The organism is Methyloceanibacter sp. wino2 (assembly GCF_003071365.1).
Lineage (GTDB): Bacteria > Pseudomonadota > Alphaproteobacteria > Rhizobiales > Methyloligellaceae > Methyloceanibacter.
This window is the reverse complement of record NZ_CP028960.1, coordinates 2152501-2207032: the sequence shown is the minus strand read 5'-3', so window position 1 is coordinate 2207032 and position 54532 is coordinate 2152501. Positions and strand designations below refer to the sequence as shown.

The window sequence follows — 54532 nt, the reverse complement described above, 5'->3', positions numbered from 1 at the left end:
GTCGTCCCGTTATGCAGCGTCGCAGCCGCGACCGGACCGAGCCAGCCAATCGAGGCCACCACGTAGAGCCCCGTATTGACGCCGATCGCCGCGCGGAAATTGCTGCGGATGATGTCCATGGCAGTCTGCGAGGCTTCCCGCGCATCCGCCACCCCGCCAAGGCAGTCTTGAAGCAGCACGATGTCGGCGGTCGCCCGCGCGATATCGGCGCCGCGCGGCATGGCGATGCCGACATCGGCCGTGGCCAAGGCAGGCGCGTCGTTGATGCCGTCTCCCACGAAGGCCGTGTGATGTCCGTCGTCGCGGAGCTTCTGCACGATCTCCGCCTTGTCTTCGGGCTGGAGCTCGGCAAAGACACCGTCAAGGCCGAGCGAAGCAGCAAGCGCCTCGGCACGCTCCTTGCGGTCGCCGGTCAGCATGATCAGCCGCTCGACGCCGGCCGCGCGCAAGCGCTTCACCGTGTCGGCAGACTCGGCTCTCAATTCGTCACGGAGCGCGATGAGCCCGACAGCCTGGCCGCCGAAGGCGACGTAGAGCAGCATCTTGCCCTCGGCGGAGAGCGCCCGCGCGGCATCCTCATGCGCGTGCAGATCGATGTTCTCGTGATCCTGCAGAAAATGCCGGCTGCCGATCAGCACTTCCTGGCCGTCCACGCGCGTCCTCAGCCCATGGGCGATCTCGACGTCGATATCCTCATGGGCGACATGATCGGTGCCGCGCTCGCGCGCCGCCTGCACGATGGCTGCCGCCACCGGATGGCGCGAATGTTCTTCGATGGATGCGGCCATGGCCAGCAGCCGCTCCTCGGACAGAAGCTCCGGCATCAGCGGGACGATGTCGGTAATGGCGAGATCGCCGCGCGTCAGCGTCCCCGTCTTGTCGAACACCACCGTATCCACCTTCGACAGCGCTTCGATGCTCGGGCCGCCCTTGATCAGCACGCCCCGGTTTGCGGCCTCCGACATCATCGATCGGATCGCCACGGGCGCGCTCAGCTTGACCGCGCAGGAATAGTCGATCAGCAAGACGGACATCACGCGCGTGATGTCCCCTGTCAGCAGGAACGTCGCCAGGCCAAGTCCGAGTGTCGTCAGGACACGCTGGTTAGCGAAGTCCTCCGCGACCCGCTCGGTATCGGATTTCGCGGTCAGGGACTCATGAATGAAGGCGGCGATGCGCGCCGTGGTCGTTTCGTCGCCCACATGGTGCGCCTCGATCCTGATGTGTCCGCTCTCGACGACGCTGCCGGCGATGACCTGATCGCCGGTCTCCTTGCCGACGGGGACGCTTTCGCCCGTCACGGAGGCCTGGTTGACCTGCGCCACGCCGTCGTGAACCACACCGTCGACCGGGATCAGCTCCCCTGCCCCAACCACGACGATGTCGCCCGTGTGCACGTCGGAGAATGGAACCTTCACCACCTCTTCGTCCCGTACAATCCAAGCAGACGCCGGATGCGGGTAGAGCAGATGTGACAGCAGATCCTCGGAATGGCGCTCGGTGGTCTCCTCGAGATAGTCACCGGTCGCCATGAGTTCGTCGGTGAGAAGGGCCGTGCCAGTTCGGCCCTGCGCGGCGCCGAGCGAGATGGCCGTGGCGTCGAGCACCTCGACCGACACACCCTTCGCGAACAACGACCAGACGCCCCGCAAGACACGCGGCGCGATTGCACCCCAGACAAGGGCCTTGCCGAGCGTGGCCGGCAGTACGGGAAGAGCCAGAAGCAGCGCGGCGCGCAACGCAAGCGGGGTAATACTCGGTTCGCTGTCACCGTTGAGGAATCGAAGCGTGTCATGCGAGAGCGTCTCGAGCCGGTGGACGATGGCCGACCGGGTTGCTGCCTCTCCGTCGTGACCGATGACGACGGAGGAGGCGGCCGCATTGATGCGGACCGACTCGACGCCGTCGAACTCGGAGATGTGGCTCGTCAGATGGCCCACATCCAGCCGCGGCTGCCGCAGCAACGGCAGCTTGAGACGCAGTCTCTTGGGCGACGCGTGCGCAACCACGACCGTGTTTCGCCGCTGGTGAAGCGGCTGTACGTTGTCGCCGCTGGACAATGCGGAAGCTTCAAGAGGCATCAGACGACCGCGCTATTCCCCGTGATGGGTCTTGATCTCGGACTCCGCGTCGCGGAAGCGCTCTTTCGTCTCCTCGAGGCCGCCCTGGATGCCGAGCCAAACCTGCGTGATGCCGCGAATGGCCGCGCGTTGAATGTGCTCGTTGGTCAGAACATAGGTCAGCGCGCTGCCTACGAGCATGCCGGTGACGAACCGGTTGTTGAGCAGGCCGAGCGCCCCCGGAGTCGGGAACTGGGACGGGGCTTGGCCGGGCGCCGCCGGGCCGTAACCTGCCGCGTGGCCCGGACCGTAGGGGTGCGCGTGCTGATGCCAATGCGGACCATTGCCATAGCCTTGAGCATAACCCTGGGCTTCGCCTTGCGGCCCGCCGTTCGGGTTACCGGGATACATCTGATACATGTGGGGGTGAGGACTCATCGAGACTTCCTTGTGATTACGTCTTTATTGACTGCGTCCTGGCCCGAGTCCGTCTCGGGCCGAAGGGCATTTGGTGCTGGGGCGACGGTGCTAGTTGCCCGTCTCGCCCGTGGGTTCTTCGGACTTCTCCTGGCCAGCCAGGTAGAGCGCTCCGGCGCCGGCAGCCAACACCACGGCGACACCTGCCAGCGGATGGTTCCGCGCAAGATGCGCCGCCGTGCCGGCAAGCACGCCCGCACCGGCACCGATTGCTGCGTTGGTGACCGTGTGCTTGATGGCGTCGTCGCGGGAAATCTCACCCTCGCGCATGCGGCGAAGATCCGTCACCGCGGCCCAACCGCCTGCGATCATGGCACCGGCAGCACCCGTGCGCAGCAAATAGGGACCGGCCGGCAGCATTGGTACAGCGTAGCCGTAGCTTTGAATATTGTTGGAATAGGTCACTCTTTCGTCTCCTTGTCGTCGGCATGTGATCCGCCGCGGGCGTCCGCTTCGGACGCATGCTTCTTAGCATCTGTGTCGCCACCCTTGGTCTCGCCACCATTGGCCGCACCGCCGCCTGCAAAGGCTCCGGCGAGCATGGTCTTGAGAGCGGGCAAGTTCGTCGCAAGAAGCGCTGCGCCTGCACCAATCAGCGCGCCCTTCCAGAACTCTTGGTCATCGAGCGAGAGAAGCTTGCGGATCGTCTGCGCGTCGACCTGTCCGCGCGACAACCGGTCGAACGCATCCATGTACGCGGCAGTCTTGTCGTGCGTCTCGTATCCCTGGCCACCGTGCGCGCCAGGTGCGGCACCGTAAGGATCGCCTGCGGGACCAAACGCCGCACCATGCATCGCTCCCGGCGCGCTGCCAGGTCCATAACCGGGATTACCGGGAGCCTGAAAGGTTGGGGGCTCGGGTCCGAAATAGTACCAACCGAACGGAAGCGCGCCTTCCGCATGCATCCCATTTTCATCGGATTCGCCGCCATCGCCTCCGAATTGACCGCTTGGTTGCCCGCCCATTCGGTTCTCTGCGCCGGGACCGGTCTCGTTACTCATGCGTCGATCACTCACTCGCTGTTGTTACCGTGCAACGGCACGCCTCTTTGGCAGGATATTGTCCCCTTGAACATCCGAGCCTTGACCGGGATCAGTTTATAGGGACAAAAAATATGACTTATTTTGTCGACAATCTGGCGTGCGGGGCGGTTGCGTGTCAATGCTTGGGACGATGATGGATCGCTTGGTGCCGAGACTATGAGTGCAGGGGGACTACCGCTGGCAATGGCCGCCACTGATGAGCGGGTCAAAGTCGTCGCCGTGTCGGGCGATCAGAATGATCAACGTCGATTGTTCGATCTCGGAATTGTGGTCGGCAAGGAACTGACCGTTACCCAGCGCCAGACTGACGGGCGCATGGTGGTCGGCCTCGGAGACCTTCGGTTAGCTCTCGGAGTCGACGTGACGAGAAAAATCCTGGTCGTGCCTGTCAGCGATGTCGAAACGAGGTGAAGGAATGGATGAAGGGCTTCGCGGCCTGTCGGTCGGAGACCGGGCTTCGGTGATCGGTTTCAACGAGGGCGCACAACATTACCGGCAGAAGCTACTCGCCATGGGACTCACGCCCGGCACCGAGATCAACGTTGTCCGCGTGGCCCCGCTCGGCGATCCCGTCGAGATCAAGGTGCGCGGTTTCTCGCTCAGCCTGCGCAAGCACGAAGCGGACGCATTGAAGATCGAGAGGATCGTTTAATGGATGAGGTGAGCATTGCCATCGTTGGCAATCCGAACTGCGGCAAGACCACGCTCTTCAATGCGATGACCGGCACGCAACAGCGCGTCGGAAACTGGCCGGGCGTGACCGTCGAGAAGAAGGTCGGGGGCTTTGCCTATCGCGGACAGCGAATCGAGGTCGTCGACTTGCCCGGCGTCTACTCGCTCGACGGCGCAGGCGGATCCGTCTCTCTCGACGAACGCGTTGCGCGCGACTACGTCGTCGAGGGCGGCGCGAACTTGATCGTCAACATCATCGACGCCTCGAACATCGAGCGGAATCTCTATCTCACCACCCAGTTGCTGGAGATGGGCGCCCCAATCGTGGTGGCGCTCAACATGGTCGACATCGCCAAGTCGCGGCACTTGGAGATCGATATCGATGAATTGTCCAAGCGGCTAGGCTGTCCGGTCATCCCGATTGTCGCTTCGGCCGAAAAGGGGGTCGATGACCTCAAGGCCGAGATCGTCCGTGCCGCGAGCGAGGCGCAACCGGTTCGGGAAACGCCCACCTACGGGCCGGAGGTCGAGGCGGCGCTCGCCGAACTGCTCCCGCACATCACCGAGACAGCAACGAGCGGATCGTCCCGCTGGCTCGCCGTCAAGCTTCTGGAGGGCGACGAAAGCGCGTCGGGCACCCTCGATTCGGAAGCGGAGAAGATCGCTGCGCGCCAAAGGGACAAGATCGAGGCGGACCTCGGGGTCGATGCCGACACGCTCATCGCCAGCGGACGCTACGACTTCGTCAACGGCCTGACACAGAAATCCGTCCGCCGGACCACGCAATTGAACAAAACCGTGTCCGACAGCATCGACCGCGTCATCCTCAACCGGACGCTGGGCATCCCGATCTTTCTCATCATCATGTACGCGATGTTCATGTTCACCATCAACATCGGCGGCGCGTTCATCGACTTCTTCGACATTGCCGCAGGCACCATCTTCGTCGACGGGTTCGGCCATCTCCTTGAGAGCATCGGCAGCCCCGACTGGGTCGTCACCCTGCTCGCGACGGGCGTCGGCGGCGGCATTCAGACCGTCGCGACTTTCATCCCGATCATCGCATGCCTATTCCTCTTCCTTTCGCTCTTAGAGGACTCCGGTTACATGGCGCGCGCCGCGTTCGTCATGGACCGGCTCATGCGCATGATCGGCCTGCCCGGCAAATCCTTCGTTCCGCTGATTGTCGGATTCGGCTGCAACGTGCCGGCGATCATGGCCGCCCGGACGCTGGAAAATCAGCGCGACCGCACCATGACCATCATGATGGCGCCCTTCATGTCGTGCGGCGCCAAGCTTCCGGTCTATGCCCTCTTTGCGGCGGCGTTCTTTCCGGTCGGCGGGCAGAACCTCGTCTTCGCGCTGTATCTGATCGGCATTCTCGCCGCGGTGTTCACCGGGCTGATGCTCAAGCACACGCTGCTGCGCGGTGAGACCTCTCCCTTCGTGATGGAGCTGCCGCCCTATCACATGCCGACCTTCAAAGGCATCATGCTGCGCACCTGGGACCGGTTGCAGAGTTTCATTCTGCGCGCGGGCAAGGTGATCGTCGCCATGGTCGTCGTAATCGCCTTCCTCAACTCATGGGGAACCGACGGAAGTTTCGGCCACGAGGATTCGGAGGATTCGGTACTGTCCGAGATCGGCCGCGGACTCGTCCCCATCTTCGAACCAATGGGCATCCAGGAGGAAAATTGGCCGGCGACAGTCGGTATCTTCACCGGCCTGCTCGCCAAGGAAGTCGTGGTCGGCACGCTCAACACGCTTTACTCCAGCATGGCCGCGAACGACGCCGAGCCCGGCTCCGAGGAGGGCGAAGACGCGTTCAACTTCTGGGGCGGCCTTCAGGCGGCATTCGAGAGCATCGGACCGAACCTTCGGGATGCCTTCGGTACGGCACAGGATCCGCTTGGCATGGACATCGGCGATGTCAGCTCACCGGCTAGCGCGGCGGAGGAGCAAGGAGTAAGCGCCGGTATCTTTGGATCGATGGCGAACCTCTTCAATGGCCAGGTTGGCGCCTTCGCCTATCTGCTCTTCATCTTGCTCTATATGCCCTGCGTCGCGGCCACCGCCGCCGTCTATCGTGAAATCGGCGCGGCCTGGGCCATATTCGTCAGCGTGTGGACGACCGCGCTCGCATACGGTGTCGCTGTGCTTTTCTATCAGGCCGCGACGTTCTCGCAGGATCCAGTGTCTTCTGCTTGGTGGATCGGCGGGATACTCGCGCTCTTTGTCGCGGCGTTTCTTGGCATGCGTTATTACGGCACCCACGAAAATCACCGGCTCCCCGCACTCCGGGGCGCGTGATGCCCAACCCGCGTGCCGAAACCCAACCGCACGGAAGATAACGAACGCCGATGCTGCTTCTTGATCTGAAGAACTACCTCGAGACCCATAGCCCCGCCAGCATCGGAGACCTCTCGACACATTACGATGTAGAGCCGGACGCTTTGCGGGGCATGCTCGATCATTGGATCCGCAAGGGCAAGGTAAAGCGTCTCGAGTTCGGATGCAGCTGCAACAAATGCTCGACGGGTGGCACCTGCGGCAGTTGTTGCGCTACGTCTTTCGAGATCTACGAGTGGCTGGGCGATGGAGACGATGGAAAAGCCGCTTCTCCTGATCGGCGTTCATAGGGACGAACTCGCCTTCGGGGACCGCCTGACCGGGCTTCTCGGGGACCGCTGTGACGTGCTCCGCGTGGACAAGGGTCTGGAGAACGCCAATCCCACGCCGGACGATGAGTTCCAATATCGCATTCGCCATGCCGAGATGTACCAGCAGGTTCTCCAGCAACTGCACCGGCGAACCGGGCCCGTGATCGATATCCATACGGGTCTCAACGAGAGCGGCCGGTGTGCCGATATCTATTGCCACAGCGAAGACTTCCTGAGTTGCCTCGACCACGCGCTGGCAGACCGTGCGCATGGTTCAGCGGCACAGGATGCGGATATACGGCGGCTCAAGATCGTGTCGCACGAAACAAACGGGTCTCGTGCACCGGCGGACCAGGAATTACGTCCTGTCGTGTGGACCTACATTCCCGAAATCGTCTGGCGCAATCCGCGTTTTCTCTATGTCGGCATCGAGGTGTTTCTGACCGCGCCAGGTGCCGGCCGGCAAGAGGACCATGCCTATGCGCGCGATCTCGTCCTTCTGTGTGCCGGTTGTGCCGTGCAGCGGGAAGATCGCGCCCAGTTTCACGACGCCCGCTCCTGACGGCTTCTCAAATTGCCCGAGCGATTGTTGGACTTTCCGACGGGCCTTGGAGAGGGAACATCGTCGGGCTGCCCGACTCGTGGTAGAGTAGAAATCTACTTCTAAAGAGTTTTCCGATCCGATCCGGCCCTGCCTGGGCGAATCGCCGCCTTGCCGGGCCATTGCCAAATTATCCCACTCGGCCAGGATGATTTGGTATGTATGGTGCCGAGACGCCTATGCAACTGAGCAAACAAACCCATCACGCCATACGCATTCTCGTGCGTTGCGCCCGCGCCGGTACGAAGCGGCTTCGGGCAGCCGATATCGCGCGCGCGGAGCGGATTACCGAGTACAACGTCGCCAAGATCGTACCGGGCTTGGTGCGCGCGGGATTCGTCGAGACGGTCCGTGGGCGCTCCGGCGGCTTGGGTCTCGCAAGGCCCGCCGATGAGATCAGTATCGGCGAGGTGGTCCGGGTTACGGAAGCCGCCAGGATCAGGTCGGCCCGCAAAGGGGGCACCGCCCGCTCCGCGCCCAAGAGAGCCGGAACGCCGATCAATCAAGTCGTGGGCGATGCGCTGGAAGCCTTCATCAGCGTTCTGGATCTCCACACGATCGCCGACCTTGCGGGTTCGAAAGGTGGACAGGCGAATGTCCTCGGCACGGTCGCCGAGGAGCCCCGCTCACGGAAACGCAAAGTCGTCGCCTGATGAGCCGTCCGATCGCCGACTGAGCAGTCGAACTGGCCTACGGCTCTCGCAACGGAGGTTCGGTCAAGAGACCTGCACAGGACAGCACAGCCCACGCCTCTTCGGCGCTGTCGACCATTTCGAACGAGCCCGCATCGTCTTCCCGGATCGTGCCCCGCTCCACCAATGCGCCGAAATCGATCAGGTTTGTCCAATAGGCGCGCGAAAACAGGATCACCGGAATCGGCGCCATCTTCTGAGTCTGTTTCAGCGTGAGTATTTCGAACAGCTCATCCAAGGTCCCGAAGCCTCCCGGGAAGATCGCAAGCGCGCGGGCCCTCATCGCAAAGTGCATCTTGCGGATGGCGAAGTACCGGAAAGAGAGGCTGAGCTCCGGCGTGATGTAGGGATTGGGGTGCTGTTCCTCCGGCAGGACAATGTTGAAGCCGATGCTCGGGGCACCGGCGTCCATGGCCCCCGGTTGGCCGCCTCCATGATTCCAGGCCCGCCGCCGGTCGCCAGGACATTGTGACGTGGACCGCTCGACGCGAGCGCACCGCCGCGTTCCGAGACAATCCGCGCAAAATGACGCGCCTCGTCATACCAAGTCGACATGGTGCGCAGCTGCTCGGCACGGGCCTGGCTGACGGGGTCCGTGGCTCGGCTCAAGGCGGCATCGGCCGTCTCGGGGGAAACGATCAGGTGACTGCCGAAGACGACGACCGTCGAGGCAATCGCCTCGTCGATCAGCGCACGGTCCGCCTTCATGAACTCCAGCGCGAGACGCAAAGGGCGCATCTCATCGCCTTCGAGACAGTTGTGTACGTCCAGCGCGACGAGCTGATCGAGCGCCAGTCTTTTTTGGCTCTCGGGGTCGAAAGCGTCGTTTTCCATGGGAGACGTCCAGGCGATATCGGCTAGGTATCATCCTATGCCAGCAGGCGCCCTTGACGCCAATCAAGGCGCCAAGACGGGATCGGCTCCACATAGAAGCTGCCCGGCCGGCGCGCGTGCGTTGGCGGCAAACCGCTCCCTGACGAGGTTGTGCGATGCAGGGGCTCAAAGATACCGACTACGTCGTGGACAAGCTCGCATGGATGCGGGCTGAGCGCATCTGGCCGAACGGCCTGCGTTATCTTTGGACGGACGCCTTCGGCGTCGTCCTTCTCGCGTCGCTGTACGAGGCGCTGCAGCAGCAGAAATATCTCGACGAAGCCGCTCAGGTCATTGGCGACGTCCGGCGCGTTCTCGGACGCGACCGCGGCATTCGCATCGGCGAAGCGCCGGACCGCCACGGCCAGTATTTCCACTACCTCGCCATGTGGCTCTATGCGCTCCACGTGATGGGCCGTTTCGATCCCGCCTACCGGGCGGAGGGGATCAAGCTGGCGCGCGAAATCCACGGGCCATTCGTGGTGCCGAAGCGCGGTGTCTTCTGGAAGATGAAAGAGGACCTCAGCGGCCCCGAACCGGGCTTCGGCTTTGGCGCACTCGATGCCTTCGACGGCTATGTGGCCTACCGGCTTCTCGACGACGTGGAATTGGCGCCGGAAATCGCCGAGATGAAGGAACTCATCGACGCGGTGGCCGGCGACCTCGTCATCAGCCAAGACCTAGGGCTTGGGATGATGCTGTGGATGACCCAGTTCTTTCCGGAGGAGCCATGGGCGCAGATCCAGCGCAGCCGGTCGCGGGCGATGTTGGATCGGATGTGGATCGAGGACGGCTATTTCTGCCGCGAACCCTATGCGCCGCATGTACGCATCGCCTTTGCGAATTATGGCGTCTCGGTCGGCTTGCAGGCGGTGGGGGCCATGCCCGAACGCGTGAGGCGGCTGAACGATTACTTCGACACATACCGCTCGGGCGACGAGTACGACCGGGAGGCGATCACCCACGTCATGTCCTGCAGCTCCCATTTTCCGGGGCTGCTATTGCGGGACTAGAACGTTGTTGGATTGGTTGCGGGGGCTCGAAGCCACCTTTACCGAACGCGGCTTCATTACTCGCGACGGGAACAGTATAGGGCCGAATAGGCCAGCTTTTCAGCTGTCCTATTCCTTTTCCGGGACTTCGCGTTCGTGAACGTCGCGGTTGAGGTCCGCTTCAGCGAGCGAAGCGGGCATAAGTAACTTTGCAACTCCGAGTCCGCTTCTGACCCACAGCGGACAGGCCTAGCTTGCGGGGCAGAAAAAGAATGCATTGGACACGGCTCAAGCGGCTGGCGCGGCATGACGTGCTACAATGACGATGGGTCATATTGGGGAGGTGTCTCCATGAATATGAACGAAATCCACGACTATGCGCGGCGCTTCTTGGGCACGCATGGCGAAATGGCCGAGGCTGAAGCAGCGCGAAAGGCAACCGAGTTCGAGAAGCAGGGCGACCAGAAGCAAGCCGAGGATTGGCGGCGCATCCAGGCCGCAATCAGCTCGATGCGTGGTCCACATACTAGTTAGGCCGCAACGAACGGGCCCAAGATTACGTGCCCCTAGACGAGCTGGGTGCTACGAGCGGGCAACGCCGCTGACCGATTTCTTGTGGCGTTGCGCTGATCCGCCAATGACCCAAAACGGACGCCAAGCGTCAAAGCTCAAAACGCAGCATCCTGAGATTCCGATCAACTCGCTGGACGGGTCTCTGCCCAGGTTAGCAACGCATCGAGCGCTGGGCAGAGAGCCTGCCCCCATTCTGTCAGACCGTATTCGACCTTCGGCGGTACTTCCGGATAAACGGTTCGGTAGACGATGCCATCGGCTTCCATCTGGCGCAGCTGCTGAATCAGCATTTTCTGCGAGACTTCCGGGATCGCACGCTCAAGCTCGGAAAAGCGCATGACGCGTCCGCCAAACAGGTGGAACAGGATGACCAGCTTCCAGCGCCCTTCCAGCATCTTCAAGGCATTCTCGACCCCCTCGGCTGCCGAGAAGCGCGTGTAGTTACGAGCGCTCATCATCGACCTTACCGAGCGGTAAGTACCCAACTTTCTCGTGCGTACTTGTCATATGGTTAGATTACCCACAGATAGTCGCCATCGCAAATGACATGGACCCACGCGATGACAAATGCACTCCCCACACCGATCGCTCATTATTTCGCTGCCCTCACACCTTTCCAGATCGCCGACTGCTTTACCGAGGACGGAGTCGTCACCGACGAGCGACGAACCTATCGCGGTCGGGACGAAATCCTGCTTTGGCGCGAAAACGTCGGTGCAATCAACTTCCAGCAGGACGTTATCTCGTTGAGCCAAAGTGAGGACACCGCAGTGGTGACTTGCCGCGTTTGGGGCGATTTCCCAGGAAGCCCTGTTGAGCTCGAGCATGCCTTCCGAGTAGAGGGCGAGAAAATTGCCGCATTGGTGATTGCATAAAGGTCCATCTAGCCAACATCACAAAAGGAGGATCTCGATGAGGCTTCTAGTCGTAGCCGCAACTCTATGGGCATTGGCTAGCCCGGCCTTTGCGCAGGACGATCAGAAGATCGACCGCATGGTAGCCGATGCGCATCAGGTATTCGAGGAAGGCGCGATTGACTGGAAGGATGAGCCGATCCTCCCGAAGGGCGCCAAGAGTGCGCTTGTCGTGGGCGACCCGAGCAAGGCTGGGGTGTTCATCGCCTATCTTAAGTTTCCCGCGGAGTACGTCATCCCTGCCCAAACACACCCGTTCACCGAGGTCGTGACAGTGCTCAAGGGAAAGGTCGCGAATGGATTCGGCGAAAAGCTCGATCGCGAGAACGGCCAGATGCTCGACGTCGGATCGAGCTTCATGCTGCCGGCCGATCATCCGCATTACCTCTGGAATGAGGAGGAGTCGGTGGCCCTGCTTATTGCGACTGGCCCATGGGACATATCGTATATCGACCCCAAGGACGATCCACGTCGGGAACCCAGGTAGAGCGACACAGACTCGCAAAGCGACTTCAGCTTCTTTCACGGAGCAGCCCTAGGAATAGGGCAGAGCAGCGCCTACTCTACCCCCATACTCAGACGTCCACACCCTCGGAAATGAGGAAGACGTCGTCTGGTTAGATTCCCCGACGTTTGACCACCACTGAGGCTTCGAAAGAGTCGCGGAACATCGACCGTTTCTGAGTGTTTTCGTTCGATTGGTAGGAATTCACCATCGAAACAGGGAGTACTCGCCGATGAAAGGTCCAGACGTTTCGCTAGAACATCTTCAGCGCGCACTGACGATGGAACTCACAACGATCAATACGTACCTGTATCAGGAGCGAAGGCTCGATGATTGGGGGATAGACCGCCTCGCCGCGAGAATGCGCGAGGAAACCAATGAGGAGCGGGAGCACGCCAGCTTGTTCCTCACTCGAATGCTGTTTCTCGAGGGCGAGCCTGACATGCAGACAATCGACCCAGTGGATCGGCCGGAAAGTGTTCGCTCGATATTCGAAACCCAGCACCGGATGGAATGCGAGGCGCGCGAGTACTACGATAAGGCGGCGAACGAGTGCCAGAAAGCTGGAGATCTCGGCTCTTTCGATCTCTTCATGCGGATACTTCGGCAGGAAGAAGAGCACATTGATTTCGTAGAAGAGCAGTTTGATCTCATGAACCTGATGGGCGATCAGCTCTACGTAGCCCGGCAAGTCTCGTCGGTGGGTGAGGATGGCGCGCCCTAGCTGAGAGGCGCAGCTGGAATGAACTCTTGGCAGCCGTGAAAGCTCGTAGAATCGATACGCTCTCGGACAATCGGATTCTGCGCCCACGTGAGAATGTCTGGCGCATCGAGCATTTCTCGCGGGCTGCCGTCCTGATCGACCCCGCACACTATTTCGGCGCCATGCGTGCGGCCCTACTGAAGGCCGAACGCAGGGTCTTCATCATCGGATGGGACATCCATAGCCGCACCCGTCTCGTAGGTCCGGCTGGCCGCGCCGATGACGGCTACCCCGAGGACTTAGGCGGCTTTCTGTCAGCGCTCGTCGAAAACAAGCCAGAGCTCGAGATCAACTTACTCCTATGGGACTTCGCCTTACTCTATGCCGCAGAGAGGGAGCCGTTTCCCGTCTACTCGCTGCGCTGGAATACACCCCGGCGGGTTACACTTTGCCTCGACGACGCAGTGCCGATCGGCTCTTCGCACCACCAAAAGCTGGTCGTGGTTGACGATGCAGTCGCATTCTCCGGCGGCATCGACATTACCGTGCGGCGCTGGGACACATCCGAACATCGCATTGATCAGCCGTTGCGACGCGACCCAGCCGGTGAATCCTACGGTCCCTTCCACGACATACAGATGCTCGTCGATGGTGACGCGGCGGGCGCTCTTGCTGGTCTCGCGCGAGCACGCTGGGAGTCCGCTGCGCGCGAAATAATTCCTCCGGTCGAAGCCTCTGGTGATCCCTGGCCCGAACATGTCGAACCCGACTTCTTCGACGCCGAAGCCGGCATCGCACGCACACAGCCACCGTTCGAAAAGCTGGAGGCAGTGCACGAAGTGCAGCAGCTATTTTATGACTCGATTGGCGCCGCGGAGAACACGATCTACATCGAGAACCAATTTCTCAGTTCGATTCCGCTCGCCGCTGCGCTGGCCAAAAGGCTACGCAAACGGCCGCGGCTGGAGGTGGTCATTGTCACGCCGGCAAGCCACACCTCCTGGCTCGAGGCAAGCAGCATGCGTAACGGCCGCATCCGCTTCATGCGGGAACTGATGCAGCATGACATTGCGGAACGCGTACGGGTCGTCGCCCCGGAGGTGCGCGACGGCAATCGCGCCATGCGCATCATGGTCCATTCCAAAGTAATGGTAGTCGATGATCGCCTGCTCCGCGTTGGCTCTGCCAATCTCAACAACCGCTCGATGGGCACGGATACGGAATGCGACATAGTATTCGAGGCGCGGCACGCCGATGAGCGCGAGGCGATCTCCGCGATCCGCAACCAGTTGATCGGCCACCACTGCGGCACTCGAGCCAAGGCCGTGGCGGCGGCGCTGGCCGAGAACCCCTCACTTGTCGCCCTCACCGACCAACTGGCCGCGAACGGACACCGACTTCGGCCGATCGATGATGGACGAGCAGACGGCAACGAATGGGCCGTCTATGTGGAACGCATCGCCGATCCCGAGCGTCCGATTGGGGCCGAAGAATTCACCGGCAGCGCTATAGACACAGGCGTCCAGCAGCGCGGGCTGTCGAGCACTGTCAAGGTTTGCCTCGCTGGCCTCGTAGTGCTCGCCCTGGTGATGGCCTGGCATCTCACTCCGCTATCCGATCTTGCCCAGCCCGAGACGGTGCGCAATGCGCTGGAGTGGATTGCCACAACGCCCTGGGGCCCGCTGGTGGTGCTCGCCGTATTCGTTGTGGCCAGCGTGCTGCTTTTTCCAGTCACTGTGCTGATCGCAGCTACAGCCGCTGCCGTCGGCCCCTGGCTCGGCTTCGCCTATGCGGCGGCCGGATCGCTACTCAGCGCACTCATCTCGTTCGGCATCGGTGCCCTGATAGGTAGTCGGACACTGACGGACGTGCTTGGTCCGCGGCTCAACCGCATTCGCCGCGGTGTGCGTAAGAGAGGGGTGCTAGCCGTAGCGGTGATCCGCCTAGTACCCATCGCCCCGTTCGGCGTCGTAAACCTGGTCGCCGGCGCCAGCCAGATTCGTGCTCTGGACTTTGTGCTTGGCACAGCGGTCGGCATGCTGCCCGGCATCGCCGTACTGGCTGCGGTCGGCCACCAGATTTTTGAGGTTCTGATGGAGCCCAGCCTGAAATCGCTTTTGTGGCTGACACTGGCATTGGCGGCGTGGATAGCACTGCCCTTTGGTCTGCAGGCTCTTGTCTCCAAATATTCAAGTGAATCTTCGTGAGCAGGAAGTCGCAGACCATCCGGTTCATGACCTGGAATATCAACGGCACACTCGGGTTCAATCCCGGCTTCGACCTGGCCGGCGTGATTGCCCTGATCGGCCGCTGGAAGCCAGATATTGTCGCACTGCAGGAAGTCGATTCACGCCGTCCGCCAAAGGGCGAAGACGCTTTTGCACTCCTTCAGAGTGCGCTGGGCCAACATGGTATTCCCGCGCATTCGATTGTCACTGCCGATGGTCATTACGGGCAGATTCTGATCAGCTCCTACCCGGTCATAAGGAGCGAGATTCACGATATCTCCGCGCCTGAGCACGAACCCCGCCGCGCTATCCAAGCCGAGTTGGAGACTGCTGCCGGCCCAGTGCGCGTGGTCGCCACTCATCTTGGACTCAGCATCGGCGAACGTCGCCAGCAGGCGCAGTTGTTGCTGACGCTAATCGGTGCGGCCGACATGACCACGGTAATACTCGGCGACTTTAATGACTGGCTTTTTGTCGGTTCTGTGCGGTCGGCGCTCGCGAGAGTCTTGCCAGGACGCAGCCGGTTTCGCACTTTTCCCAGCTTCCTTCCGTTGCTGCGCCTTGACCGCATTTACTGCCGGCCCCGCGAGGCCGTCCACGGCATGTACACGGACAGGAACGCCCGCCGTCTCTCCGATCACCTGCCGGTAATCGCCGACCTAGCGGTGACGCAACTCTAGTGCAAAGCGCGTAGACCCTCGCCGCATATTCAGGTGCCTAGTCAATGGGGGCATGGAATCGCGACGTCCACCCAGACCTTGCAGCACTTGGTCAATTCGATTGGTCGAGATAGTCGGGGTCGAACGCTGCAAGTTCTGAAAGCTTCGATAGATCCTTGATATGAAGCGTGCCCTTTTCTAGCGACACCAAGTTCCTTTCACGCAGTTGCCGGAGAACCCGGTTCACATGGATGCTCGTGAGACCAAGCGCGTCGGCAAGATGCTCCTGCGTGAGAGGGCACCTATAGTCCCCACCCGCACCCAGCCCCGCGAAGTCCATTCTTTTGCATATCTCGAGCAGAAAATGCGACAAGCGCTGGATTGCATTGCGCCGCCCCACGTTGACCAAGTGCTCGACCATGATTGCCTCGTCGCGTGCGGCACTCCACAAAATTGCCTGACCGAGCCGGGGGTGGCTCTGAATCACTTCTTGCAGCCGCTCCGCCGAAAAGACGCCGAGCTTGCTGGGCGTAATGGTCGCAAATGAATGATCTGCGGCTTTGAAAAGCCGCGCATGCACGCCGACAAAATCGCCGAGAATGGGAAAGTGGATAATCTGCCGTGTGCCGTCCTCCAGGGTTTTGTACTTGCATCCCCATCCGTCAAGCACGATCAGACAGTCGTCTTGCGAATCGCCTTCCCTGACAAACTCCGTATCTGCATCAAAATCACGGGTCTCCCGGATCATCCCGCTCAACACGGGGATCTCATCGGCTCGCAGCTGACAGAACTGAGCGACCTTACGAAAGAACGGCGCATACTCTCCGTCGTAGGAATGGTGGTGCTCGTCGGCTCCGTCCCGTCGTCCCGGCACGCGTGCTGCTCCGGATCCCCCACGATGTGGCGGCTCATTGGCCAGACGGTTGGCGCCTTGCTGCGCGAACAGGGCCGTGACCTGCATCGTGCCAACCGGAAGCCGATGGGGCTTTCGAAAGTACGTCGATATGACGCCAATGACGTGCCCGTCGGACTTGAGCAGTGGCGTGGACTGCAAAGCGCGAACGCCGGCCTTGGCTAGCGAATTCGCATTTTGCGCAAGATCGGTATCGCTCTGTATGTCCTCGCTGACGACCGGACACTTGTTCTTCAAGGCCTGACTATGGGACCTCCCCGCGCTGTTCTGCATTTTCGATAAGGCGGCACGCTCAAAACCGCGCTGCGCGACGATTTCGAGACCACTTCCATCTGGCGCCAGGAACTGAACGTCGCCGAAGTCGGCATCGTGATACTCCATGAGGGCATCGAGCATTCTTTCGGCAAGGGCTTCGGTTCCCTCACCTCGCAGCAAGCGGTCCGAGAGTTCATGCAGATCGACTGATAGTTCCAACTTGTTTGAGGGCCGCTGGATAATTTTTGCCAGCGGCGGCAATTTTCGCAATGCGATCCCTCCCGTGAATACCCAACGGTACGGCGCTGATCCTGCGCAATAATTCGCCAGGTCCGACACTACTCGGTGAAGAATAACAACGGCAATCCTAACCTCGATCAGGGCGATCTGCGGCTGTGGCCGCTACGACTCATGCGCAGATCAGACTGATCGGAAGCAGTGAAACAAGTTTCTTCCGGGAATGTTCCGGCTTCTAGCGTGGAGCGCATGAGAGCCAAGAACGAGCGTTACCGAGCATTTGCAACGGAGGTCAAACATGAAGACGCCCAACAAGGATGGCCTTGGCCACAATGATCACTTGGTGACGCTGGATCGTGACGTCGCACTCGCAGGGTTCGCCATCCTGGAATCGCTGCTCATCTCCCTCGAAGAGCGGCGCGTTCTAGGGAGGGAAGAGATCCACGGTCTCCTAAGCGATGCTGCGGAAACGCATAGGGAGCAGGCCAAGGAATCGGACGATGGCCCACGCCATTTGCGTGTCGCAAGACTGATCGAGCGAATCCGCCACGCGGGAAACGGCACAAAGCCATACAGGTTTCTGCGCTGAGTAGCGCGCGGCCCTGCAATGCTACGAGACACGGAACTTGCTCATGTATGTCACCGATCATCGCGACGACTTGTTAGACGCGGTCCCGAATCTTAGGCGCTACGCGTTTTGCATCGTGGGCCGACAAGACGAGGGCGACGCACTTGTCGAACGGGTATTGCACAACATTATGTCTGACGGCGTCCAGCTGACCGGCAGCTCATGCTCGATCTGTCTGTTCAAGGCGTTCAACGCTGATCGAAGTGTAAACACCGCCTGCCGGAACGCCGCCAAACGAAATTCGTGGACCGTCGAAGACGGGCTTCACGGCGAAATACTGTCCCTGCCAGTCAGGCTCCGGCAGATTCTTATTCTCGTGAGAACGATCGGGTTTTCCCACGAGGCTACCGCAGAGATTGTAGCTTGCCCGACTGCGGAGATCGCTGTCTGCCTCAATGGAGCTGTCGACAGAATGCTCCAGAATGCGCGCCCGCACCAAGCTCGCCGCCGGCAACGTCAAGAAGCCGTCACGCGAGAGCCACCACAGAACTGGCCCAAGGGGCGCGTGCCAAGATACGGAACGTAATCATGTCGAGCACGCGTACCGGACTAGGCGAGCTGCTCTGGCAGTTCTTAGGTGCCGGCTCTATCAAGCATTGCTTGGAAACAGACGCGACCTAGCACAGACCGCGATCGCCGTCTCGCAATGCATCAACCAGACAACGAAGAGGTTCAATGTTAGATCCTTCACAACAAAAGATCGTAGCCGGCCTGGAGTCGGAAATCCCTATGCTGAAACGATATGCACATTCGCTATCGCATAACATCACCGAAGCTGAGGATCTCGTTCAGGAGTGCCTGACGCGCGCAATAGCAAAGATCGATTCCTGGCAACCGGGTACAAATCTTCAAGCTTGGCTGATCGTCATTCTACGGAATGTTTTCTACAATGATCGTCGTCGCGAAAAGCGCGAACGCTTGTCGTTCAGCGCTCTTAAGCTGCAAACTTCGCAGCAGGTAGATGCTCCACAAGAGTCGCGCATGATTCTTAAGACTGTTGAAGCTGCCTATATGTCCCTATCGACCGAACAACGAGAGGTCCTGACTCTGATTACTATTCAAGGCATGACATATGAGCAGACGGCTGAGCGGCTGGGCGTCAACGTCGGCACGGTAAAATCCCGGTTGTCTCGCGCCCGAACGCGGTTGCACCAGATCATGGACGGCTGCGATACTCAGTTTCGAAGTGACAAAGGTACCCGACGTGAGTCTGACGGACGCACAGATCAACGCCTACATTGACGGGAGGCTCTCACAGAAGGACCGTGCCGCTGTTGCAGCGATCCTGCTAGCTGATCCGGACCTCATGCACAAAGTCATGAGGATGGTCCTCATCAACGACGTCGTGCGCGGTCTGGGCCAACACGTCCTACAAGAGCCGCTTCCCGATACGATTCAGCAGGTGCTGGATACGAAGAAGCCGCGCGAGCCGTAAGAACTTGGCGCGCAGTTCTCTCTTGGAATGTCTTTGGCCTCGTTAACGGCTCCCCGGATAGGGACTGAGACCATGCTCAAGGGTCCAGCGGAAAATACGCCACGCGAGCCGAACAGAGTGTCGTTGCGGCACTAAGTCCCATAGCGCGCCATGATGAACGCCAAAGCCCGTCGCTTGTCGTAATGCCGGTTTGCAGGGTTTGTGAAGTCGCCAAACCACTCTCGCAAGCTCTTCGCATCGCCGTATCCTAGATCCGGCCGTGCCTGTACTACGGCAGTTGCCGCCTCCTGGACCGAGCCGTATTCTCTGATCCGCGAGAGCATCTCCCTCAAAACTTCAGCATCGCGGTCGTCGGTACCTTCTCTCGGCAGGTCTGCTTCCTTCATCTTGAAGCCAGGCACGTGCGCGGCACAAAGTTCAAACATCAGCCGCAGCCATGCGGCATCGTCGTCCAAGTCGATCTCATAGTGTCGGGCAAGCGCCTCGATTCGCTCCCAGTATGCCTCCGGACCATCATCCGGTTTCAAAGGCTCAGAAAGAATGCCGCTATATTTCTTCATAGCAGCGCCTCGGCTCCGACGACTCTCGGCCGCTCCACGGCTCAGCCACGGTCGACAAGACCGTGAACGCCTTCTCGTTCTGCGCAATGAGCGCAGCAGAAGATCGTACCCTCTTGCTCCACGCCATGACCGACCACACGCACGCCGCACTGAGCGCAAACGGGCGCCAATGCCGCGATGGCACATTCGAAACTGTCAAAGAGATGCGTCTTGCCGCCCATAATGACCGCAAACGCCTTGTCGTAATCGTTGCCGCATTGTTCACAAATGCCCATTGTCGATTTCCTTTCAGTTGTTCGCGCGCGCAGTATCCACGCGAGCGTTTCTCACCGAATCTTCTCTACAATCGCCTCGAGCCAAGCCACGACGACGAGCAGAAGCAGGGCGAGCACGACGGAGACAACGACGATCTGCCAGGAGGCAAGCCCGCAGGCGATACCGAGCGCGGCCGTAACCCAGACGGTCGCCGCCGTCGTGAGTCCCTCGACCGTGCGCGAGCTCGGATCCCTCATGATCACACCCGCGCCGATGAAGCCGATTCCGGTCATGACACCCTGAATTACGCCCTGAACAACACGGCTCAACGCATCAGGATGGTCGACCAAGTTGTTGAAGTGAACGGTCGTGATGGCTACAAGCGCGGCGCCGAGCGAAACGAGGCCAAGCGTGCGCATGCCAATCGGTTTGTTGGCATAATCACGGTTGAGTCCGACCGCCATCCCGACGCCGACCGCCGCGAGGAGCCGTGCCACAACGTCGATGAGATCGAATCCTGGCTGGTCTATACCAGCAATTGCTTCGCTAACTGACTCCATATAGCCCTGCTCCATTCGTTGGCGCCAGGCGACCGCTTGCTCTGAATGCACCCACTCCTAGGGAAGACCTCGCGTCACATGTTCTTGAGCTTCTTGTCGCTCCTCTTCTCGCGCTCGGCTTTGTCGTCACCGAGCTTTGGCGGCTCGTCTCTCCCAGTCTTCTTGGTCTCGGCGCCTCCCAGCTCCTTAAGCATTTCCTCGCTTTGTTTTTCTTCGCGCGCCCTCACCTGTCCAAGATGACCCTCCGTGCCTTCGGACTTCTCGTCAGTTTCCTTTGGGTAGGTCTTGTCGGTCATAACTCCTCCTGACTGGCGTTCTGGCTCTTAGAAGTAATTGCCGAGCACGACGGCTGCGATGACCGCCAAGGTCAGTGAGCCCACCAATACCCAGATGACTCCTGTGCTCAGCCCTTGGCGTGCTTCGGTCTTGCTCCGAACAATATGTTCATCGTCCTTGTCCACGATTGCTCTCCCTTGGTGTTCTGGTTGACCGGCTCTGCTGCGGGCCGAGCGCCGCAGTCGAGATGCTCCGGGCTTAGAGCCAGTCCGGCTAGGATACTCAGGCGCGTCGCAATGCAGCCCGGCGACGCTTAGCGCCAATTGGCGCCAGCCCAATTTACTGCGTCGGATGAAAACCCTGGATCGACGTGATTGTTCCCGGTCCACGAGCTCGGACACTTGCTGAATGATGGTGGATCGGGTGTCTAGTTCGCGTCGCCGAAACGCGCCACGTCATACTCATCGAGTATTTCAGGTATTTGCGCCCGCAGATATACGAGCGCGTATCAGCGGAAATACTTCGACAGGACAGCGAGCCCAACGAACCCCGTGGCAAAGGCTGCCGTTGAAACCCAGCGCGGCAGCCTTGGCGATGCGTCTCCTTCCGGCACAACGTCTTCAATTGTTGCCACCAGAAGGAGCCCGGCAACGACCATGAGCGCTGCGTTCTGCACCGCGGGGCTTGCATCTCTGAGCAACCAAAAACCAAGGCCACAGCTGATGACCGCGGGAGTAGCGAGCAGCACCGCCACCCAGAGACGCGCGCGTCTGGAGACGCCATCATGCTCGAGGCTTGCCGTTGCTGCGAACCCACCGGGAATATTCGCTACCGACTGACTGATGGCGATCAGAAGACCGAGCCCGCTCGACACCGCCGCGCCGACCCCGGCCATAAGTCCGTCACTCGTAAGGTCTGCGGCAACGGCGACGCAAACCATCCAGGCGCGCCCGCCGCCAATCCTTCGTGCCAGAAGCGCCATGCCCAACGCGGCCGCCGCGCCGAGTACGAACGTACCGGCCAAAACCCATGTCGGCGTGGTGGGCAGGATCCGCGGCATCAGATCGATACTGACAACGGCGATGGCAACCCCTGCGGCGCCGTGGAGTGCAGCGCCTACGATCCATTTCGGCGTTTGAACGTTGTCAGCCAAAACGCTGCCGATGAAGTTCCCGCCGGCCGGGAGAAGCGCGCAGAGCAACAGGATTCCGAAGGTTTCCATTTGGAACGACAACACCCACCGCTCCAAAAGGTTCTGAACATTCCAGCATCGCGGGGGTTAGTATCGTAAGGAAGACCGAGCAATATTGAAGAATCCAGTGACCTATCGCTACGAGCACACGACAAAGACCGTCGAGGAGAACCTGCGCGCCGTCGCGTACGGTCAGATCGACATGGCTCTGGCGGAACTCGACGACGCCGAGATGAGCGTGCAGGACAAGGTTCACCAGGTACGGAAGCGCTGTAAGAAGCTTCGCGGCCTTGTTCGCCTCGTTCGCGGTACCTTCTCGGACTACAAATCGGAGAACAGGCGGTTCCGCGATGCCGCGGCACAGCTGTCGCAGATCCGCGACGCGGAGGCCGTCATTGAGACCCATGATGATTTGATCGAACTCTTTGACGACCAAATAGACAAAATGGCTTTCTCGTCCGTTGGCGACCGACTGGAGGCTCGGCAAGAGGATATCCTTGCCGAAAAAGATATCGATCAGAAGATGGCCCAGCTCCGTGCCGACATGGTCGAGGCCCGCGACAGGGTCCAGAAGTGGCGTCTGAGTGAAAAGAGCTTCGCAGCCATCGAGGGCGGCTTGGCCAAGACATATCGGCGCGCCCGCAACGCAATGGCGGAAGCACGCGAAGAGCCGACGACGGAGAAGCTTCACGAATGGCGCAAGCGCGTGAAGTACCACTGGTACCATGCACGCCTGCTGCGAGAGATCTGGCCTCGCATGATGCGTGCCCATATCAACGCCGCAGATGAACTCGCGGACCTGCTCGGCGACCACCACGACCTTGCGGTTTATCGAGAGATCGTGCTTTCCGATCCAGCCGCGTATGGCGATGCGGACGAGATTGAAGCTCTTATCGGGCTTATCGTCGCCCACCAGTCCGTCCTGGTAGAGGATGCGTTTCTCTTGGGCGCTCGACTGTTGGCGGAGAAACCCTCCGCCCTCGTCAAGCGCTGGCGTGCATTTTGGCGCACGGCCATGCGCCAAGTGGCTGCGCAACAGCACGCGTTGGCCGCTTGATGCCCAGTTCGACCCGCTTCGAGTTCCGTGCGTGGGCCCGCAATTTCGCTACTGTCGAGGATCGCATCCGGCGTTTGGCATCCTGCGAGGATATCCGCGAGAGCATGGAGACATATGTCGTCGCACCCAAAGTGTCAGACTGCAATGTCAAGATCCGAGACAGCGCCTTGGATACCAAAACGTTGATTCACAGACGGGACGGCCTCGAACAGTGGCAGCCTGAATGGAATAGCCCATTTCCGCTTTCCGCTCGTGAGCTGGCACAGCATGTGTTCGCGCCGTTCTGCGCGGAGGCGCCGGACTTCGAGCGAGCTACGTATACTGAGGAGCAGACCATGCACGACGTATTGCGCCCGCACCCGAGTATTGCGACGGCGCTACTCTTCAAGCGACGCTTCTCATTCTCAATACACGGCTGCATGGTCGAGCGGGTCCAAGCCACGATCAACGGCGCGAGTCTGGAAAGTATCGCGATCGAGTCGCTGGATCCGGAGACTGTCACCGAACTCCGCCGCAGGCTTGGTCTCGCTGGCTTCCACAATGTCAGCTACCCTCGCCTCGTTCAGCATGTCATCGGGATGAACCCGCTGCAAGACGGCTTTGAGGAGGGCGGAAAGCTTGGCCCAGGAAATTGAGCGCAAGTTCATCGTTAAAGGAGATGCCTGGCGGGGACTAGCGCCCGGCACCTCATACCGCCAAGGCTACCTGGCGACGAGCACATCGCGGAGTGTGCGAGTTCGCGCCGCCGGCGATAAGGCATATCTCACGATCAAGGGAGCGACGTTGGGCGCAACCCGGTTGGAGTTCGAGTATGAGATTCCGAATGACGAAGCGAACGAGATGCTCGATCGACTGTGCGACAAGCCGATCATCGAGAAGACGCGCTACCGTATTGCCTTCGGCGGATTTACCTGGGAGGTTGACGAGTTCCATGGCGCGAATGCTGGCTTGATCGTCGTCGAGATAGAACTTGAGTCCGAAGACCAAGCGTTCGACGAGCCGGCCTGGGTCGGCAAGGAAGTCACCGAGGATCCGCGCTATTACAACGCCAATTTGGCCAAGCGGCCATTCTGCGATTGGTAGCCTCGGTCGAGGAACGCACTCAGTTCCACGCGGCCTCGCTTTTCTGTTCGTAGTGTTTGAAGGCTGAATTCAATCCTATCAGCACTTCGGCGGTCGTCTCGAACATCGCCTTCAACTGAGGCTCATCGATCTTCTCGATGTCGTGTCGAAGGTGATCGACTGTTTGCTCGAGGCGATCCTGCATTTTTGCTATGTGCTGTCTCGACTCGATCGAATTACTAGTCATGCGAACCTCCATTCTTTCGTGATCGCCCCGTCGCGGTGCTGCGACGGCGGATCTCACTGAATTCGTCCGACACAGGTCCACGCCGCGTTGCCCGTCAGTCGAACTCAGCAGTTGTCTTGCGATTCTCCCCGAGATCCGGCTTCTCGCCGGTGACACGCGCCTTGGCAAACTCAAACGCCGCCTGGGCCGAACTGGCTGGCCCGTCCCACATTTCGGCGCGATCAAGATCCACGCGCATCACCAAAAGGTTCGGATCATCGGGACCGCTCCACCAGGCTTCCTGCTTCTTGTTCCACAGGCTTCGCGCACGCTCCGGGTCATGTTCGACAGTCGCCTTGCCCGTCAGGCTCAGATAGGCCTTTTCCGCCGAATGGATAAAGCACAGGCAAACGTGAGGATGCGCCTTCACCTCATCGTCCTTGAGGCCACGGCGATCCGTGAGGAACCAGATCGCCGCGTCTTTGGTATCAGGCCGTGCCTCCATCGGCCGGGCTCGAGGCCCGTCAATGGCATTCGTTACCAGCATGCAGATGTTCGCGTTGCCGACAACCTCCCACACACGATTTTCAATATTGTGTTCGTCATTGCTCATGCCACCTCGCAGGGATGCAATAGCGATCTAGTGTGAAGCGACCGCACCCTCCTTCCGGTGCGATCGCATGCACGCTGCTAGTCCCAATCGTCATCGCATTTGTACTTCCAACGACCGAGCAAACCCTTCTTCCAGTAGCAATGCGGGAAACGGGGCGGACCCCAGGTCCGCGCATAGCCCGGGATAGGACCACGATAGCCGGGAAGCCAAGTGCAGCGGCGTCCACGACAGTCCCACGCAGCTTTTTGGACAACATTGGCTTGAACTGGGCTGCCCGAAGCTACCGGTCCCACCGATGCGGCTTCAACAGGTGTGGCGTAGCCCGCGGCCAGGACACCGGCGGCGAGAGCCGCGGTCAATAAGAACCTATTTGTCATTATCGCCTCCGTGACTGATTCACTGAATTGGCAACACTCCGACACGGCAGTTGTTCCACACGGAGGATGTCACCTGCCGACGCGCAACCGGATGTCGACGGAACAATCGCGAGCAGACCTTGTTTACCCGACATGGATGAAGAGGCCGCTCCGTGTGGCCGACATAACTAGGAGGTCAATATGCATCCCAAGATTCTGACAGCTCTGACGCTGACTCTCCCCTTGCTCGCCACCGCTTCTCCGGCAGCGCTCGCCGCATCGAGCGAGACGGCGACGCAGGCTGAAGCTCAAGGGGAGACAAACCGTTCGGACGACAGTGCGAAGTCCATGAAGGACTCGGACAAGACCATGGATGAAGCCAAAAACAAGGACACCTCCATGGACAAGGCTGACGCCGACGACTCTGACATGAAGACGGCAAGCGACATCGATTACGTCACGCAGCAGCGGCCTTCGGAGTGGTCGGCTCAGGCACTGATTGGCCGAGATGTACTCAACAAGAAAGGCGAAGAGCTCGGTGAGGTCAACAATGTGATCATCAATGAAAGCGGCAGCGTCGTCGCTGTAACGATCGGCGTGGGCGGCTTCCTGGGCCTCGGCGAAAAGGATGTCGGCGTACCGTTTGACGATCTGGAGTTTGAAACCGCAGCAGCGTCCAAGGGGGCGGCCGACAGCGGCGAGTCGACCGACGAGGAGCGCACCGCTCAAGACGAGACCACTCATTCGCCCAGCTACGGAACGGCGTTGGAGCGGTTCGAGCGCGAGCATGACGACACCCAGGTTGTCCTGGATGCGACGCGCAGCCAACTGAAGAGTGCGCCTGACTTCATGTGGCTGGACGAGCAGGCGGACAAGCATACTGAGATCGAAGGCAAGACAACCACTCGATAGTCCACCGAGTGGTGATCCTTCGGGCGCCCGCAGCAAGGCTCCTGCGTGCTGTATCGATATCGATCAGCGCGTGGGAGCCTTGTATTTCCTAGTCACTGAGCGGACAGTTTTTGATCGGGGCGCTGAATCTCAGTCCCTCGGAATAGAGCAGAACCGAGCATCGCTTTGGAATGCGCGACACCCGGAAGACGAATCGACCAACAGCGTTGCTGCGCGTCACCAGGGTCCGGCTCAATGACACGTACTGCAGCGGCTCGGCGGTTTTTCCGCGAACGATAAGTAGGCCACGATCATAATGTGCCTTGGCCGACCACACTTCCGCATAGCCGGGCTCAGCGAGACAAACGAGTCCGGTTACAGCAGCAGCCAACGCAATCACGCTCCTTCTATGCCGCGCCATGAACTCTCGGCTTCTATTAGAGATCTCAGTTTTCATGATTCCTCTTGTCGAAAGGAGCAACGGGCTGCCCGTCATTGAGCGAGCAATGGATGGTCACGGACTGTGACTGCGCCGCGTAGCGGCTGGTCGCGCTCCACTACTCCTTGGCGGCAAGTTCGCGGCGCTCCTCAGGCGTACCGACCGGTGCGCCGGCTTTAGCCAACTGCCGCCTGCGCCACAGCGGCTTCCGCAGTCGCGGCACAACCAGCAACGAAATGGGCCAAGCGAGTATGGCGCTCGCGATGACGACGATCGGAATGCCTATCCAAAGATGTTGAGACAGACTCTCGATCGAAAGCACGAGCGCAATTCCGATACCGAAGAGAACGGCATTCGTCATGCCGTAGATCACCAGTCCTATACGACTTCGTGTCGACAGCTCGTTTGTAGGGGTCATTGGATTCGTCCTACCATGTTGATTCAAGTGCCAACGGCTCCAGCCCGTGTGGAAGAGCGTTAGAGCGCGGCGATCGACGACGCGTACTAACCGTCGTTCTTGTGTTCGGGCTTTCCATGCCGCGGTGTGGAGGCCATCTCTTCCAGCTGCGCTTCCGTCATCGACTGGTACATGTCTTTCGATGCACCCTTCAGCGCGCTTACGTTCTGCTCTCCACGTTTGGCAGCCAGCGCCGCACCGGCGGCTTTCTGCTGCGCCTTGGATGTTGCTGGCATTCCAACCTCCGAGATGATTCCCTTACTACGCCAACACTATTGATGCCGCGGTGTTCCAAAGGGCACATGGGACTCTTTGCGACTTAGATCAGTGAGGTGCGTGAATTTGGGAACCACGCGCTCAAGGTCGGAGCATCTGTTTTGCTGACCATTGTGCTTCTCGTTTGCCCTGTCTGGTCCCGCGGCGGCACCGCCGTTTGCTCGACATGAGCGGGGTGGGCACCCCTCGTCACTAGCGGCCCGCCGCGGGATATGTGTGGACACCGGCTACTCACTGTCGATTGCAGCATCCATTACCGTCAGACGCTATTGCGTTGGATCTCGTGGCGTCTGACCGCCGCCAGAGTTTGACGGCAGGGAAGCGTGCTTCTGCACCCAGCCCTTGTCACAGCCCATCTTAAACTCGGACTCGGAGACTTTTCCGTCTCCGCTCTTGTCCACCATTTCGAAGTTCACGATGTGCCCACTTAAGGTGTCCTTGGAATTCCTCCAGATGCGTTCGCAATCTGCTTGGTCAAGCACAGCCGTTGGCCTCCCGGAAGGAGGAACACCTTCTGGCTTCTCAGGAACGGGAGCTCCGCCGCCGCCAAGGGCGTAGCTCGTCGTCGCGAGCAACGCTGTTATCGCCAAGATTGCAAGTCTCATGAAAAGCGCTCCTTTCGTCTCTAATCTTCGATTAGGAGCCGCGCCGACATCACATGCCGCAGGCAAAGTTCTGTCTGCGAATGATGTCGAGCTGAACGCTACGGCGCTTGCTGGACGGCGTGTCAGGTCAGTCCGATCAAATCGGGTGCTTCGGCCGCACGCCGCCACGCCTCGTCGTGAATCATACGCCACGACACCGCTTGAACGTGTTTAGTTAAGGCGAGCTGTGAGCCCTGCACGTCCATCATTGGCTCAGTCTTAGCGTTCACTCTGGAGCTATGTATTCTAGTACACACGTCAAGGGCAGGCGTGAAAACGTGATGGCGACCCAAGAATCGCTTGGATCTTGAGTTTTTCGACCAGTTTGCGCTTCGCACGGCCGTTTTCGCCAAGCCATGCGGATCACATTTTTGCTGGGGCCTTTGTTATGGACGCCGACCGGACCTATATCGATAGAGCAACCCTGTTGATGGGGTGTGCCGGCACGATGAACCGAAGCCACGTCCGATGACGAGGCTTCGCCTTACCGCCCAATGGCGAGTAAGCGCTGACCGGCATTGATCAATGGATGAGGTGAACAGCGACAAGTTTTCACCTCGATCCTCAAGCGGCGGCTTCTGACCGCAGCTCACTGATTTCCGCTTCTGGACGCGGGCGGGCGTCCTTAGTGCTGTAGGTCCATGTCGCCTCGAAAGGAGTGCTGATATGGCAAAGATTCTCTGTGTTCTCTATGACGATCCGGTCGATGGCTATCCGCCGCAATATGCGCGGGACAGCATCCCCGAGATTGAACATTACCCAGATGGAATGACGACGCCGACCCCGAGCGGGATAGACTTCAAGCCGGGCGCACTGCTTGGCTCTGTTTCCGGTGAGCTCGGCCTTCGAAAATTCCTCGAGGATGCCGGCCATGAGCTTGTGGTGACGTCCGACAAAGATGGGCCAAACTCTGAGTTCGAGAAGCAGTTGGTTGACGCTGATGTGGTCATTTCCCAGCCATTCTGGCCGGCCTATTTGACCGAGGAACGGATTGCCAAGGCCAAGAAGCTGAAGCTCGCCATCACCGCGGGTATCGGTTCGGACCACGTTGATCTCCAAGCAGCGATCGACAATGACATTACTGTAGCAGAGGTGACCTTCTGCAATTCGATCAGCGTGGCTGAGCACGTGGCCATGATGATCCTCGCGCTCGTACGCAACTACATCCCGTCTTATCAATGGGTCATCAAAGGTGGATGGAATATCGCCGATTGCGTGGAACGCGCCTATGACGTCGAGGGGATGCACATCGGCACGGTCGGCGCGGGCCGTATTGGCCTTGCGGTGCTCAAACGGTTGAAGCCATTCGATGTTAAGCTGCATTACACGGACAAGCACCGGCTGCCGACAAAGGTGGAGAAGGAACTTGGCCTGACCTACCACCCTGACGCTGAATCGCTCGTCAAGGTGTGTGACGTGGTCACCGTCAATGCCCCGCTCCATCCTGGTACGGAGCACATGTTCAACGACGAGCTTATCAGTAGGATGAAGCGCGGCAGCTATCTCGTGAACACCGCACGGGGCAAAATCGCAGACCGCGATGCCGTCGTACGTGCTCTCGAGAGTGGACAGCTGGCAGGCTACGCCGGTGACGTCTGGTTTCCGCAGCCAGCTCCGCGAGAGCACCCCTGGCGAACGATGCCTCATCACGGCATGACGCCCCACGTCTCGGGCACGACGTTATCCGCTCAGGCGCGGTACGCCGCTGGTACACGCGAGATATTGGAGCACTTCTTCGCTGGCAAGGGGCTGCGCGACGAGTACCTAATCGTCGAGCGCGGCAAGTTGGCCGGTGCGGGCGCACATGCCTACACGGCTGGCGACTCCACCAAGGGTTCCGAAAAAGCGGCTGAGTTCAAAAAGGCTAGCTGAACCCACTTGATGTAGGACCTGGTTCCGAGGCGGCGTTCTCAGCGATCGTCTCGGAGCTGGCTTCTCTGGATGTTTTGATCACAAGGATCTCTTCGCACCCTGGGCCCTGAATGCCGGCTACTGGCACCGAGCGGATGTCGCGTGGCGGCCCCTATCTATGTCGGCTCTGTGCCATTAGCGGACCTCTGAACTAATACTGATACCCCAGCCCGAAGATGAACTTCTGTGTGTCCACGGCGAAATCGTCGGCCTGGTAGTTGGCGTATTTGGCTTGGGCGTAGAAGCCATCCTTCAAAGGCATGTAGGAGTAGAAGTCGAACTCCGACCCGTAGTCGAGGTCCTGCACCGCCGAGCGATACTCGTGGTACTGCGCCAAGAGGAGCAGCCCGCCGAAATAGCTGAACGGGCCGTCAGAACTTGCCGGTACCTTATATTTGGCTTGCACGTAGAAATCCTGCAGGCCCGTCGGCGGCGTCACCAGGAAGATGTCGGCAAAGCCGTTGAAGACGTGCCCCGTGGCAAGCGGCGTCTGGAATGCGGCCACACCCTTGTCGCTGCCGAGGAGTTCGTAAATGAGCGTGCCGGTGAACCCGCCGTAGGACAACCCCTGCTCGACCCGCACATAGTCCGCATCATAGTTGATCGGCTGATCGCCGTAATCGGTCTGGTGCGCGTATTCGAGACGATACACATAGCTCCGCTTCTCGCTGAGCTTCTGCTTGCCCTTCAGAAAGCCGCCGAAGCTCGCGTTCGAGAGAAAATCGAGGTCATAGAGGTCGATCAGGTAGGTGTAGGCCGTCAGCTTGCCGAAGCCGTACTCCTTGCTCTGCGCATGCATCAGGTGGATGTTGGACTGGATGTTCCCGACCGGCGACCGGTCGCTGAAGATCCGGTTCACGTTGCCGATATAGGCGTAGAGGAGTTCCCAATCGGGAAGGGCCGTGATGGTCGCCTTCCCGCCGTCGAACGTCTGGTCGTTCTGACGCCAGGCCACGGAACCGACGAAACGCATATTGTCCAGGTTCTCGAGAAAGCGCCCGCCAAGAAGCGCGACACCCGGGATGTTGTGCGACTCAAGATAGGCCTGATCGACCTCCGCGGACTCGACGTCGGCGACGACGGGAAACTGGGTGCGGCCGTTGATGGTGTTGTTGAAGTCGTCCGGTCCGAGCTCGAGAACGAACTCGCCCTCGACGCCGGCCCGGAAGCCATGGAAGAAACCAGATTCGACGCCAGTCTTGTTCCGTATCGTGGAGGCGTTGGCGTCTCTCGGCTTGTTGGCCTGATCTACCCATTCGTAGCGGTAGCGCGTATCGGTCCAGAACATTCCGTTCAGAATGCCCTCATGCGGGGGCTCATGGCGGGTCGGCGACCCAGCCTGCGGGTTGTAGAGAGGACTCTGCGCCGATGCGTCGGCGCTGAACATCATGACAACGGCGAAGCACGCCGCCCCTGCCTTCAAAACTTGCGCCGCTCCACACCGCCGCTTGTACTCGAGTGTCGTCATAGTTTGGATAGCCCCCGCTATTCATGCTTGTTGATTACGCCTGCGCTCCCGCAAGGGCGCGTTCCCCCTGATTGCTCTTTATGAGCTTCTTGATTTCCGGCTGGCACGAGCCGCAGTTCGTGCCTGCTTTGAGGCAAGCGCCCACGTCTTCCACAGAAGTGGCTGCGCCGCTTGTGATCAGCGTCTCGATGGCCTTGAGCCCCACGCCGAAGCAGGCGCAAACGACTGGGCCGGTGTCAGCGGCTCCTTCGGCGGCGTGTCCAGCAAGCAATGCCTTGCGCTGTCTCGCATCGATCGTGTCCGCAGTAAGTTGCGTCTTCAGCCAGTCGATGCCGGGCAATGCGGATGCTGACGACGAAATGTAGACGCAGGCCTCGAGCTGCTGTTCGCGCACGACCGCCGCGCGATACTGCCCTTGCTCTTCGTCGTGCAACTCAATAAAGCCGCCATTGGTACCGAGAAGTCGTTGGGCGGCGCTCTTCCACGTGCTCGGGTCGGCATCGACTGCGAACCGCATGAGGGTCCCGCCAGCAACAGCCGCGCGCGCCCACCAGTAGTCAGCGGGAAGCGACACAGGATCCCGTGACAGAAGAAGCCCATGAGCTGCAAACCGTACCGGGGCAAGCTTCACGGGCGTGGCCTTCATGTCCGGTTGACCGGAATGCGGATCGCGGACGGCATGGACCACGGCGCCCACCCGTGCGTTGGACGCCGTCTCGGCATTCCAATGCATGGGAGCGAACAGCTCGCCGCGCCGTTGCCCCTCGCTCACGCGCACGCGCAACACGGCGCTACCGTGTTCCGAGGTGACCCGCGCCAAACCGCCATCCGTCAAATCCGTGACAACAGCGTCGGCCCGGCAAACCTCCACGTATGGTTCATCGATATGACCGCTTAGCCGGGGCGACTTCCCAGTACGGGTCATGGTGTGCCAGTGATCACGGACACGGCCCGTGTTCAGCCGGTAGGCGAATGGCGCCTTACAGCTTGCGGCCGGCTGCAGTGGCTCCACGGCGACGAAACGGGCGCGCCCGTCCGGCGTGTCGAACCGGCCTTCGGCGAAGACGCGCGACACCCCCCGCGCTGCTCCCTCACGCATGGGCCACTGAACAGGCTCGAGTTCCTCATAGTCGAAAGAGCTGAGCGTACTGAGGCCGCCAATGTCGAAGTCACGGTCGCCGCGATTCTCGAAGGCCGAGAGGGCAGCGTGCTCCCGGAAAATGTCATGCGGGTTTCGGAAACCGAATGCCTCGCCATAGCCGAGCCGCTTTGCGGCTTCGCAGATCATCCACCAATCCGGCTTCGCCTCGGCAGGCGGAACCAGGAACGCGCGCTGGCGCGAAATCCGCCGCTCCGAGTTGGTGACCGTCCCGTCTTTTTCGCCCCAGGTCGCCGCGGGCAGAAGCACGTCGGGCCGCGCGTTGACCGTATCGTTGGACGAGACCGCCTCGGAAAGAACGAAGAGATCGAGCTTCGTCAGCGCTGCCCTCATGTCGTCGGCACGGGGAAGACTCACGATCGGGTTCGTTGCCATTACCCAAAGAGCCTTAATGCGCCCGTCCTGGACGGCCTCGAAGAGATCTACCGCCTTGAGGCCAGGCCGCGTGGCCATGGAAGGGGCGTTCCAGAAGCGCCTGACGCGATCGATCTCGGCCGGCGCGAAGTCCATATGCGCGGCAAGCTGATTGGCGAGCCCCCCGACCTCACGGCCGCCCATCGCATTTGGCTGTCCTGTCAGCGAGAACGGCCCCATGCCCTCCTTGCCGATCCGGCCCGTGGCGAGGTGGCAGTTGATGATTGCATTGACCTTGTCCGTCCCCTGCGCCGCCTGATTGACGCCTTGCGAGTAGAGGGTGACGGCCTTCTCCGTGACGCAGAACAAGACGAAGAACGCCGCCACATCCTGCACGTTCAGATCGCACGCTCGCGCCACGGCATCGATCGTTGGTGCGATCGCGCGCGCACGAGAGAGCGCCTCGGCAAAACCGTCCGTGCGGTTTTCGACAAACGCCGTGTCGATGGCGCCGTTGTCGGCCAGATAGACGAGGAGCCCCGAGAACAGGACGCTGTCCGCGCCGGGCGCGATCTGCAGAACGAGATCGGCATCCTCCGCCGTCGTCGTGCGGCGCGGATCGATGACGACGATGCGCGCACCGCGTTCGTTCCTGTTCTTGACCATCCGCTGATGCAGGATCGGATGGCACCAGGCCGCATTCGATCCCGTCAGCACAAGGAGGTCCGCGGTGCCGAGATCCTCGTAGCAGCCCGGAACAATGTCGGCGCCGAAGGCTCGCTTGTGTCCCGCCACCGACGAGGCCATGCAAAGACGCGAATTGGTGTCGATGTTCGCCGAACCCAGAAAGCCCTTCATGAGCTTGTTGGCGACGTAGTAGTCCTCGGTCAAAAGCTGGCCGGAGACGTAGAACGCAATCGAGTCGGGGCCGTGTCGATCCAACGACTCGCGAAAGCCTCGCGCGACCTGGTTGAGCGCAGTGTCCCAGGACACTTTTGCCATATGGCCATCATCCCCCCGCAACATGGGATGATGCAGCCGTCCGTCGAAGCTGAGCGTCTCGCCGAGGGCGGACCCTTTCGAGCACAGCCGGCCGAAATTGGCCGGGTGGTCGGGATCACCGCTAATGAGAGTCCCGCCTTTGCCGTCCGGCGCCGCAAGGACACCGCAACCGACCCCACAATAGGGGCAGGTCGTGCGCACCGGCGGGACGGTGAGCGGAAGGTCCATATGTTGCGCCTTAGTAGACATCGGTCTGATAGCGCCCCGATGCCCGCAGGGTCTCGACATAGGCTTTCGCGTCTTCCAGCGAGAGCTTTCCGTGTTCGGCAACGATGTCGGTTAGTGCTGACTCAACGTCCTTCGCCATGCGTTGGGCGTCGCCGCAAATATAGAAGTGTGCGCCGCGTTCGAGCCACGCGTAGAGCTCCTCGCCCTGCTCCCGCATCTTGTTCTGGACGTAGACCTTTTCCCCGCCGTCGCGCGACCAGGCGAGAGACAGACGGGACAGAGCGCCGGCGTTCTGTAACCCCTCGAGCTCATCCTTGTAGAAGAAGTCGCACGCGCTGCGCTGATGCCCGTAGAAGAGCCAGGCCCCACCATCGGCCTTCGTTGCCAGGCGCTCTTGCAGGAACGCGCGAAACGGCGCGACGCCCGTGCCGGGACCGACCATGATGATGGGGGTCGCGCCGTCGCCCGGAAGGGCAAAGCCGTGCGCCTTCTGGACGTAGACTTTCAGCGCATCGCCCGGCGCGATGCGGGCATCGAGATAGGTCGAGGCGAGCCCCTCGCGCCTACGGTCGCGTAAGATGTAGCGCACTGCATCCACGGTCAGGCTCACCTTGCCCGGCTCGGCCTTGGGCGAAGAGGAGATCGAGTAGAGTCTCGGCTGCAGCGGCTCGAGCGCCTCGATGAACGCTTCCGGATCGGGATGGATACCGGGAAACTTCTGCAATGCCTCCAGCACATCGAGAGTCTCGGCATCGCCATCGGGGTCTTCGCCCTTGGCCAAGGCTTGCGCCTTCCTCCGGCGCTCACCGCCCGTGAGATAAGAAATCAGTTGGAAAAGCTCGTCGGGCGCCGGCGACAACGACGTGTCTTCGATCAAAACATCGCGAAACGTCTTGCCCAAGATGGGAAAGTCGGCCGGCACGCCAATGGCCTCGATGATGGCATCAGCAAGCGCGGGATCGTTGGCGGCGTAGACACCGAGGCTGTCGCCGACGACGTAGTCGAGACCGCTTTCGGAGAGGTCGATGTCGATATGGTTGGTGACCTTCTCCGAGCCTTCGCCGTTGAGCCGCACACGCGACACGAATGTTGCCGCCACAGGATTCTCGCGACTGTGCCCCGGCCGTTGATCGGCGGACTTCGGCACTTTTGCCGCGTCTTTGGCCGCTTGCTCCTCCGGATCGATCACCCCGCCGCCCATCTCTTCGACCAGAGACTTCAGCATGCGCGCGGTGGCCTTTCCGCCAGGAACACACAGATTGAGCCGCGGCTCAGCCTGCTCGGCGATCGAGTTCGAATATTCCTCACAGCTGGATCCGCACTGCCCGCAATCCTGCTGGGCCATGGCCGCCATCATGCGCCGGTTCAGCGGTCGCCCTTCGGCGAGCGCCATGCGCTCATCGATCGGCATTGCCGGGTCGTGCCATGGCGCTTCGCCGTCATCGCCATCCTCTCCCGGGATCGACACGGCGCCGGCGGGCGCGACGCCAACGCCCGGGTCCAGCGACATGAGCCCGGCGAAGAAGCCGTTGAGCCAAGCACGCTGGTCTTCATTGAAGGGCGCCGATTCGGGGATGAGCGGCGTTTGCGGCGTGGGTTGCTGAATGGTCATGCGGCTTGCTGCTCCATCAGCGCGGTGAGCTGATCCGTGTCGAGACGGTTTGCGAACGAGAAAAACTGTTCGTATTTAGCTTGGCGGTTCGCCAGATAGGCGCGCAGAAGCTGCTCGACCTTGCGGGGGCAGTCTTCCTTCTTCACGTCGCGCAGCAGTTCGCGGCCGATCTTGGCATTGCCGCCGGTGCCGCCGCCCACGACCATGTGGAAGCCTTCGACGGTGTCCCCGTCGTCATTCACGGGCACCTGGCAAGCGATCAAGCCGATGTCGCCAATGTAATGCTGCGCGCAGGAATGATGGCAGCCGGTCAGGTGGATGTTCACCGGCTGATCGAGATCGAGTTTTGCTCTCGACATGCGAAGCGATTGCCTCCGCGGTACCTTTCGTGTTGGCCGCGGCGAACTTGCAGCCGGTGTTGCCGGTGCAGGCAACGAGGCCCGCGCGGATCGCTGTTGCCTTGGTCGAGAGGCCCAGCGCGTCGATGCGCGCTATCGCCTCGTCCACCTTTTCATCCGGCACACCGGAAAGAAGCAGGTTCTGCCAAACCGTGAGGCGGATATCGCCGTCGCCGAGATCGCGGGCGATCGCAGCGATGCCCTTCATCTGATCGACCGTGAGCTTGCCAGTTTGCAGGACGAGACCGATCCAATTCAGCCCTTCTTGCTTCTGGCGATGAACGCCGAGATGCGCCATGCGGTCGGCCTCGGCGCGTGGCTTCACATGCGCCGCATCCACGCGGTCGAGCTTGCGGCCGAGCTTCTCCTCGACGGCAGCGAGGAACTTGTCGAAGCCCCAGTCGTCGAGCACGTATTTGAGGCGCGCCTTGTTGCGATTGGTGCGGTCGCCGCTCTCGACGAACACGCGCACGATGGCGTCGGAGACCTTGGTTGCATCGGACGGTGCGAGCACCACGCCGGTGTCTCGAGCGATGTCGTGGTGTCCGGTAATGCCGCCGAGGACCAGCCGGAAGTAAATCCCCGCCGGAACGCTTGCTCCCTCTGTTACCTCTACAGCCGAAAAGCCGATATCATTCGTTTCCTCGAGCGCTGCGACTGTTCCGGCTCCATCGAAAGCCACGTTGAACTTGCGCGGCAGCCCTGTGAGCGAACGGTCGTTCAGGACGTGATAGTGCCAGTGCTTGGCGTAGGACCGCGTGTCCAGCAGCTCCTGCGGATCGATGCCCGCGGTCGGCGTTCCGGTGACGTTGCGGATATTGTCGGCGCCCGAGCCGCGGGACGTCAGGCCGAGCTCTTGAATGCCCTCGACCACGTGAACGGCATTGGCTGCTTCAATCTCTCGGATCTGCAGATTGGCACGCGTGGTGACGTGGGCATAGCCACCGCCGAAATCTTGGGCGATGCGTGCGACACCTTCGAACTGAGCCGCGCTCAGAATGCCGTTCGGAATCCGCAAGCGGCACATATATGAGTTTTGCGCGGGGGCCACGTAGAACAGGCCGTAATAGCGCCAGCGAAAATTGTCCGGCGGCTTCGGGTACTCATTGCGTGCTGCCTGTTCGTTGAGCCGGGCGTAGGCATCGAACGGATGCTCTTCCCGCTTCCACTTCTCAGGGTCGACGAGCTTCTTGCCGGAGGCTTCCGCCTTGTTCTGGGCTTTCAAATGGTCCGCGTCGGGACCTGTTGGTACGCCGCCACCGCCCTCGCCGATGGGCTTCAGGCCCGATGCCGCGCGTTTGGCCTGGAGGCCGGAAACAAGTCCCTCCAGATAGCTTTTCTGTTCGCCGGAAAAGCCTTCGTCCGTCGCCGGTTTCTCTTTCGTCTCCGCGCTCATGCCGCCTCCGCGTTAGCTGTTGCGGGGGCAGCTTCGCTGGCGTCGCAGAAGGCCTTTCCAAAGATCAGAGAACTGCGGATCTCCGACAGAGACGCACCGGATCGCATGAGGTCGAGGTACCAAAGGCCGTCGGCCGTATCTCCGAGCAGCACCGCCCCGGCGAGTTGTCCGTCTCTCAGGACAAGCTTGCGATAACTGCCTTGATCGGGATCGGAGAAGACGATCTGGTCGGTACCGGCGCTGCCCAAATAGTCTCCGGCGGAAAACACGCCAACGCCTGAAACCTTGAGGTTCGTGGCAAGCAGCGATCCGCTATACGCGCCTGCGGCGCCGGTCAGGTGAGCTGCCAGGGCACTGGCCTGTTCATACGCCGGCTCGACCAAGCCATAACAGACGCCGCGATGCTCCGCGCATTCGCCGAGCGCGTACATCCCTTCGGCGCTGGTGCGCATCTGGTCATCGACGACGATGCCACGATCGACGGCAAGGCCCGCGTCCCGCGCGAGCGCCGTACGGGGCGAATGCCGGCGGCCATGACGATAAGATCCGCCGGGAGTAGCGTACCGTCCGCAAGTCGAAGCCGTTCGACGCGTCCGGCGCCTTCAATGGCCACGCTCTGGGCCTCGAGCAGAACTTCAATGCCGAGCTCTTCAAGCGCGTCAGTCAGCATTGCCGCGCCGGGCCCATCGAGCTGCCGCTCCATCAGGCGGTCGGCAAGATGGACCACCGTGACGTCGGCGCCCGCCTTGACGAGCCCATAGGCGGCCTCAAGCCCCAAGAGCCCCCCGCCGATGACAACCGCCCGGCGCTTCGCCCCCGCCTTGGCGAGCATCGACGTCACGTCGTCATGGGTCCGGAACGTCACGACGCCGGGCAGATCGGCACCGGGGAGCGGGAGTTGGACAGGCTCCGAACCCGTCGCGAGAACAAGCGCGTCATACGGGATCGCAGGTCCGGGCTCGATGCGGACGAGCCGCTCCCCGATGTCAATGGCTGTGGCGCGCGCGCCACCCAAGAGCGTCACGCCGCGCTCGTCCCACCAAGTGCGCGGCTTGAGGTCGAGGTCGGACCCCTCAACCTCGCGCGCCAAAAGCGACGACAACAGCACGCGGTTGTAGGGAAGCCGCTGCTCCTCGCCGATCACGGTGATCGCGTAACGGGTCGGCGCGCGCGCCGTCACCTCGTCGACAAGACGCGTCGCGGCCATTCCGCCGCCGACTATGACGAGCCGACCTTTCACGCGGCGGCCTCGAGCGTCTTGTTGCCAGCCGGCGCGATTTCGCTTTCGTCGTTGGAATCGGCGCCTTCCGTCTCCGACTTACTCACCGCACCGTGCTCGTACTCGTCCAGGAAACCGAGCACGGCCTCGCGGTATTCGTAGTAGCGGGGATGCTCGAGAAGCGCCTTGCGGGTGCGCGGCCGCGGAATATCGATGTCGACGATCCGTCCGACTCGCGCATGAGGACCGTTGGTCATCATGACAACCCGGTCGGCGAGCAAGATGGCTTCGTCCACGTCGTGGGTCACGCAGACGGCCGTCACTGACGTGCGCGTCCACACTTCCATCAAGACTTCCTGCAAGGCCCAGCGCGTCAGGCTGTCGAGCATGCCGAAGGGCTCATCGAGCAGGAGAAGCTTCGGCGACAAGGCAAAGGCGCGGGCCAGCCCGACGCGCTGCTTCATGCCGTTGGAGAGCTCTGCTGCGTTCTTTTGCATCGCGTCGCCGAGACCAACGCGCTCCAGGTAGTAGTGCACGACGTCCTGGCGTTCGGCTCGCGTGGCGTCGGGGTAGACCCGGTCCACACCTAGGGCGACGTTCTGCTCGGCTGTGAGCCACGGCACCAGGGATGGCGCCTGGAACACAACGGCCCGGTCGGGCCCAGCCTCATGCACTTGGCGATTGTCGAGAAAGATGCCGCCTTGGGTGACGTCTTGAAGACCGGCCGCCATGGACAGAACCGTGGACTTGCCGCAACCAGAATGACCAATGAGCGAGATGAATTCGCCCTTCTTCATCTTGAGATCGAAACCGTCAACCACGGTCAGCGGCCCGTTCGGCGTCGCGAAAGTTTTCGAGATCTGGCTGAAATCGAGATAGCGGTCTTCGCGCATGGTTTCGGCGGCGGCTTTCGCATAGGCCGCCGGAAGCGCCTCGTCGGGCTGCGCCTCTTCGCTCGCGTGGAACGGCACGACGTTGGGCAGCGCAATACCGCTCTCGCCCGCGCTCTTCCGCAGCTCGCCCGCCTCCATCAGATAGGCCGTGATGTCGGAGCGCAAACGATGGAAGGTCTCGTCGTGGTTCAATGCCACGCGATCGCGCGGACGTGCGATATCGACTGTGTAATCCGGTCCGAGCGTACCATCCGGATTAAGCGGCACGATGCGGTCAGCTAAGATGATGGCCTCGTCCACATCGTTGGTGATCAAGACGAACGTCGCCTTGGTCTTGGCGCGGATTTCCGCGAACTCGTCCTGCAACTTCGCCCGCGTCAGCGCATCGAGCGCCGAAAGAGGCTCATCGAGGAGCAAGACCTCCGGCTGCATCGCAAGCGCGCGGGCGACCGATACGCGCTGCCGCATGCCGCCCGACAATTCGGCAGGACGGCGATCGCGCGCATGGGTGAGCCCAACCATGCTCATATAGGTATCGGTCAGTTCCTTGCACTCCGACTTGGAGGCGGACGCATGAACCGCGCCAACAGCAAGGCCGATATTTTCCTCGACCGTGAGCCAGGGCATGAGCGCGTAGCTTTGGAAAGCAACGCCGCGCTCCGGCCCTGGCCCATCGACCGCTTCCCCCTTGAACAAGACCTTGCCCTTGTCGGCGGCCTTCAGGCCGGCGAGCAGCGAGATCAACGTGGTCTTGCCTGTCCCGGAGAACCCGAGGATCGCGAGGAACTCGCCGTCCTCGATCGCCAGGTCCAGGTCCTTGAGCACTTCCGTACGGTTGGCACCGGTGCCGTAGCCCGCATGAACGCCCTTGAGTTCGAGTATCGACATGGGTCGCGCTCCTACCGGCTCGGGCTATGGGTGATGGCTGTCTGCAAAGCGACCATCACGCGGTCGAGCAGGAAGCCGATGATGCCGATGGTCAGGACGGCGACCATGATGCGGGCGAGCGAGTCGGAGGATCCGTTCTGGAACTCGTCCCAGACGAACTTTCCAAGACCCGGATTCTGCGCCAGCATTTCCGCGGCGATGAGCACCATCCAGCCGACGCCGAGTGACAGGCGCAAACCGGTAAAGATGTATGGCAGCGCCGACGGCAGCACGACCTTGAACACCTTCGTGTGCCAGGGCAGCTTCAGGACGCGTCCGACATTGACGAGATCCCGGTCAATCGAGGCGACGCCGATCGCCGTGTTGATGAGCGTCGGCCAGAGCGAGCACAGCGTCACCGTCACGGCGGACGTGACGAAGCTCTTCGGGAAACCCGCGATCTCTTCGACGTAGACCGCCGACACAACCATGGTCACGATCGGCAGCCAGGCCAAGGGCGAGACGGGCTTGAATATCTGCACAATGGGATTGAGCGCCGCGTTGAACGTGCTCGAGAGGCCGCAGAGCACGCCAAGCGGAATGGCGATCAGGCTGGCCAGCAGGAAGCCCGTGAACACCGTCAGCAGCGACGTGAAGATCTGATCGATGAAGGTAGGACGGCCGATATAGCTGCGCCATTTCACCGTCGCATCGGGAGCCTTGGCGAGCTTGGCCGCATTGCGCTTCTCCTGGCGCTCGTAATAGGCCGCCTCCTTGTCGCGCTCCGACAGGTGGTCCTGCCACAGGACGCCGGCCTGTTCGGCGACGGCGACGGGACCTGGAATGGCGCCGAGCGAGGTCACGACCCGCGGGGCGAGCGCGGCCCACAGGCCGAGAAAAATGCCGATGGCGATCAACGGTACGAGCAGGCTGTGCCAAATCGACTTGATCTGCTGCTGCGGCCGGTCGCCCACGCAAAGCCGTGCGATCGGAACGGCCCAGCCGAGGCCGAGCGGCGTCAGCGCGCGATCGGCCCGCTCGAAGGTTGGAGCTAACCTTTCCTTCAGCGGCGGCTGCGGCGGGATGCCGGCGTCATCTGCGATGCTCATCGTGTGCTGTCCTCTTGTCCAAAAAATCGATTGGGCGCCGGGCGAACGGAGGGCATCAACCGCCCACCACGCCCGTGCCTGCGACGGTCTGCTTGTCTTTCAAGCCGATCGGGAATTTTGACAGGTAGTCGTTCGGCTTCTTGCCGTCGTACTCGATGCCGTCGATGAACTCCGCCGTCGGCGCTTTGAAGCCGTCCGTGTCGAAGGGAAAGTCTTCCTTCTCCGCGTAGCCGTCTTCGATCAGGGCTTCGGCCGCCTGCATGTAGATGTCCGGCCGGTAGACCTTCTTCGCGGTCTCGAAGTACCAGTCGTCCGACTTGGAGTTCTCGATCTGGCCCCAGCGGCGCATCTGGGTCAGGTACCAGACCGCGTCGGAGTAATAGGGGTAGGTCGCAAAGTGCTTGAAGAAGACGTTGAAGTCGGGCGCGGGACGCTTGTCCCCCTTCTCGTATTCGAAGGAACCCGTCATGGAGTTCGCGATCACTTCCTCGTCGGCGCCCACATATTCCGAGCGCGACAGGATCTCGACCGCTTCTTCACGATTGGCCGGATCGTCCAGCCATTGGCCGGCGCGGATCAGCGCCTTCACAACGGCGAGGTGCGTGTTGGGATTTTCTTCAGCCCACTTCTCGGTGACACCGAAAACCTTCTCCGGGTTGTACTTCCAGATTCCGTGGTCGGTGATTACGGGAACGCCGATGCCCTTGAATACGGCCGCCTGATTCCAGGGCTCGCCGACGCAGTAGCCAAGGATCGTACCGGCCTCCATCGTCGCCGGCATTTGCGGCGGTGGCGTCACCGACAGCAGCACATCGGCATCGACCTGGCCGGCGGTGTTGTCCGGCGAATAGAAGCCCGGCTTGAGGCCGCCCGCGGCGAGCCAATAGCGAAGCTCGTAGTTGTGCGTCGAGACCGGGAACACCATGCCCATGTTGAAGGGCTTGCCGTCCGCCTTGTAACGCTCGACGACAGGCTTCAACGCGGCGGCAGAAATGGGATGTTTCGGCTTGCCGTCTTCGCCCTTCTCGATGTGCTCCTTCATCTGCTCGAAGACATCGTTGGAGACGGTGATAGCGTTACCGTTGAGATCCATGGAGAAGGCGGTGACGACATCGGCTTGCGTGCCGTAGCCGATGGTGGCGCCAAGTGGCTGACCCGCCAGCATGTGGGCGCCGTCAAGTTCGCCGGTGATCACCCGGTCAAGCAGAACCTTCCAATTGGCCTGAGCTTCGAGCTCAACCTGGAGGCCTTCGTCCTCGAAGAAGAACTTCTCCTTGGCGATGGCGAGCGGCGCCATATCCGTCAGCTTGATGAAGCCGAATTTCAAAACGTCCTTCTCGGGCTCGGCCGCGGCGCCATGGTCGAGCGTCAGCCCATACGCCACAGCAAGGCTTGCGCAAAACAGAGCCACCGTCCTCCGAATCTTGGTCAAACTCAGCATTGTCATCTCCCAGTTCGCCTTTCAGGCGCGCAAAACAAAAAACGCTGCATCGAGAAACCGACTGCGGACGCAGTTGGCTTTCGAGGCAGCGTTGCCTGGTGCGGCCCGCCTTTGGACCGCGAATGAATTGTTAGGAAGGGTCGTTCCTTCGCTCGGGCTTAAACTATCAAGATGCGTGCCAACGTTCCCACGGCCTTACTTACGACGCAAAATCAATGACTTGCGCTCGTTTGAGGTCCAAAGCCTTTTCGGCGGGCTGCATAACCCTTGTGCACTGCGTGCAGGCAAATGCTGGCGAGAACGGCAATTCCGCGCACGCTGATCTCAGAGATTGTGCTCGGCGAAGGCCTCAAGATCGGCCCCGGCAGTCCGGATCGGAAGCGCTTTCAGCAAGCCGATCACATCCTCAGGGTCGAAGTGCGCGTCGCCGAAAAAACCGCCGTCTTGCCCTTCGGGCTTGCAGTCGCGATCGGGGATTTCGATGCCCGACCCGGCGAGCGCGGCCCGATAGACGTCGGGCCGGTAGACGCGCTCCGCCAGGGCCAGAATGTCGAACGGATCGCGTACCTGTCCCCAACGGATCATCTGCATGATGATCCACACCGCATGGGATCGCCACGGGAAGTTCGCGGTGTAGCGGTTGAACACCACACAATCGGGGTCGGCGATATCGGGTGTTTCTCCACCGAGCTTTAGGTGTCCGGTCAAAGGCTGCTCCAAAATGTGCTCGGATACCCCGACATAATGAGGCGCAGCTAAGATCTTTGCAGCCTCTACCCGGTTGTCCGGCTCGTCGAGCCACGCACAAGCGGCAGCTAGCGCCCGCATGGCATCGCTCAGCAGCGCGGCATTACCCTCCGCCCATTCTTCGCGGACGCCGAGAACCTTCTCGGGACTCAGCGGCCAAATCTGATTCTTGGTTGCGACGATAACGCCTTGGCCATCCTCGACAGCGACGCTGTTCCATGGCTGGCCGACGCAGAAGCCATCAACACGGCCTGCCTTCAATTGCTCGGCGATCAACGGAGGCGGCACGACCACAAGATTGATGTCGTTGTCCGGATCGATCCCGGCGGCAGCGAGCCAAGCCCGAAGATCATAGTTATGGCATGAAAATGGGTAGACCATGCCGAAGGTCAGCGGTGTGCCTCCTTCTGCATTTCGCACGCGAACGACCTGGGCTAGCGCCTTCGCCGGTGCCATGCCGCCCGCTCGCGCCGACTGCTCGTCGGCTCGGCACATCTCATCGAAGAGGCTCTTGGATACCGTGATGGCATTGCCATTGAGGCTCAGCGACATCGGCGCAATGACAGGCTCTGTGGCGCGCCCGAGACCGAGCGTCGCAGCAATCGGCATGGGCGCCAGCATGTGAGCGCAGTCGAAGACACCAACGTCGAGCTTGTCACGGATGTTGGCCCAGGACACTTCGCGATGAAGCTGGAATGAAAAACCGAACTGCTGGTCGAAACCGCACTCACGGGCAATGACGAGCGGTGCGCAATCGAGCAATGGGATGAATCCCGCGTGGAGCACGCGCTCATGTCGTCTGATCGGTTTCGGTTCGTGCATCCCTTGCGTCCTAGTCCTTTAGCAGCTCGAACGAGCTGACGAGGCCTTCGGCGACGTCCGCGAGGCGTTTGCCCTGACCCATGGCCGTCTTGCGCAGGAGGCCGTACGCCTCGTCTTCGCTCATGCCCCGGCTCTTCATCAAGATGCCCTTGGCCCTGTCGATGACTTTGCGGTCTTTCAGGGCACTCTTTGTCTCTTCCAACTCTGTCCGCAGACGATCAAACGCCTTGAAGCGCGAAACGGTCATCTCAAGGATTGGCCTGACCCGCTCCTTTTTCAGTCCGTCGACAATGTAGGCACTGACGCCGGCATCGATCGCTTCCTCGATCGTCGCCTTGTCGCTCTGTTCCACGAACATGGCGATGGGACGCCGAACGGCGCGGGAGACCTGGAACATCTGCTCGAGTACGTCGCGGCTTGGATTTTCCAGATCAATAAGGATGACGTCCGGATCGAGCTTGTAGATGTGCTCGACAAGATGACTGGCGCTATCGAGCATGGTGACGTCCGAGAAACCGGCCTCTTTCAGGCCGTTTTCCAGTATCGCACGCCGGATGGGCGTCTCGTCGATGACGAGAATCTTGAGCGTGCTGTCGGGACTATCGAAGACGGAGAAGGCCAATGGCGCCGGGGCCCTTATTGTGCATCGCACCATATTCACTCCGGGGCCCCGCGCGCGCAAGCCTTTCGTTTGCGACCGGGCCGGCGCCCTACGTCGGTGGACACAAAGAGAGCCTATCGAGGACTAGGCATGACCGAGAAACAAGGCACCGCCTGTGTTGAGTTAACCCCGGCTATTTGCACAGGGTCATGTCACGCTCGCTTAGGGTCAAAATCGGCCTGGGAACCGGCAGGCAGGCACGTCTGGTTCGTGCCATAAGCGGGCATTGAGGATCAAACGCGGAGCGGCTAGTCGTCTAGATCCCGTTTCTTCTGGAGATATTCCTCGCGGTCAATCTCTCCACGAGCATAGCGTTCATCGAGCGCATCGCGGCCACTTGAGCGCCGCCCCCCGGAGGCCCCTCCAGTCCGCCTCCATCCGAATCTAGCGAAGCTCTATCGAAAGAAAGTGGAGCAATTGCAGGGGGCCCTCCAAGAACCTGAGATTCGGGATGAAGCCATTCAGGCACTACGGGGTCTCCTCAACAGCGTCACCGCTACCCCTACCAAGGGCGGCTTCGACATTGAGATCGTCGGCGAAATTGCCCAGATGATCGAGGTCGGCTTGGAGAAAGGGAAGGCGAAAGAGCCTGTCCTCAATGCGAGAATGACCCGTTCGGTAAAAGTGGTTGCGGGGGTAGGATTTGAACCTACGACCTTCAGGTTATGAGCCTGACGAGCTACCGGGCTGCTCCACCCCGCGTCAATTCAAGTGGCCTTTGGGAACAAAGGGCCGCCCCTAGGCTGCGAGGGCGCCTGGATGGGCCCGCCGCGAAGGGGGAGAACCTATAGAGAGGTTCGAAGATGTTTGAAACCGCTAAACTTACGCGGCCCTATCGGCCTGCGGCGCTGGTCCCTTAATAGGGGATTCACGACAGCTTTGTAAAGCCCGGCGTGCCGCAAGCCTTGCTCCCCGCCAACGGCCTCAGAACGCTGGCCTCAAACCCCCTTGGCCGGTTTGGCCTCGCCCTCCACCGGGACATCCGGGGGCCCTCATCGACCCTTTTTCCCTGCCAGATGAAGTAGATGTTGCGGGAGTAGATGATCAGCCCCGTGGCCTGGCCGATGATGAAGACCGGATCCATACGGTGGATGGCGTAGCTCAACAGCATGAGGCCGCCGAGGAAGCTGAAATACCAAAACGTCTCGGGCACGATGGAGGCGCGCGCGCGCTCGGTGGCGATCCACTGAATCAGGAATCGCATCGAGAACATGAGCTGCGCGAACAGGCCGATTCCAAGCCAAATCAGTTCCGCGGCGGACTTGTCGGCCCACCATTGTGCGAGGCCCTCGAACATGGGCGTTACCCTCTCTGGCTTACAAGTTGAATATGCCGCTCGCCAGTCTTCGCGGCATCGCCGTGGACGTGCTCGGCCACGGGCGGAATATCGGTGCGCTTGCGCAGCCAACTTACGCCGACGAGATCGTAGATACCGATCAGCGCACGGCCCAAATTGGTGTATTTCGAGTGCCCTGCCAGACGCGGGCGATCGTTGACCGGTGCGAAGCTCACCTGATGGCCATAGGTCAAGAAAAAGGCCGGAAGATAGCGGTGCATGCTGGTGAAGAAGGGCAGCGCCAGATAGGCGTCACGGTGATAGACCTTGATGCCGCATCCGGTATCGGGGCAGCCATCGTCCAGGACCTTGTCGCGGAGCCAGTTGGCGAAACGGGAGGCGAAGCGCTTGGAGCCCGTATCCTTGCGCGAGGCCCGTACGCCTCCGACAAGAGCAGGCTCCGAACCCGGCTCGCCGAGCTTCTCGAAAAGTCCAGCGATGTCCGCCGGGTCGTTCTGGCCGTCGCCGTCCATGGTGGCCACCACCGGGAAACGCGCCGCCGTGATCGCCGTGCGCATCGAGGCGCTCTGGCCGGCCCGGCGGCCATGACGCAAATAGCGCAACGTCCCGTGCGCGGGGATCAAAGCTTTGATTTCGGCCGCCGTCGCGTCGTCACTGGCATCGTCGACAACGATCACCTCCCCGAGAATGGGCTCGGGCACGGCGGCGTAGGTCTCCTCGATCAGACGACCAATATTGCCTTGCTCGTTGAACGCAGGAATAACAACGGAGATGCGGACGGCGCCGCCCGGCGCCAAATCGCCTGGCATATGATCCCCTACGGAACGCGAGTGGTGGTCGAAGCGACCATAGTGATGTTCAAGATTGACGTCCAGATGTAGGATGCACCACTCCTGACATAATTCTGTTAAATATTTCAGCCCTCTAGGGGTTGAGACGCTCGCCTAGCCCCTCCAGAGGAAGCCATCTTGTCCGCCCACGAAAAATCGCAAGCGACCGGGCCGTCCGGCGCGCTGTTTGGACCGCCTTTGTCCGACAGGGGCTACGCCCTTCTGACGCTCCTGTGCCTCGGCATTCTGCTGGCTTTCCGGCTGCTGGCGCTCTACGCGTCCAAGATCGATTTCGTCATGGACGAGGCCCAGTACTGGACCTGGTCGCGCGACCTCGACTTCGGCTATTTCTCCAAGCCGCCGTTGATCGCTTGGGTCATCCGGGCCATGGGCGAGACCTGCGGCCTGTCGGAGGCCTGCACGCGGGCCGCCTCCCCAATCCTCTATACGCTCACGTCCGGAGTGCTCTTCGTCATCGCCCGCACGCTCTTCAATGCACGCGTCGGGTTCTGGACGGCCATCGTCTTCGCGACCCTGCCGGGCGTCTCCTACGCCTCCGCGCTGATCACGACCGATGCGCCGCTGATTTTGCTCTGGACACTGATGATGTTCTTCTGGGTCATGCTCGTGAAGCAGAAGAGCATGGGCTACGCCATTCTCTTGGGGCTCGCCATCGGCACGGGTCTGCTGGCCAAGCAGGCCATGATCTACGCGGTGCTGTGCATCGCCTGCCATGCCGTCGTGTCGCGCGAGGCACGCGAGGCGCTCAAGGGCGGCCGCGCGATCGTAGCGGCGCTCATCGCCATCGCGCTGTTTTCGCCGAACATCTTCTGGAATGCCGAACACGGCTGGCCGACGGCCAAGCACACCGGCGACAACATGGGCTGGCGTGCGCCTTATGTGCATCCGCTCGAGCTCTTGGAATTTGTCGGAGCGCAGTTTGCGCTGTTCGGACCGATCCTGTTTGCCGTCCTGGTCCGCGCCGCGATCCGTTATGTCGGCCGCCCGGACGATCCCAACAAGACGCTGCTCCTCAGCTTCTCGCTGCCCATCCTCTTGGCGCTGGTCATCCAGGCCTTGCTGTCGCGCGCGCACGGCAACTGGGCTGCCACCGCTTATCCCGCCGCCACGGTGTTCGTGACGGCGATCCTGATCGAGCATGGGCGCCGCGTGCTGCTGGGGATCTCCATGGCTCTGCATATTCTCGTCGCGGCCGTGATCGGGATTGCCCCGGCGTTCGCGCGGACCTGGGCCCCGTTCGAGCAACTGACTTTCCTGCGATCGTCGATCGCGTGGGAGGAGACGGCGGACGCGGTGCGCAAGCTTCTGTCGGAAGGCCGCTATGGGGCCGTCCTGGCGGACACGCGCGATATGACTGCCGAGCTGCTCTACTACATGCGGGACGTGGACACCCCAATCTATGCTTGGAAGCGCAGGGCAGATCCGCATCACCATTATCAGATGACGCGGCCCTTCGTGGCCGGCGTACCGGAACCCATTCTACTGGTCTCGGTGCACTCCTGCCGGCGCGGCATCATTGGAAAGTTCGACAACGTGACCGAGCTAGCGCCGGTGCAGATTCCATTGGTGCGTGATAAGACGCGGACGCTTCATGCCTGCGTGCTGTCGGGCTACCACGGCGACGGCAAATAGGCGCGCTGGGCAGCGCAACCCGTGCACTAATGATGGCTGTGATCGGCCCCGCCGGCGGCGTCCGCCTCGCCCGGCGCATCGGACGGTCCTGTCCCGGCAGGCACGGAGATCTCGACCGCGCCGGCCTTTTCGAAGTCCAACGTCAGCGGCAGAGAGGCGCCCTTGGCGAGCGCGCCGTCGAGCCCCATGACCATGATGTGGGTGCCGCCAGGCTTGAGGGTCACGGTTTCTCCAGCCGGGATAGCCAGACCATCCCCGAGCGGCCTCATCTTCATGACGCCCTCGTCGGTCATCTCCGTTTCGTGGATCTCGACCCGTGCGGCCTTGGGAGAGCTCGCGCCGCGCAGCACGTCGGCGGCGTCTCCGATATTCTGGATTTTCAGATAGGCTGCCGTAATGCGCCCTTCACCGATCGTCGGACGGACCCAGCCTTGTGACACGGAAATCCCGGTCCCTTGCTCGGCCCAGACGGCCAAGGCGACGAAGAGGAAAGCAGCTAGGGTAAGAGCAAGCGCGAGGACGATTTCTATCCGGTGTCTCGTCGCACGCCCCATCCTCGTCTCCAAATCCGTCATAGATATACAATCTCTAGTAGCTGAAATGAGCCAGAACCAGGGGTGTTCTTCTAAGCCCTTTTTGGCCTGGGGTGTTGTGCCGTGGTGTCACGTGCGGCGCTCCGTCGCTTTGCCAAGCGTCATTGAATCAAGTGCTTGGAGGGCCTGCCCTCTTACCGCAAGACGGGGATTCCAACCGGGAGCGTGAAGGAATCCGTTGAGCGGCGGCGCCTAGTGGCCTAGAAACCCTAGAAAGTCCGAGGCGTCAATATCAGGGCAACTTTTGCTGCTTAGCTTTGGCGCGTACCGGTCTGTCTGGGCCGGAACCGCACCTACCCGACCCCAGCGATTGGGACCGGGCGACGGGGACTTCGCGACAGAGGGGACACCAGACTGGCCATCCGGGGGACATTTTTGGCAGCGGCAAACGCTGTCATTCTAACCGCGCTGTGCCTCAGCGGCTGTACGGGGCGTCCCGTCGGTCTGCCCATGGCCGCAACCACGGACGAGCGCGAGTGCCTCGTCCGCGCCATGTATTTCGAGTCCAACCGTTCGAGCTACGACGGCAGCATGGCCGTCGGAACGGTGGTCATGAACCGAGTAGAGTCCGAACGCTTTCCCAACACGATCTGCGGTGTCGTCGGCCAGCACAAACAGTTCGCGCCGGGCGTTCTGACCAAGCGGATGGATCCCAAGCAGATGAAAGTCGCGGTGTCGGCCAGCGATGCCGTCCTGAAGGGCGGGCGGCACCCGAAAGTGGGACCGGCCATGCACTTTCACGCGGCCAGCTACAAGAATCCCTACCCGGCGAAATACATGACGGTCGCGGGCGGCAACGCCTTCTATCTAAAGCCGGGGCGGCGCTGGCAGCATGAATATACGGGTAGCATTTCGACGGCGAAGGCGAAGCCGGTGGAGAATCTGACCAAGCGTGCCTCCACAATCCTTGCCGGCGCGGCGTCGGTCGTTCCCGGCGCGGCAGCCGCAGGCGTTCCGTGCGAGGGCGCGGCAGACCCGGGCGCCATTTCGCTCGCTTGCGAAACGGAAGCCGCCGGCCGCTAACGACGACATCACTTGCCGCCGCGCCGCAGTTGGTTACCTTGCAGTGGGCAATGAACCCGATCCGAGCCGTATGGTTTGCTGTTGGCGTGACCGCCCTGTGCTTGGGTGGCGTCGGCATTGCATTGCCCCTTTTGCCAACCACTCCATTCGTGCTGCTCGCAGCCTTTGCCTTCGCACGCTCATCCGACCGTTGGCATGCCTGGCTACGCCGTCACGGCATCTTCGGGCCGATAATCAGAGACTGGCGCCGGCACGGGGCCATCGACCGACGCGCCAAAATCATCGGGGTCGCATCGATGGTGGCCGTCCTTGGAATTTCGCTCGTGCTCGGGGTGCGCCCGGTCATCCTGGCCGTTCAGGCCGTTGTCTTGACGGCCGCAGCCGCCTTCGTGCTGTCGAGGCCGGCGCCACCGAAGCGCTGAGGCACAAAAAAGCCGCCGCGAGCGCACCCGCGACGGCTTACGATTCTTCCAGAAGCAAACGCTGCGGCTACTCGCCCTTCAGCGCCTTCTCGAAATATTTGTGGACGACCTTGTCCTGGTTCTCGAGCAGCCAGTCGATCGACGGCTGATAGGTCATGGCCTTGTTGATGGCCTGCCAGGTCGCCTTGCGGTGAATGTCGAACAGGATCTGATGGTCGAGATCCTCGACGTCGACGATGCCCGGATTGAGCCACACCGAAACGATGATGCCGAGCTCGTCCGCCTTGTCCTTCGGGATGTCACCGGAGCGTACCGCGTCGAGCACACCCATGGCCGTCGCGTACTGCACGGTGCCCATGAGGATGTTCGTGTAGCGCGCGTCGTCCACCGTAACCTTGCTCACGCAGATGGTCGGCGGGCGCACCATGACGTCAGTGTTCAACAGCGCGAGCACGCGGCTGTGGCCCTTCACTTGATCTCCAAGGAGATTGGCGAAGGCGCTGCCCATGGGGCCGTCCATCTCGCCGATGGCCACTTCCGGCTCCGCGGCCGTGCCGGGCGGTCCGCCGGCGACAAGGCTCTCGCCCACTCTCATGACAATACGGTCAGACATAATCTGTCGCGTTCCTCGTTTGGTTTGTGGTGATTGCGCGCGGACTATGGCGGGGCGCGCCGCACATCGCAATGCCTACAAGCGAGTACAATGCCGCAGGCATTATCAAACGCCGGGCTACTCGGTCATGTCCACGTAGCAAATGTACTTGTTGGAAACAAAGCCTTGGGGGCCCTCATAAGCACGATCGTCATTGATATCTTTCATCACGAACACGGCCCGCCACCCGCGCTCTGGAGACGGGTCGATCGTCAGCACGAACTGCCCAGGACGCAGCCGTAGTTTCTCCCGACACTTGCTCGACGGGCAACTGCGCAGAGACAGATAATTGTCACCTTTCGGGTCGAGCTTGCAGACCGTGTAGACCTCGCCGTCGTAAGCGAGCGCCGGACCGGCCAGCATCACGGCCGATGCGAGGATCCCGGCAAAGCACGATGCATTTGGAAAGCGTTTCATTCGCGCCCCTCTTGTTCTTGTCAGGAACACAAGCCTACCGCGCCTTGTCCCTCAGGGGTCTGACCTGCGGCAAAAAACAGGCAACAAAAAACCGCCGCTGGGAAACCCAGGCGGCGGTCTTGTTTGACAGGCGCCACAACAGCGGCGCCAACAATCATGAAGAGGAGAATATCTCGATAAAGCTCCAAGAGGCAGCGCCTGCCATAGCGGCGCGCGCTCAGAAGACAACCAACCGTCCTTAGCAAGCCTGGCGACGACCTACTCTCCCAAGTCTTGAGACTTAGTACCATCGGCGCTGGAGCTTTTCACGGACGAGTTCGGGATGGGATCGGGTGTAGGCGCTCCGCCAAAATCACCAGGCCAGCAAAGAACGGTTAGTTATGAAAATCTGGTCTCAACTTACCCGCCCCTTCGACGCACGGTAGCGCGTCGAAAAAGGATGGGTACTGACAATGAAAGCAATCAAGCCGATCGAGCGATTAGTACTGGTTAGCTTCACGCATTGCTGCGCTTCCACATCCAGCCTATCAACGTGGTGGTCTTCCACGGCTCTCAAGGGAGAACTAGTTTCGAGGTGGGCTTCCCGCTTAGATGCTTTCAGCGGTTATCCCTTCCGTACTTAGCTACCCTGCTGTGCCGCTGGCGCGACAACAGGTCCACCAGAGGTACGTCCATCCCGGTCCTCTCGTACTAGGGACAGATCCTCTCAATTCTCCTACACCCACGGCAGATAGGGACCGAACTGTCTCACGACGTTCTAAACCCAGCTCACGTACCACTTTAATCGGCGAACAGCCGAACCCTTGGGACCTGCTCCAGCCCCAGGATGTGATGAGCCGACATCGAGGTGCCAAACGATGCCGTCGATATGGACTCTTGGGCATCATCAGCCTGTTATCCCCGGCGTACCTTTTATCCGTTGAGCGATGGCCCTTCCACACGGGACCACCGGATCACTATGACCGACTTTCGTCTCTGCTCGAACTGTCGCTCTCGCAGTCAAGCGGGCTTATGCCATTGCACTCGTCAGCTGATTTCCGACCAGCTTGAGCCCACCTTCGTACGCCTCCGTTACTCTTTGGGAGGCGACCGCCCCAGTCAAACTACCCACCATACACTGTCCCGGGCCCGGATAACGGGTCGCGGTTAGATATCCATAATTACAAGGGTGGTATTTCAAGGTTGACTCCCCAGGAACTGGCGCCCCTGGTTCAAAGTCTCCCACCTATCCTACACATGCAGTCACGAATACCAGTGTAAAGCTATAGTAAAGGTGCACGGGGTCTTTCCGTCTAACCGCAGGAACCCCGCATCTTCACGGGGAATTCAATTTCACTGAGTCTACGTTGGAGACAGTGGGGAAGTCGTTACGCCATTCGTGCAGGTCGGAACTTACCCGACAAGGAATTTCGCTACCTTAGGACCGTTATAGTTACGGCCGCCGTTTACCGGGGCTTCGATTCAGAGCTTGCACTCCTCCTCTTAACCTTCCGGCACCGGGCAGGCGTCAGACCCTATACGTCGTCTTGCGACTTCGCAGAGCCCTATGTTTTTAATAAACAGTCGCCACCCCCTGGCTTGTGCCCCCTACACCTGGTTGCCCAAGTGCAGGGCCCCCTTCTCCCGAAGTTACGGGGGTATTTTGCCGAGTTCCTTCAACGTAGTTCTCTCAAGCGCCTTGGTATGCTCTACCAGTCCACCTGTGTCGGTTTAGGGTACGGTCTCACGTGGGGGCTATTTCCTGGAACTCCTTCATTGCCCAATCAATCCGATAAGATCAGACAATATACGGAATTCGTCACACACCCACTGGCCCACGAATATTAACGTGGTTCCCATCGACTACGGCTTTCGCCCTCGCCTTAGGGGCCGGCTAACCCTGCGCTGATTAGCATTGCGCAGGAACCCTTGGACTTTCGGCGGAAGTGTCTCTCACACTTCTTGTCGTTACTCATGTCAGCATTCGCTCTTCCGATACCTCCAGAAACTCTCGCGAGTTTCCTTCGCAGGCTTACGGAACGCTCCGCTACCGCGTGCATAGCACACCCGCAGCTTCGGTGAATGGCTTAAGCCCCGTTACATTGTCGGCGCAAGAACCCTTATTTAGACCAGTGAGCTGTTACGCTTTCTTTAAAGGATGGCTGCTTCTAAGCCAACCTCCTGGTTGTTTTGGGATTCTCACATCCTTTCACACTTAGCCATTACTTTGGGACCTTAGCTGGCGGTCAGGGCTGTTTCCCTTTCCACTACGGACCTTAGCACCCGCAGTGTGTCTGCCGGATAGTACTTCTCGGTATTCGGAGTTTGGTTAGGTTTGGTAAGCCGGTGAGGCCCCCTAGCCCATCCAGTGCTCTACCCCCGAGAGTATTCGTCC

At 60.8% G+C, this 54532-nt stretch carries 59 protein-coding genes, 1 tRNA gene, 2 rRNA genes and 2 pseudogenes (2 of these 64 running past the window's edge); 26 read left to right on the top strand and 38 right to left on the bottom strand.

The annotated features are described in order from the left end of the window. The 4 genes from DCY11_RS10365 to DCY11_RS10350 all read right to left on the bottom strand — a co-directional run. On the bottom strand, positions 1 to 2081 hold the 5' portion of the coding sequence (locus tag DCY11_RS10365; protein ID WP_108682821.1) for a heavy metal translocating P-type ATPase. 172 nt of this gene lie to the left of the window's left edge; 2081 of the gene's 2253 nt are visible here — the first part of the coding sequence; it begins with the start codon at positions 2079 to 2081; its stop codon lies off the left edge, out of view. Positions 2082 to 2093: 12 nt separating this feature from the next. Continuing rightward, a complete protein-coding gene (locus DCY11_RS10360; RefSeq protein ID WP_159079944.1) occupies positions 2094 to 2498 on the bottom strand; it encodes a hypothetical protein in 405 nt (134 codons plus the stop codon). Between the two features lie 90 nt (positions 2499 to 2588). Continuing rightward, positions 2589 to 2942: a hypothetical protein gene (locus tag DCY11_RS10355; protein WP_159079943.1), complete on the bottom strand. Its 354-nt coding sequence runs from the start codon at positions 2940 to 2942 to the stop codon at positions 2589 to 2591. Beyond that, positions 2939 to 3502 carry a hypothetical protein gene (locus tag DCY11_RS10350; protein ID WP_108682818.1) on the bottom strand — a complete coding sequence of 188 codons (564 nt, stop codon included), beginning with the start codon at positions 3500 to 3502 and terminating at the stop codon, positions 2939 to 2941. Before DCY11_RS10350 ends, DCY11_RS10355 begins: the two co-directional genes overlap by 4 nt. Positions 3503 to 3763: 261 nt before the next feature. On the opposite strand from DCY11_RS10350, the gene DCY11_RS10345 reads away from it, so the two are divergent. The 6 genes from DCY11_RS10345 (at position 3764) to DCY11_RS10320 (ending at position 8166) form a co-directional block, all read left to right on the top strand. Beyond that, positions 3764 to 3991 (top strand): ferrous iron transport protein A, encoded by a 228-nt coding sequence (locus tag DCY11_RS10345; protein WP_208430446.1) that lies wholly within the window; start codon positions 3764 to 3766, stop codon positions 3989 to 3991. A 4-nt stretch (positions 3992 to 3995) separates the two neighbouring features. Beyond that, positions 3996 to 4232, top strand: coding sequence for a FeoA family protein (locus DCY11_RS10340; protein ID WP_108682816.1), 237 nt, complete (start codon positions 3996 to 3998; stop codon positions 4230 to 4232). Next, positions 4232 to 6562 carry a Fe(2+) transporter permease subunit FeoB gene (gene feoB, locus DCY11_RS10335; RefSeq protein ID WP_108682815.1) on the top strand — a complete coding sequence of 777 codons (2331 nt, stop codon included), beginning with the start codon at positions 4232 to 4234 and terminating at the stop codon, positions 6560 to 6562. Before DCY11_RS10340 ends, feoB begins: the two co-directional genes overlap by 1 nt. 50 nt (positions 6563 to 6612) lie before the next feature. Then, complete coding sequence (locus DCY11_RS10330) at positions 6613 to 6891, top strand: FeoC-like transcriptional regulator (RefSeq protein ID WP_108682814.1); 279 nt, start codon at positions 6613 to 6615, stop codon at positions 6889 to 6891. Next, positions 6857 to 7474 (top strand): hypothetical protein, encoded by a 618-nt coding sequence (locus DCY11_RS10325; RefSeq protein WP_108682813.1) that lies wholly within the window; start codon positions 6857 to 6859, stop codon positions 7472 to 7474. Before DCY11_RS10330 ends, DCY11_RS10325 begins: the two co-directional genes overlap by 35 nt. A gap of 218 nt (positions 7475 to 7692) precedes the next feature. Then, a complete protein-coding gene (locus DCY11_RS10320; RefSeq protein ID WP_159079942.1) occupies positions 7693 to 8166 on the top strand; it encodes an Rrf2 family transcriptional regulator in 474 nt (157 codons plus the stop codon). A 37-nt stretch (positions 8167 to 8203) separates the two neighbouring features. On the opposite strand, the gene DCY11_RS15950 is transcribed toward DCY11_RS10320, so the two are convergent. Beyond that, complete coding sequence (locus DCY11_RS15950; protein ID WP_245409339.1) at positions 8204 to 8617, bottom strand: LOG family protein; 414 nt, start codon at positions 8615 to 8617, stop codon at positions 8204 to 8206. 113 nt (positions 8618 to 8730) lie between these two features. On the opposite strand from DCY11_RS15950, the gene DCY11_RS15945 reads away from it, so the two are divergent. From DCY11_RS15945 to DCY11_RS10305, 3 genes are all read left to right on the top strand, one after another. Next, the gene (locus tag DCY11_RS15945) at positions 8731 to 9066 is read left to right on the top strand and encodes a hypothetical protein (protein ID WP_245409338.1); all 336 of its coding nucleotides are present in this window, start codon (positions 8731 to 8733) and stop codon (positions 9064 to 9066) included. Positions 9067 to 9194: 128 nt separating this feature from the next. Continuing rightward, entirely contained in the window at positions 9195 to 10091 is an 897-nt protein-coding gene (locus DCY11_RS10310; protein WP_108682811.1) for a hypothetical protein, read from the top strand. A gap of 330 nt (positions 10092 to 10421) precedes the next feature. Continuing rightward, the gene (locus DCY11_RS10305; RefSeq protein WP_108682810.1) at positions 10422 to 10604 is read left to right on the top strand and encodes a hypothetical protein; all 183 of its coding nucleotides are present in this window, start codon (positions 10422 to 10424) and stop codon (positions 10602 to 10604) included. Positions 10605 to 10765: 161 nt separating this feature from the next. Here the strand turns inward: DCY11_RS10305 and DCY11_RS10300 are convergent, their stop codons facing one another. Further along, positions 10766 to 11101, bottom strand: a complete 336-nt coding sequence (locus DCY11_RS10300; RefSeq protein WP_371515003.1) for a winged helix-turn-helix transcriptional regulator — start codon at positions 11099 to 11101, stop codon at positions 10766 to 10768. Between the two features lie 102 nt (positions 11102 to 11203). Between DCY11_RS10300 and DCY11_RS10295 the strand changes: the two genes are divergently transcribed. From DCY11_RS10295 to DCY11_RS10275, 5 genes are all read left to right on the top strand, one after another. Further along, positions 11204 to 11518: a nuclear transport factor 2 family protein gene (locus DCY11_RS10295; protein ID WP_159079941.1), complete on the top strand. Its 315-nt coding sequence runs from the start codon at positions 11204 to 11206 to the stop codon at positions 11516 to 11518. Positions 11519 to 11555: 37 nt separating this feature from the next. Beyond that, complete coding sequence (locus DCY11_RS10290) at positions 11556 to 12044, top strand: cupin domain-containing protein (protein ID WP_108682808.1); 489 nt, start codon at positions 11556 to 11558, stop codon at positions 12042 to 12044. 250 nt (positions 12045 to 12294) lie between these two features. Then, entirely contained in the window at positions 12295 to 12786 is a 492-nt protein-coding gene (locus DCY11_RS10285) for a bacterioferritin (protein WP_108682807.1), read from the top strand. A 35-nt stretch (positions 12787 to 12821) separates the two neighbouring features. Next, complete coding sequence (locus DCY11_RS10280) at positions 12822 to 14972, top strand: VTT domain-containing protein (protein WP_245409517.1); 2151 nt, start codon at positions 12822 to 12824, stop codon at positions 14970 to 14972. 26 nt (positions 14973 to 14998) lie between these two features. Next, entirely contained in the window at positions 14999 to 15673 is a 675-nt protein-coding gene (locus DCY11_RS10275) for an endonuclease/exonuclease/phosphatase family protein (RefSeq protein WP_108683786.1), read from the top strand. A gap of 91 nt (positions 15674 to 15764) precedes the next feature. Here DCY11_RS10275 and DCY11_RS10270 read toward each other — a convergent pair whose 3' ends face one another. Further along, complete coding sequence (locus tag DCY11_RS10270; protein WP_159079940.1) at positions 15765 to 17090, bottom strand: helix-turn-helix domain-containing protein; 1326 nt, start codon at positions 17088 to 17090, stop codon at positions 15765 to 15767. A gap of 265 nt (positions 17091 to 17355) precedes the next feature. Between DCY11_RS10270 and DCY11_RS10265 the strand changes: the two genes are divergently transcribed. The 4 genes from DCY11_RS10265 (at position 17356) to DCY11_RS10250 (ending at position 19120) form a co-directional block, all read left to right on the top strand. Beyond that, positions 17356 to 17646 (top strand): hypothetical protein, encoded by a 291-nt coding sequence (locus tag DCY11_RS10265; protein WP_108682804.1) that lies wholly within the window; start codon positions 17356 to 17358, stop codon positions 17644 to 17646. Positions 17647 to 17689: 43 nt separating this feature from the next. Beyond that, positions 17690 to 18211: a hypothetical protein gene (locus DCY11_RS16180; protein ID WP_108682803.1), complete on the top strand. Its 522-nt coding sequence runs from the start codon at positions 17690 to 17692 to the stop codon at positions 18209 to 18211. 149 nt (positions 18212 to 18360) lie between these two features. Further along, positions 18361 to 18927: a sigma-70 family RNA polymerase sigma factor gene (locus DCY11_RS10255; RefSeq protein ID WP_208430445.1), complete on the top strand. Its 567-nt coding sequence runs from the start codon at positions 18361 to 18363 to the stop codon at positions 18925 to 18927. After that, on the top strand, positions 18890 to 19120 hold the full coding sequence (locus DCY11_RS10250; protein ID WP_108682802.1) for an anti-sigma factor: 231 nt from the start codon (positions 18890 to 18892) through the stop codon (positions 19118 to 19120). The genes DCY11_RS10255 and DCY11_RS10250 overlap by 38 nt, the downstream gene beginning before the upstream one ends. Positions 19121 to 19251: 131 nt before the next feature. Here DCY11_RS10250 and DCY11_RS10245 read toward each other — a convergent pair whose 3' ends face one another. From DCY11_RS10245 to DCY11_RS10225, 6 genes are all read right to left on the bottom strand, one after another. Beyond that, entirely contained in the window at positions 19252 to 19680 is a 429-nt protein-coding gene (locus DCY11_RS10245) for a hypothetical protein (protein WP_108682801.1), read from the bottom strand. Positions 19681 to 19721: 41 nt separating this feature from the next. Continuing rightward, the gene (locus DCY11_RS10240; RefSeq protein ID WP_108682800.1) at positions 19722 to 19955 is read right to left on the bottom strand and encodes a hypothetical protein; all 234 of its coding nucleotides are present in this window, start codon (positions 19953 to 19955) and stop codon (positions 19722 to 19724) included. A 51-nt stretch (positions 19956 to 20006) separates the two neighbouring features. Continuing rightward, entirely contained in the window at positions 20007 to 20495 is a 489-nt protein-coding gene (locus tag DCY11_RS10235) for an MgtC/SapB family protein (RefSeq protein WP_108683784.1), read from the bottom strand. A 74-nt stretch (positions 20496 to 20569) separates the two neighbouring features. Then, the gene (locus DCY11_RS10230; protein ID WP_108682799.1) at positions 20570 to 20791 is read right to left on the bottom strand and encodes a hypothetical protein; all 222 of its coding nucleotides are present in this window, start codon (positions 20789 to 20791) and stop codon (positions 20570 to 20572) included. A gap of 27 nt (positions 20792 to 20818) precedes the next feature. Beyond that, complete coding sequence (locus DCY11_RS15565; RefSeq protein ID WP_159079939.1) at positions 20819 to 20956, bottom strand: hypothetical protein; 138 nt, start codon at positions 20954 to 20956, stop codon at positions 20819 to 20821. Positions 20957 to 21279: 323 nt separating this feature from the next. Then, positions 21280 to 22008: a ZIP family metal transporter gene (locus DCY11_RS10225; protein WP_208430444.1), complete on the bottom strand. Its 729-nt coding sequence runs from the start codon at positions 22006 to 22008 to the stop codon at positions 21280 to 21282. Between the two features lie 82 nt (positions 22009 to 22090). Between DCY11_RS10225 and DCY11_RS10220 the strand changes: the two genes are divergently transcribed. The 3 genes from DCY11_RS10220 to DCY11_RS10210 are packed head-to-tail and all read left to right on the top strand — an operon-like array spanning position 22091 to position 24103. Beyond that, entirely contained in the window at positions 22091 to 23020 is a 930-nt protein-coding gene (locus tag DCY11_RS10220) for a CHAD domain-containing protein (protein WP_108682797.1), read from the top strand. Continuing rightward, positions 23020 to 23655, top strand: coding sequence for a hypothetical protein (locus tag DCY11_RS10215; RefSeq protein ID WP_108682796.1), 636 nt, complete (start codon positions 23020 to 23022; stop codon positions 23653 to 23655). The genes DCY11_RS10220 and DCY11_RS10215 overlap by 1 nt, the downstream gene beginning before the upstream one ends. After that, a complete protein-coding gene (locus DCY11_RS10210) occupies positions 23639 to 24103 on the top strand; it encodes a CYTH domain-containing protein (protein ID WP_108682795.1) in 465 nt (154 codons plus the stop codon). Before DCY11_RS10215 ends, DCY11_RS10210 begins: the two co-directional genes overlap by 17 nt. 19 nt (positions 24104 to 24122) lie before the next feature. Here the strand turns inward: DCY11_RS10210 and DCY11_RS10205 are convergent, their stop codons facing one another. Together DCY11_RS10205 and DCY11_RS10200 are read right to left on the bottom strand one after the other, a co-directional pair. After that, entirely contained in the window at positions 24123 to 24329 is a 207-nt protein-coding gene (locus tag DCY11_RS10205) for a hypothetical protein (RefSeq protein WP_108682794.1), read from the bottom strand. Between the two features lie 94 nt (positions 24330 to 24423). Continuing rightward, positions 24424 to 24921, bottom strand: a complete 498-nt coding sequence (locus DCY11_RS10200; protein WP_108682793.1) for a pyridoxamine 5'-phosphate oxidase family protein — start codon at positions 24919 to 24921, stop codon at positions 24424 to 24426. Positions 24922 to 25520: 599 nt separating this feature from the next. Between DCY11_RS10200 and DCY11_RS10195 the strand changes: the two genes are divergently transcribed. Next, complete coding sequence (locus tag DCY11_RS10195; RefSeq protein WP_159079938.1) at positions 25521 to 26189, top strand: PRC-barrel domain-containing protein; 669 nt, start codon at positions 25521 to 25523, stop codon at positions 26187 to 26189. An 88-nt stretch (positions 26190 to 26277) separates the two neighbouring features. Here DCY11_RS10195 and DCY11_RS15560 read toward each other — a convergent pair whose 3' ends face one another. The 4 genes from DCY11_RS15560 to DCY11_RS15555 all read right to left on the bottom strand — a co-directional run bounded on the left by DCY11_RS15560 (position 26278) and on the right by DCY11_RS15555 (position 27945). Next, positions 26278 to 26625, bottom strand: a complete 348-nt coding sequence (locus DCY11_RS15560; protein ID WP_159079937.1) for a hypothetical protein — start codon at positions 26623 to 26625, stop codon at positions 26278 to 26280. 100 nt (positions 26626 to 26725) lie between these two features. Further along, positions 26726 to 27025, bottom strand: coding sequence for a hypothetical protein (locus DCY11_RS10190; protein WP_208430443.1), 300 nt, complete (start codon positions 27023 to 27025; stop codon positions 26726 to 26728). Positions 27026 to 27111: 86 nt separating this feature from the next. After that, positions 27112 to 27300 (bottom strand): DUF3008 family protein, encoded by a 189-nt coding sequence (locus DCY11_RS10185; RefSeq protein WP_108682791.1) that lies wholly within the window; start codon positions 27298 to 27300, stop codon positions 27112 to 27114. Between the two features lie 306 nt (positions 27301 to 27606). Continuing rightward, positions 27607 to 27945 (bottom strand): EF-hand domain-containing protein, encoded by a 339-nt coding sequence (locus tag DCY11_RS15555; protein WP_159079936.1) that lies wholly within the window; start codon positions 27943 to 27945, stop codon positions 27607 to 27609. A 705-nt stretch (positions 27946 to 28650) separates the two neighbouring features. Between DCY11_RS15555 and DCY11_RS10180 the strand changes: the two genes are divergently transcribed. Then, positions 28651 to 29856, top strand: a complete 1206-nt coding sequence (locus DCY11_RS10180) for an NAD-dependent formate dehydrogenase (RefSeq protein WP_108682790.1) — start codon at positions 28651 to 28653, stop codon at positions 29854 to 29856. Positions 29857 to 30046: 190 nt separating this feature from the next. Here the strand turns inward: DCY11_RS10180 and DCY11_RS10175 are convergent, their stop codons facing one another. The 14 genes and pseudogenes from DCY11_RS10175 to DCY11_RS10110 all read right to left on the bottom strand — a co-directional run bounded on the left by DCY11_RS10175 (position 30047) and on the right by DCY11_RS10110 (position 47377). Further along, the gene (locus DCY11_RS10175; protein WP_159079935.1) at positions 30047 to 31363 is read right to left on the bottom strand and encodes a hypothetical protein; all 1317 of its coding nucleotides are present in this window, start codon (positions 31361 to 31363) and stop codon (positions 30047 to 30049) included. Positions 31364 to 31397: 34 nt separating this feature from the next. Beyond that, positions 31398 to 34106 carry a nitrate reductase gene (locus DCY11_RS10170; protein ID WP_108682788.1) on the bottom strand — a complete coding sequence of 903 codons (2709 nt, stop codon included), beginning with the start codon at positions 34104 to 34106 and terminating at the stop codon, positions 31398 to 31400. 10 nt (positions 34107 to 34116) lie between these two features. Beyond that, a complete protein-coding gene (locus tag DCY11_RS10165; RefSeq protein ID WP_108682787.1) occupies positions 34117 to 35718 on the bottom strand; it encodes a sulfite reductase subunit alpha in 1602 nt (533 codons plus the stop codon). After that, a pseudogene (locus DCY11_RS10160) lies at positions 35715 to 37512 on the bottom strand (NirA family protein). The gene DCY11_RS10165 and the pseudogene DCY11_RS10160 overlap by 4 nt, the downstream one beginning before the upstream one ends. Next, positions 37509 to 38719: pseudogene (locus DCY11_RS10155) on the bottom strand (NAD(P)/FAD-dependent oxidoreductase). Before DCY11_RS10155 ends, DCY11_RS10160 begins: the two co-directional pseudogenes overlap by 4 nt. A 29-nt stretch (positions 38720 to 38748) precedes the next feature. Then, positions 38749 to 40512, bottom strand: a complete 1764-nt coding sequence (locus DCY11_RS10150) for an ABC transporter ATP-binding protein (protein ID WP_108682786.1) — start codon at positions 40510 to 40512, stop codon at positions 38749 to 38751. Between the two features lie 11 nt (positions 40513 to 40523). Beyond that, positions 40524 to 41600, bottom strand: coding sequence for an ABC transporter permease (locus DCY11_RS10145; RefSeq protein WP_108682785.1), 1077 nt, complete (start codon positions 41598 to 41600; stop codon positions 40524 to 40526). Positions 41601 to 41655: 55 nt separating this feature from the next. Continuing rightward, positions 41656 to 43041, bottom strand: a complete 1386-nt coding sequence (locus DCY11_RS10140; protein WP_108683783.1) for a CmpA/NrtA family ABC transporter substrate-binding protein — start codon at positions 43039 to 43041, stop codon at positions 41656 to 41658. 324 nt (positions 43042 to 43365) lie between these two features. Continuing rightward, positions 43366 to 44610, bottom strand: a complete 1245-nt coding sequence (locus tag DCY11_RS10135) for a CmpA/NrtA family ABC transporter substrate-binding protein (RefSeq protein ID WP_108682784.1) — start codon at positions 44608 to 44610, stop codon at positions 43366 to 43368. A gap of 10 nt (positions 44611 to 44620) precedes the next feature. After that, positions 44621 to 45265, bottom strand: coding sequence for an ANTAR domain-containing protein (locus tag DCY11_RS10130; protein ID WP_108682783.1), 645 nt, complete (start codon positions 45263 to 45265; stop codon positions 44621 to 44623). A gap of 254 nt (positions 45266 to 45519) precedes the next feature. Continuing rightward, positions 45520 to 45567 (bottom strand): hypothetical protein, encoded by a 48-nt coding sequence (locus DCY11_RS15940; RefSeq protein WP_245409516.1) that lies wholly within the window; start codon positions 45565 to 45567, stop codon positions 45520 to 45522. A 329-nt stretch (positions 45568 to 45896) separates the two neighbouring features. After that, positions 45897 to 45973 (bottom strand) — tRNA-Met (locus DCY11_RS10120). Between the two features lie 166 nt (positions 45974 to 46139). Next, positions 46140 to 46568: a lipid-A-disaccharide synthase N-terminal domain-containing protein gene (locus tag DCY11_RS10115; RefSeq protein WP_108682782.1), complete on the bottom strand. Its 429-nt coding sequence runs from the start codon at positions 46566 to 46568 to the stop codon at positions 46140 to 46142. Between the two features lie 5 nt (positions 46569 to 46573). Continuing rightward, positions 46574 to 47377, bottom strand: coding sequence for a glycosyltransferase family 2 protein (locus DCY11_RS10110; RefSeq protein WP_108682781.1), 804 nt, complete (start codon positions 47375 to 47377; stop codon positions 46574 to 46576). Positions 47378 to 47536: 159 nt separating this feature from the next. Between DCY11_RS10110 and DCY11_RS10105 the strand changes: the two genes are divergently transcribed. After that, on the top strand, positions 47537 to 49051 hold the full coding sequence (locus DCY11_RS10105) for a glycosyltransferase family 39 protein (protein ID WP_108682780.1): 1515 nt from the start codon (positions 47537 to 47539) through the stop codon (positions 49049 to 49051). Between the two features lie 26 nt (positions 49052 to 49077). On the opposite strand, the gene DCY11_RS10100 is transcribed toward DCY11_RS10105, so the two are convergent. After that, positions 49078 to 49605 (bottom strand): copper chaperone PCu(A)C, encoded by a 528-nt coding sequence (locus DCY11_RS10100; RefSeq protein ID WP_245409336.1) that lies wholly within the window; start codon positions 49603 to 49605, stop codon positions 49078 to 49080. 414 nt (positions 49606 to 50019) lie between these two features. Here DCY11_RS10100 and DCY11_RS10095 point away from each other — a divergent pair, with 414 nt between their 5' ends. Together DCY11_RS10095 and DCY11_RS10090 are read left to right on the top strand one after the other, a co-directional pair. Beyond that, positions 50020 to 50667 carry a cell wall hydrolase gene (locus DCY11_RS10095; RefSeq protein ID WP_245409335.1) on the top strand — a complete coding sequence of 216 codons (648 nt, stop codon included), beginning with the start codon at positions 50020 to 50022 and terminating at the stop codon, positions 50665 to 50667. A 50-nt stretch (positions 50668 to 50717) separates the two neighbouring features. Further along, a complete protein-coding gene (locus DCY11_RS10090; protein ID WP_208430442.1) occupies positions 50718 to 51089 on the top strand; it encodes a YbaN family protein in 372 nt (123 codons plus the stop codon). Between the two features lie 67 nt (positions 51090 to 51156). Here DCY11_RS10090 and DCY11_RS10085 read toward each other — a convergent pair whose 3' ends face one another. From DCY11_RS10085 to DCY11_RS10070, 4 genes are all read right to left on the bottom strand, one after another. Continuing rightward, positions 51157 to 51702, bottom strand: a complete 546-nt coding sequence (locus DCY11_RS10085; RefSeq protein ID WP_045368946.1) for a formaldehyde-activating enzyme — start codon at positions 51700 to 51702, stop codon at positions 51157 to 51159. Positions 51703 to 51819: 117 nt separating this feature from the next. Continuing rightward, positions 51820 to 52158, bottom strand: coding sequence for a hypothetical protein (locus DCY11_RS10080; protein WP_108682777.1), 339 nt, complete (start codon positions 52156 to 52158; stop codon positions 51820 to 51822). 245 nt (positions 52159 to 52403) lie between these two features. Continuing rightward, positions 52404 to 52518 (bottom strand): 5S ribosomal RNA (gene rrf / locus DCY11_RS10075). Positions 52519 to 52616: 98 nt separating this feature from the next. Beyond that, positions 52617 to 54532: ribosomal RNA gene (locus DCY11_RS10070) — 23S ribosomal RNA — on the bottom strand; it runs 821 nt beyond the window's last position.

What these genes read in the sequence shown, in the direction of transcription:
- DCY11_RS10360 (WP_159079944.1), bottom strand. Translation starts at nt 2,498, where the DNA reads ATGAGTCCTCACCCCCACATGTATCAGATGTATCCCGGTAACCCGAAC.
- DCY11_RS10350 (WP_108682818.1), bottom strand. Translation starts at nt 3,502, where the DNA reads ATGGGCGGGCAACCAAGCGGTCAATTCGGAGGCGATGGCGGCGAATCC.
- DCY11_RS10345 (WP_208430446.1), top strand. Translation starts at nt 3,764, where the DNA reads ATGGCCGCCACTGATGAGCGGGTCAAAGTCGTCGCCGTGTCGGGCGAT.
- DCY11_RS10340 (WP_108682816.1), top strand. Translation starts at nt 3,996, where the DNA reads ATGGATGAAGGGCTTCGCGGCCTGTCGGTCGGAGACCGGGCTTCGGTG.
- feoB (WP_108682815.1), top strand. Translation starts at nt 4,232, where the DNA reads ATGGATGAGGTGAGCATTGCCATCGTTGGCAATCCGAACTGCGGCAAG.
- DCY11_RS10330 (WP_108682814.1), top strand. Translation starts at nt 6,613, where the DNA reads ATGCTGCTTCTTGATCTGAAGAACTACCTCGAGACCCATAGCCCCGCC.
- DCY11_RS10325 (WP_108682813.1), top strand. Translation starts at nt 6,857, where the DNA reads ATGGAAAAGCCGCTTCTCCTGATCGGCGTTCATAGGGACGAACTCGCC.
- DCY11_RS10320 (WP_159079942.1), top strand. Translation starts at nt 7,693, where the DNA reads ATGCAACTGAGCAAACAAACCCATCACGCCATACGCATTCTCGTGCGT.
- DCY11_RS15950 (WP_245409339.1), bottom strand. Translation starts at nt 8,617, where the DNA reads ATGGACGCCGGTGCCCCGAGCATCGGCTTCAACATTGTCCTGCCGGAG.
- DCY11_RS15945 (WP_245409338.1), top strand. Translation starts at nt 8,731, where the DNA reads ATGACGCGCCTCGTCATACCAAGTCGACATGGTGCGCAGCTGCTCGGC.
- DCY11_RS10310 (WP_108682811.1), top strand. Translation starts at nt 9,195, where the DNA reads ATGCAGGGGCTCAAAGATACCGACTACGTCGTGGACAAGCTCGCATGG.
- DCY11_RS10305 (WP_108682810.1), top strand. Translation starts at nt 10,422, where the DNA reads ATGAATATGAACGAAATCCACGACTATGCGCGGCGCTTCTTGGGCACG.
- DCY11_RS10300 (WP_371515003.1), bottom strand. Translation starts at nt 11,101, where the DNA reads ATGATGAGCGCTCGTAACTACACGCGCTTCTCGGCAGCCGAGGGGGTC.
- DCY11_RS10295 (WP_159079941.1), top strand. Translation starts at nt 11,204, where the DNA reads ATGACAAATGCACTCCCCACACCGATCGCTCATTATTTCGCTGCCCTC.
- DCY11_RS10290 (WP_108682808.1), top strand. Translation starts at nt 11,556, where the DNA reads ATGAGGCTTCTAGTCGTAGCCGCAACTCTATGGGCATTGGCTAGCCCG.
- DCY11_RS10285 (WP_108682807.1), top strand. Translation starts at nt 12,295, where the DNA reads ATGAAAGGTCCAGACGTTTCGCTAGAACATCTTCAGCGCGCACTGACG.
- DCY11_RS10275 (WP_108683786.1), top strand. Translation starts at nt 14,999, where the DNA reads ATGACCTGGAATATCAACGGCACACTCGGGTTCAATCCCGGCTTCGAC.
- DCY11_RS10265 (WP_108682804.1), top strand. Translation starts at nt 17,356, where the DNA reads ATGAAGACGCCCAACAAGGATGGCCTTGGCCACAATGATCACTTGGTG.
- DCY11_RS16180 (WP_108682803.1), top strand. Translation starts at nt 17,690, where the DNA reads ATGTATGTCACCGATCATCGCGACGACTTGTTAGACGCGGTCCCGAAT.
- DCY11_RS10255 (WP_208430445.1), top strand. Translation starts at nt 18,361, where the DNA reads ATGTTAGATCCTTCACAACAAAAGATCGTAGCCGGCCTGGAGTCGGAA.
- DCY11_RS10245 (WP_108682801.1), bottom strand. Translation starts at nt 19,680, where the DNA reads ATGAAGAAATATAGCGGCATTCTTTCTGAGCCTTTGAAACCGGATGAT.
- DCY11_RS10240 (WP_108682800.1), bottom strand. Translation starts at nt 19,955, where the DNA reads ATGGGCATTTGTGAACAATGCGGCAACGATTACGACAAGGCGTTTGCG.
- DCY11_RS10235 (WP_108683784.1), bottom strand. Translation starts at nt 20,495, where the DNA reads ATGGAGTCAGTTAGCGAAGCAATTGCTGGTATAGACCAGCCAGGATTC.
- DCY11_RS10230 (WP_108682799.1), bottom strand. Translation starts at nt 20,791, where the DNA reads ATGACCGACAAGACCTACCCAAAGGAAACTGACGAGAAGTCCGAAGGC.
- DCY11_RS10215 (WP_108682796.1), top strand. Translation starts at nt 23,020, where the DNA reads ATGCCCAGTTCGACCCGCTTCGAGTTCCGTGCGTGGGCCCGCAATTTC.
- DCY11_RS10205 (WP_108682794.1), bottom strand. Translation starts at nt 24,329, where the DNA reads ATGACTAGTAATTCGATCGAGTCGAGACAGCACATAGCAAAAATGCAG.
- DCY11_RS10200 (WP_108682793.1), bottom strand. Translation starts at nt 24,921, where the DNA reads ATGAGCAATGACGAACACAATATTGAAAATCGTGTGTGGGAGGTTGTC.
- DCY11_RS15560 (WP_159079937.1), bottom strand. Translation starts at nt 26,625, where the DNA reads ATGAAAACTGAGATCTCTAATAGAAGCCGAGAGTTCATGGCGCGGCAT.
- DCY11_RS10190 (WP_208430443.1), bottom strand. Translation starts at nt 27,025, where the DNA reads ATGACCCCTACAAACGAGCTGTCGACACGAAGTCGTATAGGACTGGTG.
- DCY11_RS10185 (WP_108682791.1), bottom strand. Translation starts at nt 27,300, where the DNA reads ATGCCAGCAACATCCAAGGCGCAGCAGAAAGCCGCCGGTGCGGCGCTG.
- DCY11_RS15555 (WP_159079936.1), bottom strand. Translation starts at nt 27,945, where the DNA reads ATGAGACTTGCAATCTTGGCGATAACAGCGTTGCTCGCGACGACGAGC.
- DCY11_RS10180 (WP_108682790.1), top strand. Translation starts at nt 28,651, where the DNA reads ATGGCAAAGATTCTCTGTGTTCTCTATGACGATCCGGTCGATGGCTAT.
- DCY11_RS10175 (WP_159079935.1), bottom strand. Translation starts at nt 31,363, where the DNA reads ATGACGACACTCGAGTACAAGCGGCGGTGTGGAGCGGCGCAAGTTTTG.
- DCY11_RS10170 (WP_108682788.1), bottom strand. Translation starts at nt 34,106, where the DNA reads ATGGACCTTCCGCTCACCGTCCCGCCGGTGCGCACGACCTGCCCCTAT.
- DCY11_RS10165 (WP_108682787.1), bottom strand. Translation starts at nt 35,718, where the DNA reads ATGACCATTCAGCAACCCACGCCGCAAACGCCGCTCATCCCCGAATCG.
- DCY11_RS10150 (WP_108682786.1), bottom strand. Translation starts at nt 40,512, where the DNA reads ATGTCGATACTCGAACTCAAGGGCGTTCATGCGGGCTACGGCACCGGT.
- DCY11_RS10145 (WP_108682785.1), bottom strand. Translation starts at nt 41,600, where the DNA reads ATGAGCATCGCAGATGACGCCGGCATCCCGCCGCAGCCGCCGCTGAAG.
- DCY11_RS10140 (WP_108683783.1), bottom strand. Translation starts at nt 43,041, where the DNA reads ATGCTGAGTTTGACCAAGATTCGGAGGACGGTGGCTCTGTTTTGCGCA.
- DCY11_RS10135 (WP_108682784.1), bottom strand. Translation starts at nt 44,610, where the DNA reads ATGCACGAACCGAAACCGATCAGACGACATGAGCGCGTGCTCCACGCG.
- DCY11_RS10130 (WP_108682783.1), bottom strand. Translation starts at nt 45,265, where the DNA reads ATGGTGCGATGCACAATAAGGGCCCCGGCGCCATTGGCCTTCTCCGTC.
- DCY11_RS10115 (WP_108682782.1), bottom strand. Translation starts at nt 46,568, where the DNA reads ATGTTCGAGGGCCTCGCACAATGGTGGGCCGACAAGTCCGCCGCGGAA.
- DCY11_RS10110 (WP_108682781.1), bottom strand. Translation starts at nt 47,377, where the DNA reads ATGCCAGGCGATTTGGCGCCGGGCGGCGCCGTCCGCATCTCCGTTGTT.
- DCY11_RS10100 (WP_245409336.1), bottom strand. Translation starts at nt 49,605, where the DNA reads ATGGGGCGTGCGACGAGACACCGGATAGAAATCGTCCTCGCGCTTGCT.
- DCY11_RS10090 (WP_208430442.1), top strand. Translation starts at nt 50,718, where the DNA reads ATGAACCCGATCCGAGCCGTATGGTTTGCTGTTGGCGTGACCGCCCTG.
- DCY11_RS10085 (WP_045368946.1), bottom strand. Translation starts at nt 51,702, where the DNA reads ATGTCTGACCGTATTGTCATGAGAGTGGGCGAGAGCCTTGTCGCCGGC.
- DCY11_RS10080 (WP_108682777.1), bottom strand. Translation starts at nt 52,158, where the DNA reads ATGAAACGCTTTCCAAATGCATCGTGCTTTGCCGGGATCCTCGCATCG.